This is a genomic window from Clostridium sp. Marseille-Q2269 (assembly GCF_943736985.1).
Taxonomy (GTDB): Bacteria; Bacillota; Clostridia; order Clostridiales; family Clostridiaceae; genus Clostridium_F.
The window spans coordinates 1-57,671 of the sequence record NZ_CALSFS010000015.1 but is presented as its reverse complement, the minus strand read 5'-3'; the positions used below and the strand labels follow the sequence as shown (position 1 = coordinate 57,671).

The following is a 57,671-nucleotide window of genomic DNA, read 5'->3' as shown; positions in this document are numbered from 1 at the left end:
AAAATGTTTTTAGTTGGGATTACTCCTCCATGACAATTAATTTCTAAAGTATCTTCCGCTGTGAAACTTCTAGGTCCTTTCATATAACTTACTAATACTTCATCTATTATATCTTTACTCTCTTTTTCAATTATAAATCCATATCTTATAGTATACGGTTTTATATCATTTAAATGTCTGTCATTTTTCCCATTAAATATACTACTAACTATATCTAATGCCTTATCCCCTGATACTCTTATTATAGATATACCACCTTCTCCCAGTGGTGTTGCTATGGCAGCTATAGTATCAAATTCCTTCATAAAATCACCTCTTTTTATATATTATCAATAATATAAAAAGAAAGCCTTTAGGCTTTCCTTAAATTTATTACAACTTTTCTAAAAGGCTCATCACCTTCACTATATGTTTCTACATAGCTATTATTTTGAAGTTCTGAATGTATTATTCTTCTTTCATAAGGATTCATAGGCTCCAATTTAACAAGTCTTCCAGTTTCCCTTACTTTATGACCTAATCTTCTTGCTAGTTTTTTTAGTGTCTCTTCTCTTTTATCTCTATAATTCTCTGTATCTAGTATAACCCTTTTATACTCACTATTTTGGTCTTTATTAATTACAAGACTAACTAAATACTGTAGAGAATCTAATGTTTCTCCTCTATATCCTATAATTATGCCCATATCTGGACCTGATAAATCTATTTTTATTACTTCTTTCTTTTCCTTTATAGTTATATTAGCCTCTACATTCATACTCTTTAATATAGATTCTAAAAAATCTCTAGCCTCTTTTTCATAATCTTTTTTTAGTTTCATCTCTATTTTTGCGGGTCTTGTACCTATAAAATTAAGGAATCCTTTGCTTCCTTCATCAATAACCTTTATTTCAACCTTATCTTTAGAAGTATTTAATTCCTTTAATCCATAATTAATAGCTTCTTCTATAGTCTTACCTGTCATTTCAATAACTTTCATGCCCCAAGTCACACCCCCTAGGCTTCGGCTTTACCCCTTAGCTCTAATTTTTTCATTACAACTGTTTGTATTATTTGAATTAAATTATTTATAACCCAGTATAATACTAGGGCTGATTTTAATTTCCAACTTATCACTATCATGAAAATAGACATACCTATATTCATTGATTTCATTTGTGCAGCTTGAGAACTGTCTCCAGTTGCCATTAATGTTCCTGAAAAATATGTAGTTGCACCTGAAAGTACAGCTAAAACTACATCTGCCTTAGCTAAATCCTTTACCCATAAAAAACTTACACCATTTATACCAGTTAAAGTATTAAATACATAATACAATGCTATAAATATAGGCCATTGTATTACTAAAGGTAAACATCCTCCTAAAGGATTTACTCCTTTTTCTTTGTAAATCTCCATAGTTTTTTGATTTAATTTTTGAGGATCATTTTTATATTTTGCTTGTAATTTTTTTATCTCTGGTTGTATTTCATTCATCTTAAGTGAAGATTTGGTTTGCTTTATGTTTAAAGGAAGTATTATTAATCTTATTATTAATGTAACCAAAATTATGGCTATACCATAAGAAAGGTTAGGATTGCTAATTACATTTGATACAGCTCCATGTATAAATTGAAAGAACTGAACAAACGCATTCTTTAAATATTGCAAATTTTTAAACCTCCTAAATTTCCATTTTATTTTAAAGGATCATATCCTCCCTCATTAAAGGGATGACATCTTAGTATTCTTTTTATTGAAATAAAAGTGCCTTTAAATGCACCATATTTTTCTATAGCTTCCATTGAATATTGAGAACAAGTAGGATAAAATCTACAACTAGGTCTCTTTAAAGGAGATATATATTTTCTATACATCTTAATAATACATATTAATAAATTCTTCAATTAAATATGCCTGCCTTTTTTAATAAATTTATCAATGCATTTTCTATATCGTTATAATCCTTATCATTAGAACTATTTCTAGCTATAAAAACTAAATCATACCCTGTTTTCATATTTTCATTTAAATTTAACCTATAGCTTTCTTTTATTAATCTCTTAACTCTATTTCTAATCACACTTTTTCCAACTTTTTTACTGACAGATACACCTAATCTATTTATATTATACCTATTTTTATATATGTATAATACCAAAAGCTTATTAGAATAAGACTTGCCTCTTCTATATACATGTCTAAATTCTTTATTCTTTCTTATTTTATTTTCTTTCATAGACTATATTCTCCTTTTTTCTGCATCTGCAGAAAAAGGCCACTGCTGCGGCCCTTATGCTGTCAATCTTTTTCTTCCTTTTTGTCTTCTTCTCTTAAGAACATTTCTTCCAGATGAAGTTTTCATTCTTTTTCTGAAACCATGTTCCTTTTTTCTTTGTCTCTTTTTTGGTTGATATGTCATGAACATTTCTACAGCACCTCCTTTTGAGATCTTATAAATAATTAACATCCTTTTTTTATATTAAAGATGTTATCCTTATTTGCGTACATTATACCCCTAATTTAAAGTTTCACTATTAAATTATATATTTGTAGTCTTATAATGTCAAGAAAAGTAAAGCAATATAAGGAGTTTTTATTTTTTTGTGGATAACTTCTTGAATACCTATATAGGTTTTGATATTATTATTAAAGGACTGTTGATAACTTTTAATACATATAACTTATCCACAGCTGTTGATAACTTTGTGCATAACTTGTTTACTTCATTTTATTTTTTCACATTAATACCTATTACTGTTAGTATCTACACGAGTTATAGCTTATTTATAACTGTTAATTTTTTTTCTATTTTTCATGTTAATAATTAAATTTATGGTTTTTATATACCCATAATTATAAACATGTGAATATTTTTTTCAACAATTGTCAAGTTAATATAAATAATGTATATAAAGTTGTTTATATTTTGTTTACTATATGTGAACATTCTAAGTTTCTATCAAGACTGGAGGATTAAATTATGAATACCCACCTTACAGAAACCTGGGAGAAGGCCATAAATATCATAAAAGGTGAACTTACAGAAGTAAGTTTTAATACATGGATTAAAAGTATTGATCCTATTTCTCTTGAAAATAATTCATTGAAACTAGCTGTACCAAATGATTTTACAAAAGGAATTCTTGAAAGTAGATACAAAGATCTTATAGTTAATGCAATAAAATTACTTACATCTAAAAAATATAATATAGAATTTATTGTAACTACTGAAGAAAAAATGGAGGGAAATCAGAATAATGAAAAATCAAATATAATTGTAAATGATAAAATGTCTACTATGTTAAATCCCAAATATACTTTTGATTCATTTGTAATAGGAAATAGTAATAGATTCGCTCATGCAGCATCTTTAGCAGTAGCAGAAGCACCCGCTAAAGCATATAATCCCTTATTTATATATGGTGGAGTTGGTCTTGGTAAAACTCACTTAATGCATGCTATCGGACATTACATACTAGATAATAACCCTAAATCTCAAGTAGTTTATGTATCTTCTGAGAAATTTACAAATGAATTAATCAATTCCATAAAGGATGATAAAAATGTAGAATTTAGAAATAAATATAGAAATATAGATATTTTATTAGTTGATGATATTCAATTTATTGCGGGAAAAGAAAGAACTCAAGAGGAATTTTTCCATACTTTTAATGCACTGTATGAAGCTAACAAACAAATAATTATATCAAGTGACCGCCCCCCTAAAGAAATACCTACATTAGAAGATAGATTAAGATCTAGATTTGAATGGGGCCTTATAGCTGATATTCAAGCACCAGATTTTGAAACCAGAATGGCTATTTTAAAGAAAAAAGCTGATGTAGAAAATTTAAATATTCCTAACGAAGTACTGGTTTATATAGCTACAAAGATCAAGTCAAATATTCGTGAATTAGAAGGAGCTCTAATAAGAATAGTAGCATTTTCTTCACTTACTAATAAAGAAATAAGTGTAGATTTAGCTTCTGAAGCCCTGAAAGACATAATATCAAGTAAACAAACAAAACAAGTTACTATAGATATCATACAAGAAGTTATAGCAAACTATTATAATCTAAAAATAGAAGATTTTAAATCATCTAGAAGAACAAGAAATATTGCCTTCCCTCGCCAAATAGCAATGTACCTCTCTAGAAAACTAACGGACATGTCATTGCCTAAAATTGGTGAAGAATTTGGAGGACGTGATCATACTACAGTTATTCATGCTTATGAAAAAATATCTACTAACTTAAAAAAAGATGAAAGTCTTCAAAATGCAATAAGCGAATTAAGTAAAAGAATCAATCAAAAATAATATAATATACAAATGTTTATAATAATATCTTATTTATTTGTTGATAATGTACTAAATATAAATTAAACATATTTCCTGTGGATAAGCACTTAATTTTAATGTTAACTTATCCACAATTATTTTGTTATAAAAACTGTTGATATTTTAGGCTTTAAACCACTTATCAACATATCAACACTCCCTACTACTACTACTACTACTATAATATATTATCTATTTCTATCCTAACAATAAAAATTGTTAACTAAAGGAGGTCAATTTTATGAAAATAACTTGTGAAAAAAACATATTACTAGAAGGTATATCTATAGTTCAAAAAGCAGTAACAGGAAAATCAACTTTACCAATATTATCAGGAATACTTATTAAGGCTACTAAAGATGAATTAATTTTAACTGGATCTGATATGGATCTTAGTATTGAAACTAGAGTAAAAGCTAATATTATAGAAGATGGAAATATAGTTTTAGATGCTAGACTTTTTGGTGATATAATAAGAAAATTACCTAATGATTTAATAGAAATAAATACATTAGAAGATAATTCTATAGAAATAATCTGTCAAAATTCTAGATTTAACTTAATATATATGAACCCAGATGATTTCCCTAATCCGCCTATAATCAACGAAAATATGATATTTTCAATAGGTGAAAACAAATTAAAAAATATGATTAAAGGAACTATATTTGCTACAGCTCAAGATGAAACAAGACCTATTCTTACTGGAGTTTTATTTCAAATAAAAGATAAGATGTTAAATTTAGTAGCTTTAGATGGATATAGATTAGCATTAAGAAGTGAAATTGTTGATAATGATACTACTATAAATGCAGTTATTCCAGGAAAAACACTAAATGAAGTTTCAAAAATTTTAGAAGAAGATAACAAAAATGTAAATATCACGTTTACTCCTAATCATATTTTGTTTAGTATAGGTAAAACAAAAATAATATCAAGATTATTAGAAGGAGAATTTATTAGTTATAAATCTATAATACCTGAAGAATATAATCTAAAAATAGTAGCTAAAAGATTAGAACTTTTAAACTCTATAGAAAGAGCTTCTCTTATGGCTAAAGAGGGAAATACTAATTTAGTTAAATTTGATTTTTCAGATGAGAAAATTGTAATAACATCTAATTCTCAATTAGGAATGGTTAGAGAAGAATTAAAAGTTGTATTGCAAGGAGAAGATCTACAAATTGCATTTAATTCAAAATATCTTTTAGATGTTTTAAAAACTATGGAAGATGATGAAGTAGTTTTAGAATTTTCAAGTAGCGTTAGTCCTTGTATTATAAAAAATACAGAAATAAACAATTGTACTTATTTAGTTCTACCAGTAAGGTTGAACAATAATTAATTAAAAGAGGGATTTAAACATGATTGAAATAAAAATTAATTCAGAAATAATAAAATTAGATTCTTTTTTAAAATGGTCCGGAGCAACAACTTTAGGTTCAGAGGCTAAATTTTTTATACAAAATGGAGAAGTTAAAGTTAATGGAGAAATAGAAACAAGAAGAGGTAAAAAACTAAAAATAGGAGATCTGGTAGAATTTAATAATGAGACATATAAAATTATTTAAATTTTTATGTGAATTTTAAATAATTGTTACTAAAAAATATTATGGTATAATTAATTTAGGTGTTTAGAATGTATATAAAAAATGTGCACTTAATAAATTTTAGAAATTATGATGATATGTATTTAGAGTTAAGCCCAAATACAAATATTTTTGTGGGTAATAATGCTCAAGGTAAAACTAATATACTAGAAAGTATATATTATTCAAGTATAGGAAAATCTCATAGAACCAATAAAGATAAAAATCTTATAAAATGGGATAAGAGCAATACATATTTAAGAACATATGTATCAAGGGAAAGATTAGATAAAATTATAGATATAAGCATATTTAAAGATGGTAAAAAGGCTATAACTGTAAACAAAATAAAAATAAAAAAGATATCTGAACTTATGGGGAACCTAAATGTTGTTATGTTTTCACCAGAGGACTTAAGAATAGTTAAGGACTCCCCAGGAAACAGAAGAAAGTTTATAGATATAGAGCTATGTAAAATTGATAATATTTATTATCACAGCTTAGTTCAATATAATAAAATTTTATCTGAAAGAAATATAGCTTTAAAAAGTTGGAATAACAAGATTAATGATATAATTGATATTTATGATGAGCAACTTTCTAAATATGGGGCTTTTATAATTAAAGAGAGAAATAAATATTTGGATAAATTAAATATTATTGGCAAAAATATACATAAGAAGATAACAAATAATTTAGAAGACATAAATTTTAGGTATTTAACTAATATAAAAGATTTTGATAATGGAGAAAAAGAATTATTAATGATTCTTAAAAAAAATAGGAAAAAAGATCTTGAGAGAAATTCAACTTCTATTGGTCCTCACAGAGATGATTTTGAAGTAAGTATAAATAATATAGATACTAGAGTTTTTGGATCACAGGGACAGCAAAGGACAGCTGTATTAACTTTAAAGTTTGCATCATTAGAAATAATAAAAGATATTATAGGGGAATACCCTGTACTCTTATTAGATGATGTATTATCTGAACTAGATTCAAATAGGCAAAAGTTTGTATTGAACTCTATTGATAAGATACAAACTATAATAACCTGTACTGGCATAGAAGAAATAGAAAAATACTTGCATAAAAAACAATCTCAATTATATTTAGTTAATAATGGAAAAATAAAAATAGTTTAAGGCTGAAAGGAGATTAATTTATGTTTCTTCATTTAGGAGAAAATGTAGTAGTACCAACAAAAGATATTATAGGGATATTCGACATAGAAACTTCTATGTATAGTTCAGATACTATACAATTTTTAAGATTAGCTGAAGAGGATGGATTTGTTGAAAGAATAACTAAAGAAAAACCAAAATCTTTTGTTATAGCTGAAGTAGATAAAAAGAGTAAAATATATTTATCTCCTATATCTTCAGCTACATTAACCAAAAGAACAAAAGTTTTGTACAATGAGCTGTAAAAGTTAGGAGGATAAACATGTCACAAGAAAATAAACAAGTTTATGATGAAAGTCAAATTCAAGTGTTAGAAGGTTTAGAGGCTGTAAGAAAAAGACCAGGAATGTATATCGGAAGCACTAGTTTAAGGGGACTTCATCATTTGGTTTATGAAATAGTTGATAATAGTATAGATGAAGCATTAGCTGGCTTTTGCACACATATAGAAGTTTTTATACATGAAGATAACTCTATAACTGTGGTAGACGATGGACGTGGAATGCCAGTTGGTATGCATTCAAAGGCAAAAAAACCAGCCGTTGAAGTAATAATGACTATATTGCATGCAGGTGGAAAATTCGGCGGTGGAGGATATAAGGTTTCAGGTGGTCTGCATGGTGTTGGTGCTTCTGTTGTTAATGCTCTATCAGAACAATGTGAAGTAGAAGTAAGAAGAGATGGCCATATATGGAGACAAAAATATGAAAGAGGAATACCTAAAACAGGACTAGATATAGTAGGGGATACAGAGGAACATGGTACTACAATATACTTTAAGCCAGATATTGAGATATTTGACGAACTAGGGTTTGAATATGATACTTTAGCTCATAGACTTAGAGAATTAGCATTTTTAAACAAAGGTATAAAAATTTCATTAACAGATGAAAGATATGATAAAAAAGAAATGTTCCACTATGAGGGAGGATTAAGATCTTTTGTACTTTATTTAAATAGAAATAAGGAAAGATTACATCAACAACCTATATATGTTGATGAAAATAAAGATGGATGTATAGTTGAAATAGCCATGCAGTATAATGATGGTTATGCAGAAAATATTTTTTCCTTTGCTAACAATATAGATACCATAGAAGGTGGAACTCATTTAGCAGGTTTTAAATCAGCTTTAACAAGAGTTATAAATGATTACGCTAGGAAATTTAACTATTTAAAAGATACAGATAAAAATTTATCAGGGGATGATGTTAGAGAAGGATTAACAGCAGTTATTTCAGTAAAATTAACAGATCCTCAATTTGAAGGTCAAACAAAGACAAAATTAGGAAATGGTGAAGTAAGAGGCATTGTAGATACAATAGTAGGCCAAAGCATAGGTGCGTTTTTAGAGGAGAATCCTAATATAGGTAAAATAATAATTGAAAAAGGTTTATCAGCTTCAAGAGCTAGAGAGGCTGCAAAAAGAGCAAGAGAACTTACTAGAAGAAAATCTATTTTAGAGAGTACATCTCTTCCAGGAAAATTATCAGATTGTTCTTCAAAAGATCCATCATTATGTGAAATTTATTTGGTCGAAGGTGATTCTGCAGGTGGATCTGCAAAGCAGGGAAGAAATAGAGAATTTCAAGCTATTTTACCTTTAAAAGGTAAAATAATGAATGTTGAAAAGCAAAGATTGGATAAGATATTGGCTTCAGATGAAATACGTGCTATGATAACTGCATTTGGAGCAGGTATAGGAAAAGAATTTAATATTGAAAAAATAAGATATCATAGAATAATTATAATGACAGATGCTGACGTAGATGGAGCACATATAAGAACTTTACTTTTAACATTCTTTTATAGATACATGAAAGAATTAATAGAGAAAGGACATGTTTATATAGCTCAACCACCACTTTATAGAATATATAAATCTAAAAAAGAAGTTTATGTTTATTCAGATAAAGAATTGGATGATGCATTATTGGAATTGGGTGGAAAAGATACTAATACTAATATTCAAAGATATAAAGGTCTTGGAGAAATGAACCCAGAACAACTTTGGGAAACTACTATGGACCCAGAACATAGAACTTTATTACAGGTAACAGTAGAGGATGCTATGGAGGCAGATGAAATATTTACTATACTTATGGGAACAAAAGTAGAACCAAGAAGAGACTTTATAGAGAGTAATGCTGATAAAGTAGTTAACTTGGATATATAAGATAAGATTGTAAAGAGGTGTAATCATGCTAAACGAAGGAAAGATTTTGCCTGTAGATGTAAGTAAAGAAATGAAGAAATGTTATATAGACTATGCCATGAGTGTAATAGCTGGCCGTGCATTGCCAGATGTAAGGGATGGTTTAAAGCCAGTACATAGAAGAATAATATATTCAATGCAAGGATTAGGATTATCTCCTGAAAAGGGTTATAGAAAGTGCGCAAGAATTGTAGGGGATGTACTAGGTAAGTATCATCCTCATGGAGATACAGCAGTTTATGAAGCTTTAGTAAGAATGGCTCAGAATTTTTCAATAAGATATACATTGGTAGATGGTCATGGAAATTTTGGTTCTGTAGATGGTGACGGAGCTGCAGCAATGAGATATACAGAAGCTAAAATGAGTAAAATATCTATGGAGCTTATAAAAGACATAAATAAAAACACAGTTGATTTTATTCCTAATTTTGATGGTGAAGAAGAGGAACCATCTGTATTGCCATCAAGATTTCCTAATCTATTAGTTAATGGCTCTGCAGGTATAGCAGTAGGTATGGCTACTAATATTCCACCTCACAATTTAACAGAGGTTATAAATGGAATAACAATGCTAATAGACAATGAAGATGTAACTATACTTGATTTAATGACTAAAATAAAAGGACCAGATTTCCCTACGTCAGGTTTGATTGTGGGCACAAGAGGAATAAAGGAAGCCTACGAAACTGGTAGAGGAAAAGTAATAATTAGGGCTAAAGCTGAAATTGAAGAAGAAAAAGGTAGAAATAGAATAGTAGTTACAGAAATACCTTATCAAGTTAATAAAGCTAGACTTATAGAAAATATGGCTAACCTTGTAAAAGATAAAAAAATAAATGGAATTTCAGATCTAAGAGATGAGTCAGATAGAGATGGTATGAGAATTGTTATAGAACTAAAAAGAGATGCAAATCCTAATATAGTTCTAAATCAATTATATAAACATACAAAACTACAGGATACATTTGGAATAATAATGTTATCCTTGGTAAATAATCAACCCCAAATTTTAAATTTAAAAGAAATATTAGTTCATTATTTAGAATTCCAAAAGGAAGTAATAAGAAGAAGAACTAGATTTGATTTAGATAAAGCATTAGCAAGAGCCCACATATTAGAGGGTTTAAGAATAGCTTTAGATCATATTGACGAAGTTATAAAATTAATAAGATCCTCTAAGACTGCAGCTGAAGCTAAAGAAGGATTAATGAATAACTTTAGTCTTTCAGAAAAACAAGCTCAAGCTATATTGGATATGAAATTACAAAGACTTACAGGATTAGAAAGAGAAAAAATAGAAGATGAATATAAAGAACTTATGGAGAAAATAAGTTATTTCAAAGAAATATTAGATAAGGAAGAATTAGTATTAAGTATAATAAAAGAAGAATTAACAGAGATAAAAAATAAATATGGTGATGAAAGAAAAACAGAAATAGTAAAAGGTGAACATGATATAGATATAGAGGATTTAATTGAAGATAAAAAGGTAATAGTAACTTTAACTCATGGTGGATATGTAAAGAGATTAGATATGGATACATACTCTTCACAAAAAAGAGGAGGAAAGGGTATTCAAGCTACATCTACAAAACAGGATGATTTTATAGAAAATATGTTTGTAACATCAACTCATAGCACTATATTGTTCTTTACCAATAGAGGTAAGGTATATAAACTTAAGGCTTATGAGATACCTGAGGCAGGAAGAACAGCTAAAGGCACAAATGTAATCAATCTTATACCTATAGAAAACAATGAAAAAATACAAACAATAATAGGATTAAAAGATATAGGTGATATGAAGCATTTTGTAATGTGTACTAGAAATGGAATAGTTAAAAAGACAGAAATAAGTAAATATTCTTCTATAAGAAAAGGCGGATTAAATGCCATAAACTTAAAGGAAGATGATGAACTAATAGATGTAAAGATGACTAAAGGTAATAATGAAATAATAATAGTTACACAAAATGGATATTGCATAAGATTTAATGAAGAAGATGTAAGAGCAATGGGGAGAGTTGCAACAGGAGTCAAAGGCATAACACTAAGAAAAGATGATAAGGCTGTGTCTATGGATGTTGTATTAGCAGATCAAGCTTTATTATCAATAAGTGAAAATGGATTTGGAAAAAGAACAGATATAGAAGAATATCCTATTCATAGAAGAGGCGGAAAAGGTGTTATAACTTACAAGATAACTGATAAAACAGGGCCTATAGTTGGAGCAAGATTTGTAAAAGAAGATGATGAACTTATGTTAGTAAATAGTGGTGATGTGGCAATAAGAATAAATATTTCAGAAATATCTAAAACTAGTAGAAATGCAATGGGTGTAAAGCTAATGAGAACTAGTGAAGAAGAAAAGATAGTTGCTATAGCTAAAATAAAAAGTGAAGATATAATAGAAGAAGAAACTATGAATGAAGAAACTATGAATGAAGAAACTATGAATGAAGAAACTATGAATGAAGAAACTATGAATGAAGAAACTATGAATGAAGAATAAATAAGAAAAATCAGCTTAAAAGCTGATTTTTCTTATTTATATACTGATTATAAAACACAACTACTCCAGACGTATCAACATAAGAAATTAAAACTAATAATATGAAAATAGAAGCAATGTAGATATATTTTAGTTAAATACAATTTAATATAATAAATACATTATCAAATTTTGATACAATAAATCTCGTCCTTAAGACAAGGACAAGAAAGCAAAACAAGCTTTTAAAACAAATTTGAAAAAAGTTCTTGACAAAGAACAACAAATTTGTTAAGATATAAAAGTCGCTGAGGCGATGTGGTCTTTGAAAATTAAACAGAGAATAAACAAGAAACATTCTTGTAACAGCCAGTAAGATAAGGTAATAAACCTTGTCAATGAATTTGAGAAGAGATTAAACTTTAAAATTGAGAGTTTGATCCTGGCTCAGGACGAACGCTGGCGGCGTGCTTAACACATGCAAGTCGAGCGATGAAGCTCCCTTCGGGGAGTGGATTAGCGGCGGACGGGTGAGTAACACGTGGGTAACCTGCCTCAAAGTGGGGGATAGCCTTCCGAAAGGAAGATTAATACCGCATAACATAGGAGAATCGCATGATTTTCTTATCAAAGATTTATTGCTTTGAGATGGACCCGCGGCGCATTAGCTAGTTGGTAAGGTAATGGCTTACCAAGGCGACGATGCGTAGCCGACCTGAGAGGGTGATCGGCCACATTGGAACTGAGACACGGTCCAGACTCCTACGGGAGGCAGCAGTGGGGAATATTGCGCAATGGGGGAAACCCTGACGCAGCAACGCCGCGTGGGTGATGAAGGTCTTCGGATTGTAAAGCCCTGTTTTCTAGGACGATAATGACGGTACTAGAGGAGGAAGCCACGGCTAACTACGTGCCAGCAGCCGCGGTAATACGTAGGTGGCGAGCGTTGTCCGGATTTACTGGGCGTAAAGGGTGCGTAGGCGGATGTTTAAGTGGGATGTGAAATCCCCGGGCTTAACCTGGGGGCTGCATTCCAAACTGGATATCTAGAGTGCAGGAGAGGAAAGCGGAATTCCTAGTGTAGCGGTGAAATGCGTAGAGATTAGGAAGAACACCAGTGGCGAAGGCGGCTTTCTGGACTGTAACTGACGCTGAGGCACGAAAGCGTGGGTAGCAAACAGGATTAGATACCCTGGTAGTCCACGCCGTAAACGATGGATACTAGGTGTAGGGGGTATCAACTCCCCCTGTGCCGCAGTTAACACAATAAGTATCCCGCCTGGGGAGTACGGTCGCAAGATTAAAACTCAAAGGAATTGACGGGGGCCCGCACAAGCAGCGGAGCATGTGGTTTAATTCGAAGCAACGCGAAGAACCTTACCTGGACTTGACATCCCTTGCATAGCCTAGAGATAGGTGAAGCCCTTCGGGGCAAGGAGACAGGTGGTGCATGGTTGTCGTCAGCTCGTGTCGTGAGATGTTAGGTTAAGTCCTGCAACGAGCGCAACCCTTGTTATTAGTTGCTACCATTAAGTTGAGCACTCTAATGAGACTGCCTGGGTAACCAGGAGGAAGGTGGGGATGACGTCAAATCATCATGCCCCTTATGTCCAGGGCTACACACGTGCTACAATGGTAGGTACAGAGAGACGCAAGACCGTGAGGTGGAGCCAAACTCAAAAACCTATCTCAGTTCGGATTGTAGGCTGCAACTCGCCTACATGAAGCTGGAGTTGCTAGTAATCGCGAATCAGAATGTCGCGGTGAATACGTTCCCGGGCCTTGTACACACCGCCCGTCACACCATGAGAGCTGGTAACACCCGAAGTCCGTGAGGTAACCGTAAGGAACCAGCGGCCGAAGGTGGGATTAGTGATTGGGGTGAAGTCGTAACAAGGTAGCCGTAGGAGAACCTGCGGCTGGATCACCTCCTTTCTAAGGAGAATAGAAAGAAGAAAATTCTTTCTAAAAGGCTGAATTCTCTGTTTAATTTTGAGAGACCATTCTCTCAAAATTGAAACTTCTCAATAGAATTGAGAAGTAGCTGATCATCACAAAATCGTAGGTTTTGGATGTCTAGCTATGTTCTTTGAAAATTGCACAGTGAATAAAGTAAAGCTAAAGGTATAAAAATCCTTTGTAAGAATACAATTTTAAGGTCAAGCTACAAAGGGCGCATGGTGAATGCCTTGGCACTAGGAGCCGAAGAAGGACGCGATAAGCTGCGATAAGCCTTGGGTAGCCGCAAATAGGCTGAGATCCAAGGATTTCCGAATGAGGAAACTCACATGGGTAACCCCATGTATTATGCACTGAATACATAGGTGTATAAGGGTAAACCCGGGGAACTGAAACATCTAAGTACCCGGAGGAAGAGAAAGAAAAATCGATTTCCTAAGTAGCGGCGAGCGAACGGGAAAGAGCCCAAACCAGAAACTTGTTTCTGGGGTTGCGGATAGATCATAAAAGAAGAGGTATCTTAATCGAAAAGGGCTGGAACGCCCTACCACAGAAGGTAATAGTCCTGTAGATGAAAAGAGAAGACTTTAAGATCTAATCCAGAGTACCACGAGACACGTGAAACCTTGTGGGAAGCAGGGAGGACCACCTCCCAAGGCTAAATACTACCTAGTGACCGATAGTGAAGCAGTACCGTGAGGGAAAGGTGAAAAGAACCCCGGAAGGGGAGTGAAATAGAACCTGAAACCGTGTGCCTACAACCGATCGGAGCACGTTAAAGTGTGACGATGTGCTTTTTGTAGAACGAGCCAGCGAGTTACATTATGTAGCAAGGTTAAGTACTTAAGGTATGGAGCCGAAGGGAAACCGAGTCTGAAAAGGGCGAAAAGTTGCATGGTGTAGACCCGAAACCGGGTGACCTATCCATGGCCAGGTTGAAGCGAGAGTAAAATCTCGTGGAGGACCGAACCACGTTGGTGTTGAAAAACCATGGGATGAGCTGTGGATAGCGGAGAAATTCCAATCGAACTCGGAGATAGCTGGTTCTCCCCGAAATAGCTTTAGGGCTAGCGTCGTGTAATTAAGTAATGGAGGTAGAGCACTGAATGGGCTAGGGGCTATAGTAGTTACCGAACCCTATCAAACTCCGAATGCCATGTACTTGTATCACGGCAGTCAGACTGCGAATGATAAGATCCGTAGTCAAAAGGGAAACAGCCCAGACCATCAGCTAAGGTCCCAAAGTGTAAGTTAAGTGGAAAAGGATGTGGGATTTCTAAGACAACTAGGATGTTGGCTTAGAAGCAGCCACTCATTTAAAGAGTGCGTAATAGCTCACTAGTCAAGAGATCCTGCGCCGAAAATGTCCGGGGCTCAAACTTACCACCGAAGCTATGGATGTATACTACGTATATATGGTAGGGGAGCTTTCTGTATGGGTTGAAGTCGTACCGTAAGGAGCGGTGGACTGTACAGAAGTGAGAATGCTGGCATAAGTAGCGAGAAATAAGTGAGAATCTTATTGGCCGAAAACCTAAGGTTTCCTGAGGAAGGTTCGTCCGCTCAGGGTTAGTCGGGACCTAAGCCGAGGCCGAAAGGCGTAGGTGATGGACAATCGGTTGATATTCCGATACCGCCTATTTACGTTTGAGAAATGGGGTGACGCAGAAGGATAAGATGTGCGCACTATTGGATGTGCGTCTAAGCACTTAGGCATGCTTGATAGGCAAATCCGTCAAGCTAAGCTGAGGTGTAATGGGGAGCCATTATGGCGAAGTATCTGATTCCACACTGCCAAGAAAAGCCTCTATCGAGTGAATAGGTGCCCGTACCGCAAACCGACACAGGTAGGTGAGGAGAGAATCCTAAGGCCATCGGAAGAATTGCTGTTAAGGAACTCGGCAAATTGACCCCGTAACTTCGGGAGAAGGGGTGCCTACGAAAGTAGGCCGCAGAGAATAGGCCCAAGCAACTGTTTAGCAAAAACACAGGTCTCTGCTAAAGCGAAAGCTGATGTATAGGGGCTGACGCCTGCCCGGTGCTGGAAGGTTAAGGGGAACACTTAGCGTAAGCGAAGGTGTGAACTTAAGCCCCAGTAAACGGCGGCCGTAACTATAACGGTCCTAAGGTAGCGAAATTCCTTGTCGGGTAAGTTCCGACCCGCACGAATGGCGTAATGATTTGGGCACTGTCTCAACAGCAAATCCGGCGAAATTGTAGTGCAAGTGAAGATGCTTGCTACCCGCGATTGGACGGAAAGACCCCGTAGAGCTTTACTGTAGCTTAGCATTGAATCTCGGTATTGTCTGTACAGGATAGGTGGGAGACTTGGAAACTTGGGCGTCAGCCTGAGTGGAGTCAACCTTGGGATACCACCCTGACAGTACTGGGGTTCTAACCGGCGGCCATGAATCTGGTCACGGGACATTGTTAGGTGGGCAGTTTGACTGGGGCGGTCGCCTCCTAAAAAGTAACGGAGGCGCCCAAAAGTTCCCTCAGCGCGGTCGGAAATCGCGCGAAGAGTGCAAAGGCAGAAGGGAGCTTGACTGCGACACATACAGGTGGAGCAGGGACGAAAGTCGGGCTTAGTGATCCGGTGGTACCTCGTGGGAGGGCCATCGCTCAACGGATAAAAGCTACCTCGGGGATAACAGGCTGATCTCCCCCAAGAGTCCACATCGACGGGGAGGTTTGGCACCTCGATGTCGGCTCGTCGCATCCTGGGGCTGAAGTAGGTCCCAAGGGTTGGGCTGTTCGCCCATTAAAGCGGCACGCGAGCTGGGTTCAGAACGTCGTGAGACAGTTCGGTCCCTATCCGTCGCGGGCGTAGGAAATTTGAGAGGAGCTGTCCTTAGTACGAGAGGACCGGGATGGACCAACCTCTGGTGCACCAGTTGTCACGCCAGTGGCACAGCTGGGTAGCTATGTTGGGACTGGATAAACGCTGAAAGCATCTAAGCGTGAAGCCAACCTCAAGATTAGATTTCCCATAGCGTAAGCTAGTAAGACTCCTGGAAGAACACCAGGTTGATAGGTCAGAGATGTAAGCATGGCAACATGTTAAGTTGACTGATACTAATAAGTCGAGGGCTTGACCAAAAATAAAATTCACTGTGTAATTTTGAAAGAACATTCTTTCAAACAAATATAATCTGGTGATTATGGCTTGAAGGTAACACCCGTTTCCATGCCGAACACGAAGGTTAAGCTTCAAAGCGCCAATGGTACTGCAGGGGAAGCCCTGTGGAAGAGTAGGTCGTTGCCAGATGATATGATTCACTAGCTCAGTTGGTAGAGCACATGACTTTTAATCATGTTGTCCGGGGTTCGATTCCCCGGTGGATCACCAAAGCACTTTACATAATTGTAAAGTGCTTTTTTATATAAAAAATAGAAAGTTTATTATAAAACAAACATATTAATGTTAATATTTTTCAGAGTATAATTAAGTATAACAAATTTTTTATAATATAACTTTGGAGTTATATAAAAATATATTTTTATAATTACAAGTCCTAGATTTAAATTTTATCTAGCACTTCTTTTAATTTAATCCAATCAGTCTTATAGGTATTATGAAACTCTTCACTTCTATTGTAGGTTAAAGATGAAGGATGATACATTGGGAATACATATCTATGTAAGGATTCAATAAAATAAACATTTCCATGGCACTCACCAATAGACTTAAAATTCGTTAGTCTCTTTAGTGGAACATTTCCTAAGGTTATTATTAAATTTGGATTTACTAAATCAATTTCCTCATCTAATATAGAACTAAACAAAGCTACTTCTGAAACTTTTGGAGGCCTATTGCTTACAGTTGTTCTTCCAGTTTTACTTTCTTTAATCCGTATTGGTCTGAAAAAGCAAGTATTAGTAACTCTCACACTTTCCCTGTTAAGGCCTATAGAATTTAAATAGTTTTGAAAATTTTTACCCGCCATTCCAACAAAGGGTTTACCTTCTTCTACTTCATTTTTCCCAGGAGCTTCTCCTATAAATAAAATGTTGCAAGGAATAGGACCATCACCTGTGATATATCCACCTATTTTCTCTTCTTTATAATTTTCTGAAATATTTTTAATTTTATTTTTTAAAGATTGCTCTACATTCATATAAAAAAACTCCTCTTCATCAGTATTTAATTAATTTCGGTTATTTTTATAAATATTATTATATGTTATTAAATTTATAATCTTTTATTAATTTTAGCTTTAAAAGTATTTCTATTCTTATTTAATGTAAGATAACTTTTTCAATATTGTATACTTATACTAAATATACATTTAATATAATGATTATTAATATATTTATTGTTACATTGATAAAAAATTATTCAAGAAAAACAGATCTAAATTTGATATTATAAATATATTTTTTATACACAATAAAACTATTTTCAACAATAAAACTTTTATTAATTAATTTATTTTTATTATCTATTATTATTTAATAAGTTTGTATATATGTGATATATTGTAGAATATTTTCAGGTATTATCTACTATAATATGTACATATTAATTAATTTGATAATTATAGAGTAAATTTGTAATCTTAATACTACTAGTATTTAAAATAAACATATGATATAAATTATATAGTAAAGTTAAATCTTTATAAAGAAATATTATTAATTATTATGATTATAGGTTTTTTATATAGAGCTTTAATATTGAAAATAGATTATGAATTTTATTCTTAAATAAATAAAATATATATTGTAAATTTGTTATTTAATAATTAGAGATAATAGAATAAACTTAATTTTATATAGAAATATATAGAAATATATAGATATATTTATGTAAATTCAGCAACATTACCAAGTGTATCTACATAAAAAAAACGGAGTAATATGTAATAATTAAGAGAAAAATGCTGATAAATTAGCATAAATAGATGTAAATATGTAATTATGAAAAATGAAGATGATATAATAATACATGTCGCTGAAACACGGTGACCGATTTAAGAAAATAAATTTGAAAAAAGTTCTTGACAAAGAACAACAGATTTGTTAAGATATAAAAGTCGCTGAGGCGATGTGGTCTTTGAAAATTAAACAGAGAATAAACAAGAAACATTCTTGTAACAGCCAGTAAGATAAGGTAATAAACCTTGTCAATGAATTTGAGAAGAGATTAAACTTTAAAATTGAGAGTTTGATCCTGGCTCAGGACGAACGCTGGCGGCGTGCTTAACACATGCAAGTCGAGCGATGAAGCTCCCTTCGGGGAGTGGATTAGCGGCGGACGGGTGAGTAACACGTGGGTAACCTGCCTCAAAGTGGGGGATAGCCTTCCGAAAGGAAGATTAATACCGCATAACATAGGAGAATCGCATGATTTTCTTATCAAAGATTTATTGCTTTGAGATGGACCCGCGGCGCATTAGCTAGTTGGTAAGGTAATGGCTTACCAAGGCGACGATGCGTAGCCGACCTGAGAGGGTGATCGGCCACATTGGAACTGAGACACGGTCCAGACTCCTACGGGAGGCAGCAGTGGGGAATATTGCGCAATGGGGGAAACCCTGACGCAGCAACGCCGCGTGGGTGATGAAGGTCTTCGGATTGTAAAGCCCTGTTTTCTAGGACGATAATGACGGTACTAGAGGAGGAAGCCACGGCTAACTACGTGCCAGCAGCCGCGGTAATACGTAGGTGGCGAGCGTTGTCCGGATTTACTGGGCGTAAAGGGTGCGTAGGCGGATGTTTAAGTGGGATGTGAAATCCCCGGGCTTAACCTGGGGGCTGCATTCCAAACTGGATATCTAGAGTGCAGGAGAGGAAAGCGGAATTCCTAGTGTAGCGGTGAAATGCGTAGAGATTAGGAAGAACACCAGTGGCGAAGGCGGCTTTCTGGACTGTAACTGACGCTGAGGCACGAAAGCGTGGGTAGCAAACAGGATTAGATACCCTGGTAGTCCACGCCGTAAACGATGGATACTAGGTGTAGGGGGTATCAACTCCCCCTGTGCCGCAGTTAACACAATAAGTATCCCGCCTGGGGAGTACGGTCGCAAGATTAAAACTCAAAGGAATTGACGGGGGCCCGCACAAGCAGCGGAGCATGTGGTTTAATTCGAAGCAACGCGAAGAACCTTACCTGGACTTGACATCCCTTGCATAGCCTAGAGATAGGTGAAGCCCTTCGGGGCAAGGAGACAGGTGGTGCATGGTTGTCGTCAGCTCGTGTCGTGAGATGTTAGGTTAAGTCCTGCAACGAGCGCAACCCTTGTTATTAGTTGCTACCATTAAGTTGAGCACTCTAATGAGACTGCCTGGGTAACCAGGAGGAAGGTGGGGATGACGTCAAATCATCATGCCCCTTATGTCCAGGGCTACACACGTGCTACAATGGTAGGTACAGAGAGACGCAAGACCGTGAGGTGGAGCCAAACTCAAAAACCTATCTCAGTTCGGATTGTAGGCTGCAACTCGCCTACATGAAGCTGGAGTTGCTAGTAATCGCGAATCAGAATGTCGCGGTGAATACGTTCCCGGGCCTTGTACACACCGCCCGTCACACCATGAGAGCTGGTAACACCCGAAGTCCGTGAGGTAACCGTAAGGAACCAGCGGCCGAAGGTGGGATTAGTGATTGGGGTGAAGTCGTAACAAGGTAGCCGTAGGAGAACCTGCGGCTGGATCACCTCCTTTCTAAGGAGAATAGAAAGAAGAAAATTCTTTCTAAAAGGCTGAATTCTCTGTTTAATTTTGAGAGACCATTCTCTCAAAATTGAAACTTCTCAATAGAATTGAGAAGTAGCTGATCATCACAAAATCGTAGGTTTTGGATGTCTAGCTATGTTCTTTGAAAATTGCACAGTGAATAAAGTAAAGCTAAAGGTATAAAAATCCTTTGTAAGAATACAATTTTAAGGTCAAGCTACAAAGGGCGCATGGTGAATGCCTTGGCACTAGGAGCCGAAGAAGGACGCGATAAGCTGCGATAAGCCTTGGGTAGCCGCAAATAGGCTGAGATCCAAGGATTTCCGAATGAGGAAACTCACATGGGTAACCCCATGTATTATGCACTGAATACATAGGTGTATAAGGGTAAACCCGGGGAACTGAAACATCTAAGTACCCGGAGGAAGAGAAAGAAAAATCGATTTCCTAAGTAGCGGCGAGCGAACGGGAAAGAGCCCAAACCAGAAACTTGTTTCTGGGGTTGCGGATAGATCATAAAAGAAGAGGTATCTTAATCGAAAAGGGCTGGAACGCCCTACCACAGAAGGTAATAGTCCTGTAGATGAAAAGAGAAGACTTTAAGATCTAATCCAGAGTACCACGAGACACGTGAAACCTTGTGGGAAGCAGGGAGGACCACCTCCCAAGGCTAAATACTACCTAGTGACCGATAGTGAAGCAGTACCGTGAGGGAAAGGTGAAAAGAACCCCGGAAGGGGAGTGAAATAGAACCTGAAACCGTGTGCCTACAACCGATCGGAGCACGTTAAAGTGTGACGATGTGCTTTTTGTAGAACGAGCCAGCGAGTTACATTATGTAGCAAGGTTAAGTACTTAAGGTATGGAGCCGAAGGGAAACCGAGTCTGAAAAGGGCGAAAAGTTGCATGGTGTAGACCCGAAACCGGGTGACCTATCCATGGCCAGGTTGAAGCGAGAGTAAAATCTCGTGGAGGACCGAACCACGTTGGTGTTGAAAAACCATGGGATGAGCTGTGGATAGCGGAGAAATTCCAATCGAACTCGGAGATAGCTGGTTCTCCCCGAAATAGCTTTAGGGCTAGCGTCGTGTAATTAAGTAATGGAGGTAGAGCACTGAATGGGCTAGGGGCTATAGTAGTTACCGAACCCTATCAAACTCCGAATGCCATGTACTTGTATCACGGCAGTCAGACTGCGAATGATAAGATCCGTAGTCAAAAGGGAAACAGCCCAGACCATCAGCTAAGGTCCCAAAGTGTAAGTTAAGTGGAAAAGGATGTGGGATTTCTAAGACAACTAGGATGTTGGCTTAGAAGCAGCCACTCATTTAAAGAGTGCGTAATAGCTCACTAGTCAAGAGATCCTGCGCCGAAAATGTCCGGGGCTCAAACTTACCACCGAAGCTATGGATGTATACTACGTATATATGGTAGGGGAGCTTTCTGTATGGGTTGAAGTCGTACCGTAAGGAGCGGTGGACTGTACAGAAGTGAGAATGCTGGCATAAGTAGCGAGAAATAAGTGAGAATCTTATTGGCCGAAAACCTAAGGTTTCCTGAGGAAGGTTCGTCCGCTCAGGGTTAGTCGGGACCTAAGCCGAGGCCGAAAGGCGTAGGTGATGGACAATCGGTTGATATTCCGATACCGCCTATTTACGTTTGAGAAATGGGGTGACGCAGAAGGATAAGATGTGCGCACTATTGGATGTGCGTCTAAGCACTTAGGCATGCTTGATAGGCAAATCCGTCAAGCTAAGCTGAGGTGTAATGGGGAGCCATTATGGCGAAGTATCTGATTCCACACTGCCAAGAAAAGCCTCTATCGAGTGAATAGGTGCCCGTACCGCAAACCGACACAGGTAGGTGAGGAGAGAATCCTAAGGCCATCGGAAGAATTGCTGTTAAGGAACTCGGCAAATTGACCCCGTAACTTCGGGAGAAGGGGTGCCTACGAAAGTAGGCCGCAGAGAATAGGCCCAAGCAACTGTTTAGCAAAAACACAGGTCTCTGCTAAAGCGAAAGCTGATGTATAGGGGCTGACGCCTGCCCGGTGCTGGAAGGTTAAGGGGAACACTTAGCGTAAGCGAAGGTGTGAACTTAAGCCCCAGTAAACGGCGGCCGTAACTATAACGGTCCTAAGGTAGCGAAATTCCTTGTCGGGTAAGTTCCGACCCGCACGAATGGCGTAATGATTTGGGCACTGTCTCAACAGCAAATCCGGCGAAATTGTAGTGCAAGTGAAGATGCTTGCTACCCGCGATTGGACGGAAAGACCCCGTAGAGCTTTACTGTAGCTTAGCATTGAATCTCGGTATTGTCTGTACAGGATAGGTGGGAGACTTGGAAACTTGGGCGTCAGCCTGAGTGGAGTCAACCTTGGGATACCACCCTGACAGTACTGGGGTTCTAACCGGCGGCCATGAATCTGGTCACGGGACATTGTTAGGTGGGCAGTTTGACTGGGGCGGTCGCCTCCTAAAAAGTAACGGAGGCGCCCAAAAGTTCCCTCAGCGCGGTCGGAAATCGCGCGAAGAGTGCAAAGGCAGAAGGGAGCTTGACTGCGACACATACAGGTGGAGCAGGGACGAAAGTCGGGCTTAGTGATCCGGTGGTACCTCGTGGGAGGGCCATCGCTCAACGGATAAAAGCTACCTCGGGGATAACAGGCTGATCTCCCCCAAGAGTCCACATCGACGGGGAGGTTTGGCACCTCGATGTCGGCTCGTCGCATCCTGGGGCTGAAGTAGGTCCCAAGGGTTGGGCTGTTCGCCCATTAAAGCGGCACGCGAGCTGGGTTCAGAACGTCGTGAGACAGTTCGGTCCCTATCCGTCGCGGGCGTAGGAAATTTGAGAGGAGCTGTCCTTAGTACGAGAGGACCGGGATGGACCAACCTCTGGTGCACCAGTTGTCACGCCAGTGGCACAGCTGGGTAGCTATGTTGGGACTGGATAAACGCTGAAAGCATCTAAGCGTGAAGCCAACCTCAAGATTAGATTTCCCATAGCGTAAGCTAGTAAGACTCCTGGAAGAACACCAGGTTGATAGGTCAGAGATGTAAGCATGGCAACATGTTAAGTTGACTGATACTAATAAGTCGAGGGCTTGACCAAAAATAAAATTCACTGTGTAATTTTGAAAGAACATTCTTTCAAACAAATATAATCTGGTGATTATGGCTTGAAGGTAACACCCGTTTCCATGCCGAACACGAAGGTTAAGCTTCAAAGCGCCAATGGTACTGCAGGGGAAGCCCTGTGGAAGAGTAGGTCGTTGCCAGATATAAACATGGATCTTTAGCTCAGTTGGTTAGAGCAACCGGCTCATAACCGGTAGGTCCGGGGTTCGAGTCCCTGAAGGTCCACCATTTGGGGGTATAGCTCAGTTGGGAGAGCACCTGCCTTGCAAGCAGGGGGTCAGGAGTTCGAATCTCCTTATCTCCACCATTAAACATAAGATACTTATGATAATTCATAAGTATCTTATTTTTTTATATCCATTTAAAAAATAATAGATTTATTGTAAACTATTAATATAATATTATTTAGGTGAGGAGGTTTAATAAAATATTATATAGAATCAAACAGTTTCATTGGAATGCTACTGCTAAATTAGATTATAATGATATGATCTATTTAAGAATGCATTTAGATGATGATGAATTAGATATTTTTAATAAATTATCAGTAAGTGAACAAAAGCATTGTATAAAGGTAGCTTATGGTATAGAAGAATTATATGAAGAAGGTAAATACAATCTCAATAAAGATGAATTTATCAAAGTAGCTTTATTACACGATATAGGTAAATCTATTCATAAAGTAAATATTATAAAAAAAAGCATAATAGTGATAATGGATAAAATTACACATTCACAAATAAAAAATATTAAAAATCTTAAATCAATTAATATTTACTATAATCATCCTTACTTAGGATATTGTATTTTAAAAAAATGGAATAAATATACTGATGAAATGCTTTATCTTATTAAAAACCATCATAATGAGAATATCATAAATGAAGAATTAAGGTTGTTAATATATATTGATAATTTAAATTAATAAAGTGGTGATATTATGGATTCAATAGAAAGAAGAAAAAGTATTGAAAATATATTAATAAAAAATAATAAACCTGTTAAAGGTAATGAATTTGGCAAAAAACTAGGAGTTACAAGACAAGTCATAGTAAAAGATATAGCTATTTTGAGAGCTGGGGGAAAAAATATAATCGCTACCCCTGAAGGTTATATGATACCTAATGAAAATAAAGTATCAGTAAGAAAAATTATTGCCGTATGTCATAATACTAACAATATAAAAAATGAACTAGAGACCATAGTTAAATTTGGTGGAGTAGTAGAAGATGTAGTAGTAGAACATCCTGTATATGGAGAAATAAAAGCTATGTTAATGATAAAATCTATGTATGATATAGATAATTTTATAAAAAATATAAAAAACAATAAAGCAGAACCGTTATTAATACTTACAGGAGGAATTCATTTACATACTATATCTTCAGATAATGAACATATAATGAAAAAAATAATAGAAGAGCTAAATAGGAAGAATTATTTAGTTGATGAGGAAATATAATATGGATAAAGTAGCACTTTTAAAATGTGATGACTATGATTTGAAAAGAGTAGAAAGAACAATAAGAAATGGGTTTGATATTTTAGGTGGAGATTTATTTTTAAAAAAGCTTATACCTTATAATAGCAAAGTACTTTTAAAACCTAATATGCTTAGTATAGAAAATGAGGGTTCTCCAGTAGTAACTAACAGTGTGATTTTTGAAGCAGTAATAAGAATATTACAGGATTATTCTAATAAAATATCTTTTGGAGATTCTCCTGGATTTGGAGATTCTAAAAGAGCAGCTGAAAAATCTGGATTGCTTAATGTAGCAAAAAAATATGATGTTAAATTTAATAATTTTAAAGAATCTGTTAATGTAAGATGTGACAATTCCATTTTATGTAAATCTTGGACTGTAGCAAAAGATGCATATGAAACGGATGTGCTGATAACATTACCAAAATTAAAAACTCATGCTATGGCTTATTTTACAGGTGCAGTAAAGAATCAATTTGGATGTATACCAGGAACCTTAAAAGCTACTTGGCATACAAGAATGCCTAATGCAAATAATTTTTGCAAGATGTTACTAGACCTAAATACTTTATTAGGAACCGATTTCGCTATACTAGATGGAATTATAGCTATGGAAGGAAATGGTCCTAAGAGTGGGAACCCCTATAATTTAAATACAATTATAATGGGAGAAAGTATTACAGCTGTGGATTCTGTTGCTGTTAGAATAATAGGATATGATAATCCTTTAGAAATTCCTACATTAAAGGAAGCCTATGATAGTAATTGGGGAAGTGTTTTTCTAAAAGATATAGAAGTATTAGGGGAAAAAATAGATCATATGGCTGTAAATGATTTTAAATTGTGTAGAGAAGGTGGAGATTTTTATTTTATAAATCCCAAAGTTACAAATTTTTTAAAGGATATAATTGCACCAGATCCTACTTTAATAAAAGAAAAATGTATAGGATGTAGTAGATGTGCTGAAGTTTGTCCAGAAAAGCCAAATGTTATAGATATGGTGAAAAAAGGAGAGAAAAAAATACCTATTTGGAATATGAAAAAATGTATAAGATGTTTTTGTTGCCAGGAACTATGTCCTAAGGGGGCTATAGAAACCAAATATTCTCTTATTGGAAGACTCTTAAATAGAAATGGTAGGTGATAATATGAAAAATAAAAAAACATTATTTATACCACTATTCATAATTATATTACTTATAGTGTTTTTTAATAAAATAATAAATTTCATTATTAATATAAAATGGTTTCAAGAAGTAAATTATTTGTCAGTTTATTTTATTAAAATAAAATCTATATTAATGTTAATGATTCCTATATTTATAATATTTTTTATATCTATATGGGTATATTACAAAAGCCTTATATCAAATAAAGATAAAAACACCATAAATATAGAATTAAGTGAGAAAAAATATGCTAAAAAATTATTTTTTATTTTTAATTTTGTAGTATCAGTATTTTTATCTTACACATTTTCAAGTAGTTATTGGTATAGGATATTACAATTTAATAATTCTGTAGATTTTAATGTAAAGGATCCTATATTTTTTAAAGATGTTTCCTTTTACGTATTTAAACTACCTCTTTTTGAATCTTTATATAAAGTTATAATTTCTTTGCTAGTATTTTTAGTTATAACTACACTTATAACTTACTTTGTTTTAGAGGCTAAATATAAAATACAAAGTAAAAAAGATATAAATTTTACCAATATAAATCATGGTATAAAATCTTTTGCAGGAAAACAGTTGGCTGTTGTATCTGCACTTATAATTTTATTTATATCTTTTGGATATCTAATAAAAATATGGAACTTAGTTTATAGTCCTAATGGAGTATCTTTTGGTGCTAGTTATGCAGATGTTCATGCTACCTTGTTGTTTTATAAAATAATAGTAGTAGTTACGTTAACTTCAGCTATAATTACGTTATTAAGTATACTAAAGGGTAAATTTAAGCCAATAAGTATATGTATAGGAATAACTGTGTTTTTAATAATATCTCAAAATGTGGTTTCAATTTTAGTACAAAATTTTATAGTTAAATCTAATGAGAAAACCTTAGAACAACCTTATATAAAAAATAATATAGATTTAACCAAAAAAGCATTCGATTTAGATGATATTGAAGTAAGAGATTTTGATATTAAAAATGATTTACAAAAGCAAGATATAGTAGACAATAAAGCGAGTATAGATAACGTAAGAATAAATTCTTTTAAGCCTACATTAGAATTTTATAATCAAGTTCAAATAATAAGATACTATTATGCCTTTAATGATGTAGATATAGATAGATATAATATAAACGGAAAATATAATCAAGTATTCTTGGCGGCAAGAGAAATAGATACAGAGGCTTTAAATCCTAATACATGGCAAAATAGACATTTAATATATACTCATGGTTTTGGAGCAGTTATGAATAAAGTTAATTCAGTTACTAGTGAGGGACAACCTGATTTTGTTATAAAAGATATACCACCTTATAATCAGACAAATATAAAGATAACTAATCCAAGAATATATTTTGGAGAGAAGACCAATGATTATGCTATAGTAAATACTAATATAAGTGAATTTGATTATCCTAAGGAGGATTCTAACAAAACTAATAAATATAATGGTGATGCAGGGATTAAAATGTCGTTTATAAATAAAGTGTTATTTGCTATTAATAAAAAAGATGCTAATTTTCTTTTGTCAAAAGATATAAATAAGGATAGTAAAATAATAATAAATAGAAATATTGTGGATAGAGCTAAAAAGGTGGCTCCTTTCTTAAAATACGATAGTGATCCTTATATGGTAATATATAATGGTAAAATATATTGGATAATAGATGCTTATACAACTACAAATAGATACCCTTATGCAGAGCCTTACGATAATATAAATTATATAAGAAACTCAGCTAAGGTAGTAATAGATTCTGTAGATGGAAATATGAATTTTTATATAACAGATAAAAATGATCCTATAATTAAAAATTATTCTAAAATATTTAAAGCATTATTTAAAGATCAGAAATATGCACCTAAAGAAATAAGGGAACATTTTAGGTATCCTAAGGATTTATTTAATATCCAGAGTAAAGTATTAGGAAAGTATCATGTAAAAGATTCAGGTGTATTTTATAATGGGGAAGATTTATGGGAAGTATCTAGGGATCAAAAGCAAGTAGAAGGAGAAACCAATACAAATGATGCACCCTATATAATTATGAAATTCCCAAACCAAAATAAGGAAGAAATGGTTCTTTTAAATTATTTTAATGTAATGAAAAAGGATAATATGATAGCTTTATTTGGAGCAAGAATGGATGGAGATCAATATGGTAAAAAAATATTATATAAATTACCTTCAGATAAAACAATATATAGTCCATATTTATTCAAGCAAAAAATAAATCAAGACACTAGTATATCAAAAGAGCTATCATTGTGGAATAAAGAAGGATCTCAAGTACAATATGGTGATACAATAATATTGCCTATAAAAAATTCTCTTATTTATATAGAGCCATTATATTTAAGAGCTAGTGGTAAAAACAGTATACCAGAAATGAAAAGATTAATATTATCTTATAATGATAAATTAGTGTTAGCATCTAGTATTGAAGATGGAATAAAACAAATATTTAATGATAAAACTACTAATATAAATAACAAGAATGAAAAAGACAGTAAGAAAGATATAGTGGATGATTCTAAGCTAAAGAAAGCACAACAATATTATAATAACGCAATAGAAGCTCAAAAGAATGGAGATTGGTCTAAATATGGTGAAAATATAAACCAATTAGGTGATGTATTAAATAGTATAAAATAGATGACCAAAAATAAAAGGTATATTTACATACCTTTTATTTTTTTTGATTAAACTAAGAATTATATGTAAATAATAACGGTATATAGAAAATTAGTTTGGAGTGATTAAATTTGAAACTAAAAAAAAGAATATATATTGCCATATTTACTTTAATATTATTATTTATACCTTGTTTTATAAATACAACTAAATATATAAGTACAAATAATGAAAACAATAAATCAAACAATAGTCCAAAAGACATGAATAAAAATAAATTAACACATACAGAAAAAGAAGTAAATAAAAACAAAATGGATATAAATAAAAAGAACAAAGATGAAATATCAGTGTTCTCGTCTAATACTTGTTTCAAAAAAACTTATTATATAAATAAAAATAAAGTACCAGTATATAAGGAGTTTGATTCTAAAAGTCAAGTATTATATTATTTAAATGTAGATGATATAGTGGTTAGTTATAAAGAAAAAAATGGTTATATATTTTGTGAAGAAGGAAATATAGGAAGAAAAGGATGGATTAAAAAAAACAAAGATAATCTTAAAGGAATTTTACATAAAAATACTGAATATAAAATAGATGTGGATTTAATAGATCAAAAGATAAATGTATTTAAAAATGATAAAATAATAAAAAGTATTAAATGTTCAACAGGAGTTATGGGAAAGCAAGATACAGAAACTCCATTAGGTGTATTTTATATTACAGATAAGGGCAAATATTTTTATAGCAATAAATATAAACAAGGTGGTAGATATTATATTAAATTTTTTGCAAATTATTTAATTCATTCTATACCTGTAGACAAAAATGGTAATATAATAGAAGAGGAAAAAGATAAATTAGGATTTCCTACATCTCATGGATGTATAAGAGTATCTATGGAGGATTCCAAGTGGTTATATAAAAACATACCTAATAGATCTCTAATAATTATACATTATTAAAATAGAGAGAAAGGCTGATAAAAATGGATTATGATGTAATGATATTAGGTGGAGGAATAATTGGATGTGCATTGGCCTATGAATTATCAAAATATAGTTTAAATATAGCATTAATAGAAAAAGACTATGATATAGCAGATGATGTAGCATTTATAAATTCATCTGTAGTTTATGATGGCGTAGAATGTGAAAATGATCTAGCAGCAAAATTAGAGATGAATGGTAATAAACTTATGGAACAAATATCAAAAAAATTTAAAATTCCCTTTAAAAGAACGGGATCATTAATAATAGCTAAAAATGATGATGAAGTAGCTAAAATAGAAAATATGCATAAAAAAGCCTTAGAAAGAGGCATAAAAAATATAGAAATACTAAATAAGGATGAAGTGGAAAAAATAGAACCAAATTTAAATATGAATTTGAAAAAAGCGTTATATTCTAAAAATACAGCATCTATAGCACCTTTTGATTTAGCTATATCCTATGGTGAAATAGCTTTTGATAATGGAGTAAATTTTAAATTAGAAGAACAAGTATTAGAAATACAAAAATTATCTAAAGGATATAGAATAATAACAAATAAAAATAAGTTTAATTGCAATATAGTTATAAATACAACCCCTGATGAGAACTTTGGAATATATTCAGATACTAAAAGAAACTATAAAATGAGTAATTTTAATTATTTATTGATAGAAAAAAATTCTATAAAAGAATTTAATAATATAGTGATGAAGTTAAGTGACAATGAAAATATAAAAAAAATATTGGCTGTGCCAACGGTTCAAGGCAATATGGTTTTAGCTGTGGATACTTATAAAAAGATAAATTACAAGGACACATTAGATATTTCTTATACCATTTTAGATGAAATTAATGAAATGGATATAAATACATTTTATCAATTTCCATATTATGATGATAGTATAGTAATAGATGATGGGTTAATAGATAATGGATATATAAAAGTTATAATTAATCATTATGGACAAGTAACTATGACACCTTATATAGCAAAAATTATTACAGAAACTATAGTTAATAATATTAAATGCGTTCTCAAGAAGGAATTTATAGATAAAAGAAGAGATTATTATAAATTTAATGAATTATCTTTAGAAGAAAGAAATAAAATTATAAACATGGATAAAAGATATGGTAAGATAATATGTGCTTGTAATAAGGTAACAGAGGGAGAAATTATAGATGCAATACGAAGACCATTAGGTGCACGTACATTAGAAGGAATAAAAAGGAGAACAGGAGCAGCATTTGGTAGTTGTCAAGGAACCTATTGTCTAAATAAGCTTGCATCAATATTGGCCAGAGAAACTAATAAGTTTATGACAGATATAGTGAAGGATTCAAAGAATTCGAAGATTACGCCCTGTAGAATTAAAGAATTCGATACAATTTAATTTTAGGAGGAAAAAAAGTGATTAGAGAATTTATTTGTAATGGATGCAATAAAAAATGTATAGTGTGTATTCAGGATAGTGATTATAGTACTATAAAAGGGAACAAATGCAACTTAGGAATAGATTATGCTAAAAATTATATAAATAATACTAAAGATGTTCTTACTACATTAGTTAGAATAAAAGGATCTAGATATAATGTTCTACCAGTAAGAAGTAGTGAACCTATGGAAAAATCTTTGTGGATAGAATGTTCAAAGGCTTTAAGTAGATTATACGTAGGTTGTCCTATAGAAATTGGAGATGTGATTTGTAAGAATATTTTAAATACTGGAGTAGATATAATAGCTACTAAGAATATTACCGAATAAGTGTTTATTTAAAATTCACATGAAGTTATAGTATTTGTATAATTATATAAAATATATATAAAATAAATATTAAAACCTTTCCATAACAGTAGTAATTGTATAAAGCTTTAAGAGCGTTAACATGTGGTGTAAGTTAATAGCGTTGTATTGTGAATTTATATCTGAGGGGCTGATATAAATAATAGTAGCCATAGGGTTATAATTAATATTGGATTATTTATTATGAATTAGTAGTATGACAACGGGGAGCTTTTCGTCCCTTTTTAGGGATTGAAGGGCTTTTTTTATAATCAAAATTATAAAGGGAGGGAAGATTTATTGGATCAGCCAATAAATAAAATATTATGTTAGATTTAAAGAGAATAAGAAATAATTCAAACAAAATAAAAGAAGAATTAAGTAATAGGGGAGAAAAGTTTGACATAAATATAATTGATGAGGTATTAAAACTTGATGAAGAAAGAAGAAATATTTTAGCGAATGTTGAAATTTTAAAAAATAACAAAAATCGAGCTTCCTTTCAAGTTCGTAAATTTAAAAAAGAAGGAAAGGACTTTTCCAGTATATTGATTGAAATTAAGAAGTTATCTGAAAAAATAAAAAAATTCCATGATAATTTATCTGAAATAAATGAAAAAATACAATATATAATGTTTAGAATACCTAATATTCCAAATTATCAGGTTCCAGATGGACAAACAGATAAAGATAATGTGGAAATAAGAAAGTGGTTAGAGCCAACAAAATTTAATTTTGAACCTAAGACTCATTGGGATATAGGTACAGACTTAAAAATTCTTGATTTTGAAAGAGCTGGAAAAGTAACAGGATCAAGATTTACTTTTTATAAAGGATTGGGAGCTAGGCTAGAAAGATCATTAATATCTTATTTTTTAGATACACATACAGAAAAACATGGATACATAGAAATATTACCACCTTATATAGTTAACAGAATAAGTATGATAGGAACAGGACAATTACCTAAATTTGAAGAAGATGCTTTTAAAATTTCACAAGATGATTATTTTTTAATACCAACAGCTGAGGTTCCAGTAACTAATTTATATCGAGATGAGATTTTAAAAGGTGATGAATTACCATTAAAATATGTAGCTTATAGTGCTTGTTTTAGATCAGAAGTGGGATCAGCAGGTAGAGACACAAGAGGTCTTATTAGACAACATCAATTTAATAAGGTAGAGTTAGTTAAATTTACAAAAGAAGAACAATCTTATGAAGAACTAGGAAAGCTAATTAATGATGTAGAGGAAGTATTAAAAGAATTAGGTATACCATATAGAGTTGTACGAATATGCAAGGGAGATTTAGGATTTACAGCTTCATTAAAATATGATTTAGAAGTTTGGATGCCAAGTTATAATAGATATGTGGAAATATCAAGTTGTAGTAACTTTGAGGATTTCCAAGCAAGACGTACTAATATAAGATATAAAGAGCATGGGAAATCCAAACCAAAGTATGTTCATACACTAAATGGATCAGGTGTTGCCATAGGTAGGGCTGTTGCAGCTATACTTGAAAATTATCAAAATGAAGATGGATCAGTTACAATACCAGAAGCTTTAAGAAGGTATATGGGTGAAAAAGAAATAATAAAATAACCTAAGTATTAGTTCTTATAAAAAATATAAATACATATTTATATTTTTTATAAGAACACCATTAATTGTTATTTAAAATAGTGTATTTGTATATATAGATAAATAAAAATATTAGATATTTATATATAATTAAGATAAAAGTAATATTGACAAAGTTTACTTAAAATGTTATAATAATTTTCGTTACAAAGTTAAATATGTGGAGAGATGGTCGAGTTGGTTTAAGGCACCGGTCTTGAAAACCGGCGTACGGGTGACCGTACCTAGGGTTCGAATCCCTATCTCTCCGCCATTTTTTATGTAAGTAAGCTATGGAGAAGTACTCAAGTGGCTGAAGAGGCGCCCCTGCTAAGGGCGTAGATCGGGTAACCGGTGCGAGGGTTCAAATCCCTCTTTCTCCGCCAAAGCATTTAACTCTGAAGTTAAATGCTTTTCATTTTTTATACAATTTTGTTAAGATATACAATATATTGTGTATTTTTATATAAAAATTTAAAAAATATGTTGACATATATTATGTTAGTTGTTATAATTTATTATGTGATCAAGTGAAAATTGAAAAAAACGTGGAGAGATGGTCGAGTTGGTTTAAGGCACCGGTCTTGAAAACCGGCGTACGGGTGACCGTACCTAGGGTTCGAATCCCTATCTCTCCGCCATTTTTATACAAGTAAGCTATGGAGAAATACTCAAGTGGCTGAAGAGGCGCCCCTGCTAAGGGCGTAGATCGGGTAACCGGTGCGAGGGTTCAAATCCCTCTTTCTCCGCCAAAGCATTTAACTCTGAAGTTAAATGCTTTTTATTATTGATTTATAATAAGTTTTATGTTAAAATAAGTATGTTAAATTTGCATCGGTAGCTCAGTTGGATAGAGTAGCTGGCTACGAACCAGTTGGTCGCGGGTTCGAATCCTGCCCGGTGCACCATAAACCGTTGAAACTACTAAGTTTTAGCGGTTTTTTATTTTATTATAAATAGAGTTTTACCCCCTTTTTTACCCTTTATAGGTTTTTTATATAAAAAAAGAGGGCTATTTTACCCCCATAGATATATATAAATCATTCAATTTTGATACTGCTTTTTTCTTCATGCTTTCTAATACGTGAGTATAGGTATCAAGTGTAATGGAAATATTACTATGCCCTAACAAGTCCTGCACCGTTTTCGGGTTTTCTCCTAATTCAAATAATCTAGTGGCATAAGTATGCCTTAAATCATGGAATTTTCTATCTTTTAGATCATTATTTTTAAGTATTTTCTTGAATTTCTTTAGTACATTGCCACTATCTAAATACTTGCCAAACTTATTACAAAAAACAAGTGTGTTATTTTCATATAAATTAGCCATCTTTAATCTTTGAGCCTTTTGTACTAGTTTATGTTGTTTTAATTTGTTTACTAAAGGTACTGGTATAGGAACAAGTCTAATACTTTTATTAGTTTTAGGAGTTTGTATAATACTTTCATACTTGCCAGTAGATATATTCTTTACGCTTTTATATGATTTATTAACATTTATGCAGGAAGTTTTAAAGTCTATATCATTCCATGTAAGAGCGAATAATTCTCCTTGTCTTAAGCCAGTATTAAGAGCAGTAATAAATAACATTTCTAATTCATGACCTTTTATGACTTCAATAAACTGCATTTGTTCTTCCAAAGTAAATGGCTCTACTTTTTTAACTTTTTTTAGCCTTTTTTCTTCCTTTTCTTTAGGTATTACTATAGCTCTAGAAAAATCCTTTATAACCATATTATTATCATATGCATATCTAATGCTAGGAGATATGATTTTGTGAAGATTTTTTATAGTTGCTATACTTTTTCCTTTACTTATTAAACTGTTATAATACTTCTGTATATCTGATGCACTTAAGTCTTTCAATCTTATTTCAAATATAGGACTATTATCAATATAATTTCTAAAAATACCGTCATACCTTTCGTTAGTAGAAGGTTTTTTATTTACCATATGGGTGTTATATAACCAGTCCTTTAAAAATGCTCCATAATATTTTTTATTATCAGTAATATTATTGTCCAGTTCTTTAGTTATATTTTTAATTTTTGCATCAAGTTCTTTTACAGTAGATCCATAAATATCTTTAGGTTTTCTAATGTTTTTATGTCTTAGCCTATAGAAATAATATTCTTTACCATTTATGACTTTCTTTTTATAAGTTGTTTTAGCCATAAAAAAGACCTCCTCTAATAGGTGTAGTTTTTTAAAAATTAGTGTACTTAGAGTACTGAATCCATATAACCATTGATATTACTGGATTAAGACACTAACAGTACACTAAAAAAGCATGGTACTTTGGTGTACTTAGCGTACTGTTAATCTATTTTAGTGCCCAATTTAATTTTTTCTCTTTCAAGGTCTGCGTTTATTATGTCTTTAACATCTTGAATTATGGTACCCCAATCTTCAATAAATTTCATACCTTTTTCATTAGCAAGACGCCCTATATAAGCACTAATTAATTTTATTGTTTCAATATCTTCAGTACCAAACTTCGATTCATCAAGAACCTTCTTTGAGAATACATGAGCAATTTTATTTTCATCACTAACATATGTGTCACTAGTACCAAGCTTTTCAATACCTAATAAAGAAGAAACTGGTACTTTAAGTTTTTCAGCAATTTTTTTTATAATTTCTATTGTAGGAGTGCTTATATTTTTTTCATATCTTCTTATACTGATTTCCGATAAATTTATTTCTTTAGCCAATTGTTTTTGAGTTAATCTCTTTTCTTTTCTATATTTTTTTATGTTTTCTCCAACACTCATTTTGCTTCCCTCCTAGTGTTAAACAGTATTTTTATATCTATAGTATATCCTAAACAAATCAAAAAAGCACTATTTTTAAAAAAAATACTTGCAAAACAATCTTAAATGATTTATTATATACATATACCGAACTTAAAAGTTCGCAAAACATACCAATATCGTTCATCAAGAACAATATTAAATTAAAGCATATCTAAAAAAAATAAATATATGGAGGTAATAAAATGGAAGATAACAATTCTATATTAATAAGCCCTACACAGGGTATGAGGGTTTTAGGAGTAGGAAAAAATATGATGTATCAAGATTTACTGAAAAGGAAAGATTTTCCCTGTATGAAAGTTGGTTCAAAATATTTTTTAAATCGTGAATTACTCCAAGAATGGGCAAATAAAAACTGTACTAAAAAGTAGGTGATATAGTGACAGGGGAAAATTTTACTTCAATTATAGAAAAAAAATTATTCCCAATAGTACCATTAGTAAACTACTCAAAAATACCAGTAGTTCCGTGGAGCAATAAAGACTATTGGATTAAAAATCAAAATGAACTTCAAGAAGTATCCTCAATATATAAAGAGGAAGTAGATGGAAAAGTAAGAGGTGGACAAGTTACAGGGTTCTCTCTTGTATGTGGAAAAATTAGCAATATTATGGTTATAGATATTGATATTAATCATGGGAATAGTGATATTAATGGAATTGATAATTTTAGAGATTTCATTAAAGAGTTTTCAAAAGAGGATAAGGAAAAAATAAATAATACATTTGCAGTAATAACTCCACGAGGTGGTGTACATTTATATTTTAAATATAAAGAAGGATTAAAAAATAAAGCTGACTATGCTCCAGGAATAGATATAAGAACAGATGGTGGGTTAATTGTATTACCTAATAGTAAGGTGAAGATTGATAAAAGTATTAAGGAATATCAACCAAATACACATGATATTCAAGATATGCCACAAGCCTTATTTGATAAGTTAATAAATTTAGATAAACCTTCTCAAAAGAAAGAGAGTTCAGAGGGTCAAAGTGTAGCGGTAAAGGATTTTAAGGCTAATAAATATTATAAATCTGTAAAAGAGGGCGAAGGTCGAGATAACACTTTAATAAGTTGGCTAGGGTACATGATTAAAAATAATCCTACTATGAGAAAAAAGGAAATGTTATTACCTCAGGCTATAATGTATAACAATTGTTGGTTTATGCCGCCTTTAACTTTTGAAGAAGTAGAAAGAAAGGTTGATAGTGTTCTTAAATATGTGTTGCCTTCTTATTGTGATGATAAAGGCAATGTTAACAATTGGGCACTGGTTCAGCACATAATAAAAAAACAACCCAGTTATATAAAAGGTAATTTATGGTTTATATATGATACTGAAAAAGGATTTTATGAATATAAGGAGCTGAAAGAAGTCCAGAAAATGTTTTTTGAATATGCCATAAATGACAAAGACAAAACAGTTACTAAGTCAAAGAATTTTGCGGAGCTTTTAATGTTAAGCAGTACAGACGCTAGAAAGGTGAATGATGAAAAGAATTATATTAATTGTTTAAATGGAATTATTGATATAGAGAATAACAAACTCTTATCACATAGTCCCGAGTATAAGTTAGAGGTCCAATTTCAAGCCAATTATATAACTGACTGGGAAGATAGATTTACTGATTCAGAGTTTAAAAAGTTTTTAGATAGTACACTTGATAAAGGCAGTGTAATAACGCTACAGGAAACATGGGGGCTTATGTTATCTCCTCACGCTAGAGAGATTCAAAACAGTTTTATATACAAGGGTGAAGGTTCTAATGGTAAAAGTGTAGCCTTTGATATACAGGAGGCTTTAATAGGCGATAATAGGTGTATTTGTGGTATAGGATTGGGTGATTTCGGCGGAGATTTTACAATATCAGCTGCAGAAGGTAAACATGTCAATATAGTGCGTGATGATGAATTAAGTGGTAAAAAAATACATGGATTTTTTAAATCAATGGTATGTGGTGAACCTGTAACAGTAAATAGAAAAAATAAGGATTTAGTTAGGTTAGGTTTTAATATGACTATGTTCTTTGGATTAAACCGTATGCCAAGTGCAGTGGATAAGTCCACAGGATTTTTCAGAAGACCCATAATAATTCCTTTTAATACTTCCTTTGGTACAGAGAAAGAAGTTGCGGAGGGTATATGTGATAAGGTGAAGGATACTGAGCTAGCAGACAAAATAATAAATAAAGAGTTAGACATAGTTTTTATGTGGGCTTATGAAGGATTACAAAGAATTAAAGCTAATAAATGGAAAATTACTAAAAGCCAAGCGGCTGAACAGGAAATGGAAGAATATAGAGAAGAAGTTGACAGTGCATATGCTTTCTTTAAAGAAAAAATAAGTTTAGTGCCTAAGAAGGGTATTAAAATTCCTAAAGGTGATGTTTACAAGGTCTATGATAGTTGGTGCATATCAAACAATATAATACCTATGAATCCAACTCACTTTGGAAGGCAATTATCAAGTTTTGGAATAAAACAGAAAAAGAGTAATAGTGTTGGATATTATCTTGATATTGAAATTAATGATATTGAAGAAATAAAAGATGGGATTTTTCCATTTAAATAAAAAAAGTCCATTCCGATAGGAACGAACTACAAATCCAACTTTATTTTATCCTATTGAAGCGAAAAATGCAAGGAGGAAAAAATAATGTATAAAGTATTAAAAAATATTATAAATAAAGTTATAGAAAGCGAATTTCATCGTTTAGAGGAGAACGTAACTAATTTAGAAAAAATTCAAGAATATTTAGAACTTAGTGAGAAGTATAATGAATTAGAAACAAATTTATATAAGATTTTACCAAAAGAACATCATGACTTAATAGAGGAATTTACACAAACATTAATTTCATCGTTAACAATAGAAAAAAAATATATGTTTAAGCAAGGAGTTATAAAAGGATTAACAGATTTAAACTATTTAGAAGAAGTAGGGCGAGAAATTATTTTTTATATAGATGATTAGAAGGAGGATAAAGAAAATGAAAGAAAGGATTATCTTTCAGTGTGAGCATTGCAATAAAAAAAGATTAATAAATAAAAGTGCGATGGAAAAGCATGAAGAAAGGTGTTGGTGGAATACCAAAAATAAAACCTGTGTGACTTGTAAATATAATAATACTCCCGTTGTAGAAAGCGCTATGGGTGTTCTTATATATGAAAGGGAATGCAGTAAAATAGGTTATAAAAGTAATAGTAATAAGCCAATAGTCAATTGTAACCAATGGGAAGAGGAGGAATATTAAGCATGGAAAATGAAATAAAAAATCAAAATATAGAACAGGAAATTGATTATAAAGCAGAATATGAAAAAATGATAGCCGGGAAAGAAAGAGAAAAAGCTATTAATGGATTTAAAGGAGCAGTATCAAATAAAGGATATATGATAAATGAAGATTTATTTTCAAAAATGTGTGATGAATATGACAACAAAACTTTGGAGGGATTTTCAAATATAATTAATGCAATAGAACAAAAGCCAAAAATTACTGGGATTACACCGGCGAGTGGTTATTCATCACCAATAAATAAAGAAGTTGAAAAAGTAACATTTAATGATTATATAAATAATAAATAAAGGGAGGATTTATTAAGTCTATGAGAAGTAAAGATATATTAAAACAAGAATTTAAAGAAGAAATTCAAAAAGCTCTACAAAGCACAGATGAAGGAGCAATGGCAGATGCATTTATAAATCTTATAGAAAATGCTAGTACATCTAATTCAAGCGAAGAAGGAGTAGTAAAACAAAGCATGAAAATTAATTCAATTAAGGAAAATGGAATTAAGGCTGCTAAAATGAGTAAATCAGATTTTAAGAGGAAATTTGGTGCTAAAGATGGTATGTCTTTTACTAATTTTGCGCAACAAGTATTATTAAAAAATGGAGATATAAAACAGGAAATACAAAAGAGAACAGATGGGAGTGTAATTGCACCTATTGGAATATCAGCTGACATAATTTATAACGCATGTCAAAAGTCAGTTTTATTAAACAATTGTCCTATAGTACCTATGGAAACTGGAACGGTTCGTATAGGGAAAATTGATGAGGATATGGAACTAGATTTTAAAGAACGTGGAGCAGTAGGAAAGAATACTTCATTAGGGTTAAAGCCAGTTGATTTAGTAGCAAAAACACTTTATGGTTATGTTGAAGTAGCTGAAGAAGATATACAAGATGTTTACCAAATAGAAAATATTTTAATGAAAGCTTTTTCTGATGCAGTTGCAAAAGCTTTAGATAATAATTTTTTATATACAAACAGTAATGCATCAACTAAAGAAGGTGTTTATCCTAATGGGATAATGGATAATGTAGATATTAAAAAGATACAAGTGTCAAGTGTTGATTATGATATGGTAGCAAAAGCAAGACTTGAAATATCAAAAGAAAACGGAGAGCCTGACACAATTGGAATTAATCCTAATGAATTATATAGCCTACAAATATTAAAAGACAGTACAGGACAGTACATACAAACTCCAGTATTTTATGGCAACCTTACTCAAATAGAAAGTAACGGATTGAAACCTAAACATGTATTAGTAATGGATAGTAATGCTGTTGCAGTTGGTATAAGAAATCAAATAGATTTTAAGGTAATGAATGATATAAAAAAAGGAACTATATTAATGCGTGTAATGGTTAGAGCAGATGTGTTGCCAATTAGAGAAAATCATATTTGCAAAATAGAAATAGTAGAAAGTTAAACAGAAGAAACCTATATTAAATGAGGAAAGATGGTAAGTACCCCGGGTCAAAAAAATGAAAAAAATTTTTAGTATGGGGAGAACGGGTAGTAGGCACGACAAAACAACTCTCTCGCATGCGTGAGAAAAAATAGCAGGAAAGGAGGGGCTTAAAGGTATAAAATTAGCATGAAAAATAGGGATAACCCTTTGAAATATATAGGTTTGCTAATAAAATATACAATGAAATCTATTAAAGAATATACCTAAAAAATAGTAGATAAAAGCTAAAAATTTGCATATAAATTAGCTTTTTATCTACTATTTTTGTCACATATATATGATAATATTATATTGACAGTACTCTAAGTACTCTAAAAGTACAGTAAAAAAGTTAGTGTACTGACACTTTAAGACATTGGTATTACTAGGTTTTATATAGTACAGTACTCTAAGTACACTAAATATTGATATTTTTAAATATTATTTTTTTTACCCTTTATTTATTATTTTTACGTTTTTTTATATATGCATATAAATGTTATGTTTATTGGATTTATCAATGAAAAGTAATATTGATTTTTACCCCTTTTTTTACCCCTTATAGCTTAAAATAAACAGGTATAAGTTAATACTAACTAAAAAATGGAATGAGTATTTAAGCGGATTTGAAGGCATTTTAAAACATTATAAAACTGCACGTCGCGAACCAGTTGGCCGCGGGTTCGAATCCTGCCCGGTGCACCATTAAATAAAAGTCTTTCGATAAATCGAAAGACTTTTATTTTTTATTTCCAATAGGCTCTCCCATTATAACAGCTGTTTCATATCCTAAGTTACTTTGCTTTAATATATCATCATGAATTTTTATAGTATTTTCTTTAAAGAATAAAACTACTGTAGATCCACCAAATTTAAAATAACCTTTTTCATCCCCTTTTAAAATTTTAGTATTAGGTTTATAAGTTTGTATTATAGACCCTACACAAGTAGCTCCTACTTCCATAAATATTACATCATGAAAATTTTCACTATGAAAAATAGAGTATTCTCTTTTGTTTTTACAAAATACACTAGGAATTTTAGTTAATGCAATTGGGTTTACAGAATAGTAAAAGCCATCTAGTTTTATGCTTTCTTCACACATACCATTATCTATAAAATGAAATCTATGATAATCAGTAGGACATAGTCTTAATATTATACAAGTTCCATTCTCATATTTCTTTGCCACTTTATTGTCATTTATTAATTCACAAAAACTATAGTTCATTCCCTTTATATTAGTCATTGAGTTTAGATTTAAGCTCTCATATACAAGTATTTTTCCATCACCAGGAGATATTAAAATATTTTCATCTACTTTTATAGGTCTAGCTTCTTTTTTTAATTTCCTAGTAAAAAAGTCGTTAAAGCATTTAAAATTATTTGAATCATCTTGGGATAGAGACATATCAATATTAAAATTATCAATAAATTTATTTATTTTTTTACTACTTATTTTTCTGTCGCAATAGAATCCATACAACTTTGAAAAAATTTTTTTCTTTATGAATAGTTCTAAAAGATTCATACCAATGGGAGAGGAATAAGTCCAATTCAAATATTTTTCTCCAGCAACATTTTCTATATCATAATTTTTACTTTTTCTATTATAATACTTTATCATTAAAAAACCTCTTTCTAATTATAGCATGATACAATAATTATTATTTAATTACTTATAAATGTCAATAAATTAATAAAAGCTATAAAATGTATCATAATTTCCCAGATTTTATTATGGATATAAGAAGCCAAAAACCCATAAAGGCTGCAATGAGATATCCCAATATACCAATTATAGATATGTTGTATAATTTAGGGCCCACATTGGAAGTAAGTATAAAAGAAGATCCGATTATCATTGAAGATATTATAAGAGCAAAAACTATTCTATTTACCATTCTGTTTAATGAATTAATAGATCTATTTAAACTATGAACATTTAGTTGAAGTTTTGACCTACCATTTAAAATATTATCTAGTAATTGAACAGTTTTATTAGGAATTTTAGATAAATTCTCTGTGGTTTTATAACTATTTAACAATAATTCATCTAAATTAATGTTTTTAAAGAAATTAATCTTATTATTATTTTCTACATATGGTATAGCAATATCTAATATTTGAATGTTAGGATCTATTTTTTCTAATATACCTTCTACTATAATTAAACTTCTTATTAGCATTGTTAATTCCTTAGGCAATCCTAGATTATTACGACTAGCACATTGGAAAATTTGCTGAAGCATGGTAGACATTTTTATATTCTTTAGTGGAGTAGAAAGATAAATATCAAATAAATAATTTATATCTTCAAATAAATTATTTTTATCTATATAGCCTTTTTTTATTCCAATGGATAGGAGTACAGATATAAGCTTATCAACATCCTTAAAAGCAACAGCAACCATAGCTTCATTCAAATAATTTTTTAAATTGGGTGTTAGGGCTCCCATTATTCCAAAGTCTATATAACATATTTTACCTTTATATATAAAAATATTTCCTGGATGAGGATCACCATGGAAAAATCCATATTCAAAAATTTGTTTTAATATGGATATAGCTAATTTATTAGCCACATCTTTTCTATTATAATTTAATTTATCTAAGGTGTTTATATCAGTTATTTTAAAACCATAAATTTTTTCCATTGTGATTATATTGGTACTACAATATTTATCTATGGTATTAGGAGTATAAATATATTTTATATTTTTATTAAAATCTTTAAATTTCTTCATATTTTCTTTTTCATTATTAAAATCTAATTCTAAATTTGTTGCATTTATAAGTTCATCTATGGCTTCTTTAGGATCTATCAAAGTTTCAAGTGTTTTTATCTTTCCAATGGTAAATATTTTTTTTATTATTGCTAAATCCATATTCATTTTTTCTTTTATTTCAGGTCTTTGAATTTTTACTATAACTTCTTGATTATTATGAAGTTTAGCGGAATAAACTTGAGATATTGATGCGGAAGCTAAAGGTTTTTTATTAAAGTCTAAAAAAGCTTCTTCTATTGATACATTAAATTCTTTAAAAAATGATTCATTTATATCCCTAAAATTATCCTCAGGTACATTATCTTGAAGTTTTGATAATTCCCGTATGTAAGGTTCTGACAATATATCCGGCCTTGTGCTTAATATTTGACCTATTTTTATAAAGGTAGGACCTAATTCTTCAAAGGCTTTTCTTAAGTTTTCAGGAGCTTTTTCTTCATTAAATTTTGAACCCACTATATGACCAAAACCGTAGAATGCTAATATCTTTAATATTTCTTTAAATCTTTGTACTGAATTTAAGTGCATCTTAATACCTCTCTGATAACTTTTATATACAATTATAGTATAAATAAAAGCCCTAACATTAGTTGGGCTTATTAATATTATTTGTCTAATTGAGAAATTTTATTTTCTAGAGATTCTACTCTAGTATTTATATTATCTAGATGTTTTTTATTAACAAAATTTAATTCATTAAATATAGATATTATATCTTCTTTTGTTAGTGGTTTTTCTTTTGAGGAACTTTTAGTCCTTTTATTAAGATTAATAGATCTCTTTAATTCTTCAGACAATTCTTTACCTTCGCTTATAGTAATCTTACCTTTTTCAACCATTTCATCTACTAATTTAGAAGCTTTTTCATAGGTATAAGCTGCTGAACCAATACCAGCCAAAAGTATATTTTTGAATTCTTCCATCATAATATACACCTCCTATTTTACATATATTATACTACAATGAAATATACTACATAAATTAAATAATTATTAATTTTAGTATTAGCTATAATAGTAAAAATTATAGTTAAAATTAATTATGATACATACAATTGTTGACAATAATAAGGATTTGTAATAAACTATTAAAAGTAAAAAGAATAAATGAGCGCTCGTAGCTCAGTAGGATAGAGCAGCAGTTTCCTAAACTGCGTGCCGCAGGTTCGATTCCTGTCGGGCGTACCAAGAGTCTTATAGCTTAATAGTTATAGGACTCTTTATTTTAGTGTGCCCAGCATGGGCAACAACTTGACGGTGAAAGTCCGTTGTGGGCTTAGTAGTGGGAACCACTAGCTAATGACAAGGGTGTCCATCGTGAGACGGAATCTGAAGGAAGTCAGAGGCAAAGTCTCGGTCTGAGGGATACGAACTACATACAAGGCTTACTAAGGACGGACGAGTTTGCTAAACAAAACAAAGTCCAACACTACTCAAATTCTTAGGAGTAAATGTAGCAGATACATGAGATGAAGGTTGTTGTTCTTACCTGGGGATATCTGATAGATATATCATCAGACGATGTAATTCATAAATGATAACCTACATAGTGATATGTAGCTGAACTATCAGAAGTCAGCAGAGGTCATAGTACCACGTAAATACGCGTTAGCGTGGGAAGGAATGAACTTTAGGAGGTTTTAAAACTTGCAAGTTTCGAAGAATACTCGAAAATTGCAGAAAACTAAATATTTAGGCTCTAAGGCTAAAAGTAAGGTGGAACCTAAGGATAAGCACGGAGTGCATAGGGTAATCACGGCAACTACAAGACAAGAAACCGATGGGCTTGAATATGGTTCGTTAGAAAGAATATTGTCAAGAGAAAATATGCAACTAGCCTATAAAAAGGTTGTTGCCAATAAAGGTAAATCAGGTATTGATAGAATGACAGTTGCAGATATGCTGATGATTGTAATATCTACGTCAAAAGCCAAAGAGCAGGAAACAGAGTTATGGAAAGTATAACTTTATTTATTGAAAACAAACTTAAATTAAAAATAAATAAAGATAAGAGCAAAGTAGATAGACCTTGGAGAAGAAAATTTCTAGGCTTTTCATTCTATTGAGCTAGGTATACTGCTAAACTAAGAGTATATACTGAAGCTGTTAATAGATACAAAGATAAAGTTAGAAAAATAACCAGTAGGTCAAAACCATTTACGATAGAAGAAAGAATAATAAAACTTAATCTTTTGAATAGGGGATGGATAAACTATTTTGGAATAGCAAACTGTAAAGGAATAATCAAAAATTTTGAAATATGGATTAAGCAAAGAATAAGAATGTGTATATGGAAACAATGGAAAAGGGTTAAAACAAGATATAAAAATCTTAAAAAGCTGGGATATACACATAGTCAAGCAATAAAATATGACAATACCCGAAAGGGATACTGGCGTATAGCTAATAGTCCTATTTTACAAACTACTCTAAATAATCAATTCTTTAAAACCGTAGGTTTATGCAGCCTATCGGCTATTTATATGAAAGCACATAATTCTTAAAGAACCGCCGTGTACCAGACCGGTACGCACGATGGTGTGAGAGGTCGGGAAAATTTAATTAATTTTTCCTCCTACTCGATTAAATATAAAAAGGTATAAATAATAGTATATAAATAGATTCTAATAAAAAGGAGTTTTATATGAATGATTATATAGAATATGCAATTATGGAGGCAAAAAAAGCATTAGCAAAGGGAGAAGTGCCTGTTGGAGCTATTATAGTTAAAGAAAATAAAATTATAGGTAAAAGTCATAACTTAAAAGAAGTATTAAACGATCCCACTGCCCATGCAGAGATATTAGCTATAAGAGAGGCTTGTAATACAATCAATAATTGGAGGCTAAAAGGATGTAAGATGTACGTAACATTAGAACCATGTTCTATGTGTGCTAGTGCAATAATTCAATCTAGACTAAGTGAACTATATATAGGTACATTTGATCCTGTAGCAGGGGCTTGTGGATCTATAGTAAATATTACAAACAACGAATATTTAAAAAGTAATATAAGTATTAAATGGCTATATAATGATGAGTGTAGTAATATAATAACAAATTTTTTTAAAAGTATAAGAAAAAATTTATAAAATTATAATTTAAAAAGTAAAAATACATTTAATGTATTTTATTTAAAAAAATTACATATATTCTATATAAATATTATATTAAAGTATTGAAGTTATTATAATTTCATAGTATAATACTTTATGTTGATAATAAAATAATAATTGAAAGATTTTATGGAGAGATGTCCGAGCGGTTTAAGGAGCACGCCTGGAAAGCGTGTATAGGGGAAACTCTATCGGGGGTTCGAATCCCCCTCTCTCCGCCATTTAATCTTTCCGTGCTAGATGGGGAGTTAGCGGTGCCCTGTAACCTGCAATCCGCTATAGCAGGGTTGAATTCTTCGCCTAGGCTTTAACTTGTGGGGTCTGGCCTGTAAAAGTGGTGTTGATAATTGGGTCCCACGCAACGGAAATTCATGAACTCCGTCAGATCCGGAAGGAAGCAGCGGTAAGTGAACACTTTCGTGTGCCGTGGATCAACCTGGTTTGAGCTAACTATACAGGTAACGCTCATAAGTTAACAGACAAAGCGAAGTGCACGGTTTAATAAGAATTTTAAAGGTACTTTTAATGGTACCTTTTATTTTTTATAATAAAATATTAGTGTATAATATTATATATAGTTTCAATTATTTATGGTAAGAAGGTGGTAACAATGGGTTATACCGCATTATATAGAGAGTGGAGACCAAGAACATTTAAAGATGTAGTTGGACAAAAGCACATAACAGTAACACTTAAAAATCAGGTTATAGAGAAAAGAATAGCTCATGCTTATCTTTTTTGTGGAACAAGGGGTACAGGAAAAACATCTACAGCTAAAATATTATCAAAAGCAGTAAATTGTCTAAATCCTAAAGATGGTGAGCCATGTAACGAATGTGAAATTTGCAAAAAAATAAATAGTGGAACATTGATGGATGTAATAGAAATGGATGCTGCTTCTAAGAGAAAATTAGAAGATATAAAAGAGGTTATAGAAAATGTAAAATATCCACCACAAGAGGGGAAAAATAAGGTTTATATAATGGATGAAGTCCATATGCTAACTCAAGAAGCTGTAAATGCTTTTTTAAAAACTTTAGAAGAACCTCCAAGTAATGTGATATTTATATTAGCCACTACAGATCCTCAAAAACTTCCTATAACTATATTATCAAGATGTCAAAGATTTGATTTTAGAAGAATAAAAAATGAAGAAATATTTGAAAGACTTAGATCAATAGTATCAGAACAAGGCATATACGCAGATGATAAAAGTCTTAATCTTATAGCTAGAATGTCAGATGGAGCTATGAGGGATGCTCTTAGCATACTAGATCAAGTTATATCTACTGGAGATGGAAAGGTAGAGTACGATCAGGTTTTAGATATGCTAGGTTTAGTTACTAATGAAAATCTACTAAGACTTACAAATAGTATAATAGAAAAAGATGTAGAAGCATCTATGAGAACAATAGAAGATATAGTATTGAGCGGAAAAGATATATATAATTTTATAAAAGATATGATAACACATCTTAGAAATATACTTATGGTTAAGATAAGTAATAATCCAAATGAAATACTAGATATGTCTAGTGAAAATATTGATTTAGTAAAAGAGCAAGCTGAAAAAATAAGAATAGAAGAGATAATGAGAAATATAAGAATACTTCAAGAAGCAGAACAACAATCTAAATGGGTAAAACAAAGTAGAATATATTTAGAATTAGCTGTACTTAAAATGTGTAAAATAGAATATGATACATCTAAGGAAGTAATACTTTCAAGACTTAATAAGATGGAAGAACTTATAAAATCGGGGAATATAACATTAAAACCTAAAGAAGACAATCAAAATCTAAAATCAAAAGAATTTGAAATAAAGAAAATTAAAGAAAATATAAAATATGATAAAATAGAAGAAAATGTAATAGAGGAATATAATAAAGATTCTAAACTAACTATAGAAAATGTAAAAAAAATGTGGCATGATATATTAGAAGCTTTTAAAGCAAGACGGCTTATGGTATTATATGCAGCTTTAGTTACTGCTAATATATCTAATTGTAAAGAAGGAACTATTACTTTAAATTATAGTAAACAATACTCATTTAATAAAAAGAGATTGGAAAAACCAGAGAACAATAAAATAGTACAAGAAATTTTTTCTCAGGTACTAAAAGAAAAGATTAGAATAATATATAAAGTAGAAGAAAATATTAAAGAAGAAAATTTACCAGAGGAGATTTTAAAAAATACATTTGGAGAAAATATAGTAGAAATAATTGATGAATAGCTAGTTAAATATTACAATTATGATATAATAAAAATCGAATTATTTATATTAAGGAGGAATTTTTTATGGCAAGAGGCGGATTTCCAAACATGGGTGGAGGAAATATGAATAACTTAATAAAACAGGCTCAAAAGCTTCAACAAGATATGGAAAAAATGCAGGGTGAAATGGAAAAGAAAGAATTTTCAGCTACAGTTGGTGGAGGCGCAGTCATAGCTGTTGCTAATGGAAAAAAACAAATAATAGACATAAAAATTAAACCAGAAGTTGTAGATGAAGATGATATAGAAATGCTTCAAGATTTAATAATGAGTGCATGTAACGAAGCTTTAAAGAAAGCTGAAGAAGATACTTCAAGCGAAATGAAAAGATTAACTGGAGGAATGAACTTACCAGGAATGTTCTAAATTTAAGCTAAAGCAAAAACAGAGGTGAAAGATTTGGATTTTTATCCTATAGCTATAGAAAAATTAATAGAAGAGTTTGCTAAATTACCCGGTATAGGTTATAAAACAGCCCAAAGACTTACTCTATACGTATTAAATTTACCTAAAGAAGAGGTAAAAGAATTCTCGGAGGCCTTAGTAAAAGCAAGAGGGACAATTAAATATTGTTCTATATGTGGTAACTTTACAGACAAAGATCCTTGCGCTATATGTGGTAATCCTAATAGGGATAAATCTATTATATGCGTAATAGAGCAACCTAAAGACATAATGTCTATGGAAAAAATACGAGAATATAATGGAGTATATCATGTATTACATGGTAATATATCACCTATGGCAGGTAGAGGTCCCCAAGACATAAAATTAAGAGAATTAATAAGAAGAATAGATGGTAGTGTAAATGAAGTCATAGTTGCTACTAATCCTAACGTAGAAGGAGAAGCAACAGCTATGTATATATCTAAAATATTAAAACCTCTAGGAGTTAAAGTTACAAGAATTGCTCATGGAGTACCAGTAGGTGGAGATTTAGAATATGCAGATGAAGTTACTTTAGCTAAAGCTTTAGAAGGAAGAATAGAATTATAAAAAAAATTTATGAATATAAATCCCATTTTATGTCTATTATTCAAATAGGAGATAAAATGGGAGGTTTTTTATAATGAAAAAATTAAAAGATAGAGCTTATGGAGAAAAGTTATTATTAGAATCCATAGACAACGTGATATCAGAAATAGACAATAGTAGAAGATTGTTTGAAAACACAAATGATCCTAAATTAATTGATTATGCTATATATATGGAAGAGGCATTAAAATCTAAATATGTTTATCTCCTAAAACAAGCTAAAGAAAAGGGCATTAAAGTAGAATATTGTGAGAATATAAAAGAAGTTCAAGTAGGATAAAATTTATAATTATTAAACCATTAGAAACAAAAAATCTAGTGGTTTATTTTTTATTATTTTTTACTTAATATTATATTAAAACAATATATAATTTTTAGTATTAATATAGAATATAGATATAGTATATAGATTGAAAGGAGTTGAACTTATGGGAGTAGAATATATTGCCTATTTTATATTAGCTATATTTTTGTTATTTATAGTGGTAAAGATATTTTCGTGGCCATTAAAAATTTTATTAAGTCTAATAGGAAATGCTGTTTTAGGAACATTATTATTGTTTTTTTTAAATATTGTTGGAGGATTTTTTAATTTTTCTATAGGCATAAATATATGGACGGCATTAATAGCAGGTTTTTTTGGAATACCTGGAGTTATATTTCTTATAATATTTAAATTATTTTTATAAACATGTGAATAAGTTTTAAAAGTAAAAGTTTTCAACAATTCACAAGTTTACATGTGGATAAAATCTGTGGATATGTGTATAATTATATTTGAATTTATATATAGTATGAGGGGAGGATTATCGAAATTTTTTCGATAAAATAAATTTGAAAATAATAAAAAATGTATTAAGAGCTGAATTCATAAAAAGACCAAATAGATTTAAAGCTTATGTAAAGATAAATAATGAAATAGAAGTAGTGCATGTACCCAATACAGGAAGATGTAAAGAAATATTAATACCAGGTTCCACAGTTGTATTGAGGGAAGAAAATAATGAAAATAGAAAAACTCGATATGATTTAATAGCAGGATACAAGGGTAATATGCTTATAAATATAGATTCCCAGATACCTAATAAAGTGGTTTATGAGGCATTAGAGCAATCTAAAATAAGTCCCCTTAATGAATATACTAATATTAAGAGAGAAAAAACCTTTGGTAAAAGTAGATTTGATTTTAAATTAGAAAAGGAAAACGGAGAAATATATTATTTAGAAGTAAAAGGAGTAACTCTTGAAGTTGATGGCTTAACTATGTTTCCGGATGCCCCTACAGAAAGAGGAACAAAACATATACTAGAGCTAATAGAAGTGAAAAATCAGGGTATGGGTGCAGGAATATTATTTTTAATACAATTAAACGGTGTAAAAAGGTTTACTCCATATTATAAAATGGATAAAAAGTTTGGAGAAGCTTTAAGATTGGCAAAAGAAAAGAATGTAGATATTTTTGCCTATGATTGTTTAGTTGAAGAAAATAGTATTTCTTTAAATAACCCTATACCAATAGAAATTTAGAGTGAAGTTTAAATTATAGGAAGGGGAGGGAATGCTTTTTATTAAGCTAAATTATGAGATTTAAATACTGCCCACTATGTGGAGAAAAATTAATTGAAAAATACAGCTGGGATGAAGGCGGAGTTCCATATTGTAAAAATCATAATATAATGTATTTTGATACCCCCAAGCCTTGTATTGTAGTAGGTGTAGTTAAAGATGATAAAATCCTATTATTAAAGCAAAGTTACATATTTAAAAATTCTAAAGTTCTTCTATCAGGATATGTATCTAGCGGAGAAACAATTGAAGAAACTGTCCATAGAGAAGTTAAAGAAGAAGCGGGAATTACTATAAAAGACTTAAAATATTTGGGAAGCGACTATTTAGATACTAAGGATATAGTTATGATTACATTTATGGCAACATATGAAGGTGGAGAGTTAAATAAATCAGAGGAAGTAGAATGGATGGATTGGATACCTATAAAAGAAGCTATATATCATATGGAAGAAGATGAAATAGGAAGAAATGTAATAACAAAGATAATGAAATACTAGTATATCAACTGCACGTGAATAAATTTAAAATTTTAAGAAGAGTATAAAAATAAAAAGGATTTTAATAAATATATATAGAATTATTTATTAAAAAATTAAAGCTTTTTAAGGAGGAAAAAGGGGAAAAATGAACAACAGAAGTGATAAAACACTTAAACGAGTGCCAGAAATAAAAGGTGTATTGAGAAGCCATATGATAGAAGTTCCTTCAATTATTAGAGAAGCTAGTGGTATTAGAGTCTTTGGAAAAAGAATAAAATCCTTTGTATACAGCACAGATGTTGCCGTTATTAAAAATACTAATGCAGATGCCGTAATAGCAGTTTATCCTTTTACTCCCCAACCCATAATAACGCAATCCTTAATATTAGCTGCAGATATACCAGTTTTCTGTGGAGTAGGTGGAGGATTAACTACAGGGAAAAGAGTGGTTAATTTAGCTTTAGATGCTGAATTTAAAGGAGCCATGGGAGTTGTTGTAAACAATCCAACTCCTAATGATGTAATACAACAAATAAAAGACACCATAGATATCCCTATTGTAGTAACAATTGTTTCACAATATGAAGATATAGAAACCAGAATTAATTCAGGGGCTAACATACTTAACATATCAGGAGCTAAAAAGACAGCGTACATAGTAAGAGAAATAAGAAAACGATACCCAGACTTTCCTATAATAGCCACAGGAGGACCAAATGAAGCTAGTATAATGGAAACTATAGAAGCAGGAGCAAATGCTATAACATATACACCCCCTCCAGCAGCAGATATATTTAGTGAAGTTATGGATAAATATAGAGTTAATTTTAAAAAAGAGCATGATAGAGATGAAAATGAATAATCCTAAAGGAGCTTAAGTTTAAACTTAAGCTCCTTTTAAGGAAGTTTTAATACTTTTTAAAATATAATATGTTATATAATGTTATTGTATATTGAAAATTTATTTTATAAAGGTATTACGATGGGAGGATTAACATGAAAGGGATACTATTTTATTTTAGTGGAACAGGTAATACCAAATGGGTAGCTGATCTAATGGAAAATAAATTTAGTAAATTAGGCAATATTATACATAAAGTTAGTATAGAAAATATTGATGATGATATATTTATGAAAATTAATAATTATGATTTTATAATAATAGGAACACCTATTTATGCTGAAATGGGTCCAAAATTAGTACAAGATTTTGTTAATAATATGCCTAAAGTAAAAAAAAGTATTAAATGCATGGTATATTCTACTCAAGGTGCAAATGTTGCCTGTGAGCCAGAAAATATGCGCAAAGTTTTAAGTAGTAAAGGTTATGATGTAGTTGTAAAAGCTAATATAAAAATGATAAATAATTATTATTTTTCTGTAGGGAAAAAGCCTACTAAAGTGGATATGGAAAATATATTAACAAATGCAGAAAAAAAAGTAGATATAATTATAGACAAATTTTCAACAGGACAAACATATTTAGAAAATATAAGTAAAACTAGATTATTATTTGGGAAAATAACATCTAAAGGATTTAATAAATTTTTACCAAAGTTATCAAATAATATTAAATGTACAGAACATTGCATTAAGTGCGGTATGTGTGTTAGAAATTGCCCTAAAGGTAATATAGTTTTTGAAAATGGAGGTATAGTTTTTCATAGTAATTGTATATTATGTTTAAGATGTATATATATATGTCCAAGTAATGCAATATTTTATAAAGATAAAAGAATAGATCAAATAGAAAAAAACATAATAAAATTATTAGATATAAAATAAGAGGAATGGTGTTATAATATGAATATAAATAACGATAATTGTAGTAAATGTATAAACACATTAATAAGTAACTGTGATGGTAATTTGCAAAATTGTATTTGCAGAAAATGTGTTAGAAATATAGAAAAGTGTATAATTACTAAGTATTGTTCAGAAACTGAATCTACATTAAATATATAACTAATGGAACAGATATAATATATTGATAAAATAATAAAAATATGGTAAAATTTTAAATGTATTATATTAGTAAAAATAGATAATAACAGTTTTTAAAGTTTTATTTTTTAATAATGTATAATTCATGTTTCGGAATAAGGGTTAAATGATTATATATTGTTATTAAAATTATAATTTTACAACAATCTAACGGTTAAAAAAGGCTGGGACTAGTTTTGTTGTAAAATATTTATATAACTTTATAAAACTGTTTATGATTTAAACCTCTATTCTTAAATTGATCGGTTATATAAGAATAGGGGTTTTTATAATTTTTGTAGATTAAATAATTGATTTTGTTATAAAATAAGAGTATTGTCGTAAAGTTAAGGAGGATTATAATGGATAATTGGTTACAAAGAACTGAATTTTTAATAGGAAAAGAAGCTGTAGAAAAATTAAGTACAAGTAAAGTTGTTGTTTTAGGAGTTGGGGGTGTTGGAAGCTTTGTAACAGAAGCATTAGCTAGGTCAGGAGTAGGAAATATAACAATAGTTGATAAAGATACAGTAGATATAACTAATATAAATAGGCAAATTCATGCCAATGTTAATACTATTGGTCAATCTAAAGTAGAGCTAATGAAAGAGAGAATATTATCTATAAATCCCAATTGTAATGTAAAAGCTCATAAATTATATATAGATGAGGACACCATAAATGAAATAATAGATAACAATACAGATTATGTTGTAGATGCTATAGATACGGTTTCTTCAAAAATATTAAGTATAGTATGGTGTATTAATAATGATGTAAATATAATAAGTAGTATGGGAACTGGAAATAAATTATGTCCTACTAAATTAAAAATAGCCGATATATATGATACTAAGATATGTCCATTAGCCAAAATTATGAGATCTGAACTTAGAAAAAGAAATATAAAAAGTCTTAAGGTCTTATATTCAGAAGAAGCTCCAATAAAAAATGCTAATAGACCAATAAATGAAAAAGGAAGACCAATTACAGCTAGCATAGCTTTTGTTCCACCTTGTGCTGGACTTATAATAGCAGGAGAAGTGGTAAAAGATATAATAAAATAAATTGAATATGATTGTTTTATAATTATTAAGAGCAAAGATTTAGGGGGGATTAGCCATCAAAGAAAAAAATAAAAATTTAATATTGTTGTTATATATGTTTCTAACCATGATATTGGTAGCTGTTTGTGATAGTACAAGAGGAATCTTTATACCTATATTTAAAAATGAGTTCAATGTAAGTAATACTAAGATAGGATTAATGATTACTATAAGTACATTAGGATACACATTATTTACATATTTAGGTGGTATATTGTGTGAAAGGAAAGGCCAAAAGACAGTATATGGAACAGGGCTTTTAATAATATGTATATCATTTTTATTATTAAATTTTGCGCCTAATTACAGCATTCTTGTTATAGGAATGTTCATGATAAATGGAGGACAAGCTTTTCTTGCTATATCCAATAATACAATAATACCTATTATTTTTATAAGCTTTCAGGCAATAATAATGAATTTAACTCATTTTAATTATGGAATGGGATTAGCTATATCTCAAAGAATTTCTGGAATGCTTTTGTATAGAGGCATAACTTGGAGAAGAATATATATTTATTTATCAATTATAACTCTTATAATATATATATTATTATTTTTTATTAAGGTTCCTAAAATTGACAAGTCCAAAGAAAATAATAAATTAGAATGGAAAGAAATTTTTAAGGACAAACTACTATATTTTTATGTATTTGGATTAGGATTTTATGCTTTTAGTGAAATGGCTACTGCAAATTGGTTTGTAAATCTGATGGAAAATGGATATAAATATAATAAGAATCAAAGTTCATATTATATATTTTTATTTTCATCCTTATTTGCATTAGGTAGATTGGTAGGTGGATTTGTAGTTGAAAAATTTAACTACATAAAAGCTGTATGTGTGTCTTTGGCCATAGCCTTGATAATGTATACAACAGGGATAACATTGGGACAAATGGGATTAATAATGATATCATTATCTGGAATATTTTTTTCAATAGTATATCCTACTACTGTATTAACTGTTAGTAAAAACTATCCCAATCATAGTGCTTATATAACAGGTATAGTAGTAACATTATCTTCATTTGTAAATATGAGTATAAATTTCTTTATGGGATGGTTAAATGACTTAGCAGGTATTTATAAAGCCTATTGCCTTATTCCTGCAAGTTTATTTATTTCTTTAATGTTCATGTTTTTAATACACAGAAATACAAAAAAATGATTTGAAATTCTTTATGTGTAGGAGAGAGAGTTTATGGGCAATAAGTTTAAGGTGAGTATAGAATTAGCTAAAGGTACAGTGAATGAATATATAATTAAAGATATTGCAGGTATAAGTATAGGTAGAATATTCATATTAGAATTATCTAAAACAAATAAATATTGTTGCTTTAGATTAAATTTTTATAGAGATGGTGAAAATTCTAATATATATTTGAATTATATATTAAAAGATTTCTTACAATATTTATTTTACAAAAAAGGCATTTGTAAAATAAATATTATAATAAATGAAAATATGAATCCAGCTATTTTTATGGAATATGGGTTTTACCTAGAAGGTGTTATAAACCATAGTAGATTAATAGAAGGTATAAAAAGTAGTGAGTTTTTATTTGGATTGGATATAGATACTTTTAGAAGATGTAATTTATATAAAGAGATAAACTTAGAAGGAAAAAATATTAAATTAAAACTTGTAACACCTATAAATGCAGAAGAATTATTAGATTATTATATAAGAAATGAACATCATTTAAAAAAATATGAACCTACACGAGACAAAACATTCTATACTTTAAAGGGTCAAAAAGATTTATTGATGGATTCATATAAACAATACCTAAATGGAAATAGCCTAGAATTCGGCATATATAAAGATAAAAAATTTATAGGAAAGATAAAGATATCAAATATAATAATGGGTGTATTTAAAAATTGTAATGTAGGATATTCAATAGATAAAGATTTCCAAGGAAATGGCTACATGAAAGAAGCACTTAAATTGCTTATAGACTATGCATTTAATGAAGTTGATATACATAGAATAGAAGCTTCAACTTTAGTAGACAATATTAGGTCTCAAAAAGTATTAAAAGGGTGTGGATTTAAAGAACTAGGTATAAATGAAAATTATTTATACATAGATGGAAAATGGCAAGATCATATTACTTATTATATAGTAAATAATAATATATAAATAAACTATGCTAGGTGTATCATATATAGTTATTTTCAGTTAATTAGAGTATTTAAAAGAAAAATTGGATTTAAATTTGTATAAAGGCATATTGATTAGTAAACAACCTTACTATATGTGATATAATAACAACTGTTCTTTGGTTGTGAAATTAGAACAAACAAGAACAGTTGTTATTTTTTATTTGTTAAAAATGACAAAAACAAATTTCAAAAAAGTTCTTGACAAAGAACAACAGATTTGTTAAGATATAAAAGTCGCTGAGGCGATGTGGTCTTTGAAAATTAAACAGAGAATAAACAAGAAACATTCTTGTAACAGCCAGTAAGATAAGGTAA

The 57,671-nt window shown here is 31.0% G+C and carries 49 protein-coding genes, 10 tRNA genes, 6 rRNA genes, 1 other RNA gene and 1 pseudogene (1 of these 67 running past the window's edge); 55 read left to right on the top strand and 12 right to left on the bottom strand.

Annotation, left to right across the window (positions count from 1 at the left end; translation table 11 throughout):
* The 6 genes in view from mnmE to rpmH are tightly spaced (at most 54 nt apart) and all read right to left on the bottom strand, a layout consistent with a single transcriptional unit that may run on beyond the window.
* On the bottom strand, positions 1-305 hold the 5' end (the start) of the coding sequence (mnmE, locus tag NGI68_RS14565; protein ID WP_251862169.1) for a tRNA uridine-5-carboxymethylaminomethyl(34) synthesis GTPase MnmE. The gene continues 1,081 nt to the left of window position 1, outside the view; the window shows 305 of its 1,386 coding nt (coding positions 1-305); it begins with the start codon at positions 303-305; its stop codon lies off the left edge, out of view.
* A 47-nt stretch (positions 306-352) separates the two neighbouring features.
* Entirely contained in the window at positions 353-979 is a 627-nt protein-coding gene (gene jag / locus NGI68_RS14560) for an RNA-binding cell elongation regulator Jag/EloR (RefSeq protein WP_251862168.1), read from the bottom strand.
* A gap of 17 nt (positions 980-996) precedes the next feature.
* On the bottom strand, positions 997-1,650 hold the full coding sequence (locus tag NGI68_RS14555; protein ID WP_251862167.1) for a membrane protein insertase YidC: 654 nt from the start codon (positions 1,648-1,650) through the stop codon (positions 997-999).
* 26 nt (positions 1,651-1,676) lie between these two features.
* On the bottom strand, positions 1,677-1,886 hold the full coding sequence (gene yidD, locus NGI68_RS14550; protein ID WP_251862166.1) for a membrane protein insertion efficiency factor YidD: 210 nt from the start codon (positions 1,884-1,886) through the stop codon (positions 1,677-1,679).
* Positions 1,883-2,218, bottom strand: a complete 336-nt coding sequence (gene rnpA, locus NGI68_RS14545; protein ID WP_251862165.1) for a ribonuclease P protein component — start codon at positions 2,216-2,218, stop codon at positions 1,883-1,885. The genes yidD and rnpA overlap by 4 nt, the downstream gene beginning before the upstream one ends.
* 54 nt (positions 2,219-2,272) lie before the next feature.
* Positions 2,273-2,407, bottom strand: coding sequence for a 50S ribosomal protein L34 (gene rpmH / locus NGI68_RS14540; protein WP_035151755.1), 135 nt, complete (start codon positions 2,405-2,407; stop codon positions 2,273-2,275).
* Between the two features lie 555 nt (positions 2,408-2,962).
* Here rpmH and dnaA point away from each other — a divergent pair.
* From dnaA to NGI68_RS14485, 11 genes are all read left to right on the top strand, one after another.
* Entirely contained in the window at positions 2,963-4,300 is a 1,338-nt protein-coding gene (gene dnaA / locus NGI68_RS14535; RefSeq protein ID WP_251862164.1) for a chromosomal replication initiator protein DnaA, read from the top strand.
* 262 nt (positions 4,301-4,562) lie between these two features.
* Positions 4,563-5,666, top strand: a complete 1,104-nt coding sequence (gene dnaN, locus NGI68_RS14530) for a DNA polymerase III subunit beta (RefSeq protein WP_251862163.1) — start codon at positions 4,563-4,565, stop codon at positions 5,664-5,666.
* 19 nt (positions 5,667-5,685) lie between these two features.
* Positions 5,686-5,892 carry a S4 domain-containing protein YaaA gene (gene yaaA, locus NGI68_RS14525; protein ID WP_251862162.1) on the top strand — a complete coding sequence of 69 codons (207 nt, stop codon included), beginning with the start codon at positions 5,686-5,688 and terminating at the stop codon, positions 5,890-5,892.
* 68 nt (positions 5,893-5,960) lie between these two features.
* On the top strand, positions 5,961-7,055 hold the full coding sequence (recF, locus tag NGI68_RS14520) for a DNA replication/repair protein RecF (RefSeq protein ID WP_251862161.1): 1,095 nt from the start codon (positions 5,961-5,963) through the stop codon (positions 7,053-7,055).
* 20 nt (positions 7,056-7,075) lie between these two features.
* Positions 7,076-7,339, top strand: coding sequence for an extracellular matrix regulator RemB (remB, locus tag NGI68_RS14515; RefSeq protein WP_251862160.1), 264 nt, complete (start codon positions 7,076-7,078; stop codon positions 7,337-7,339).
* Positions 7,340-7,356: 17 nt separating this feature from the next.
* Complete coding sequence (gene gyrB / locus NGI68_RS14510; RefSeq protein ID WP_251862159.1) at positions 7,357-9,270, top strand: DNA topoisomerase (ATP-hydrolyzing) subunit B; 1,914 nt, start codon at positions 7,357-7,359, stop codon at positions 9,268-9,270.
* A 25-nt stretch (positions 9,271-9,295) separates the two neighbouring features.
* Complete coding sequence (gyrA, locus tag NGI68_RS14505; RefSeq protein ID WP_251862158.1) at positions 9,296-11,821, top strand: DNA gyrase subunit A; 2,526 nt, start codon at positions 9,296-9,298, stop codon at positions 11,819-11,821.
* Positions 11,822-12,224: 403 nt separating this feature from the next.
* Positions 12,225-13,735 (top strand): 16S ribosomal RNA (locus NGI68_RS14500).
* 222 nt (positions 13,736-13,957) lie between these two features.
* Positions 13,958-16,858 (top strand): 23S ribosomal RNA (locus NGI68_RS14495).
* Between the two features lie 52 nt (positions 16,859-16,910).
* Positions 16,911-17,027: ribosomal RNA gene (gene rrf / locus NGI68_RS14490) — 5S ribosomal RNA — on the top strand.
* A 5-nt stretch (positions 17,028-17,032) separates the two neighbouring features.
* Positions 17,033-17,108, top strand: a tRNA-Lys gene (locus NGI68_RS14485).
* Between the two features lie 172 nt (positions 17,109-17,280).
* Here NGI68_RS14485 and NGI68_RS14480 read toward each other — a convergent pair.
* Positions 17,281-17,877 (bottom strand): uracil-DNA glycosylase, encoded by a 597-nt coding sequence (locus NGI68_RS14480; RefSeq protein ID WP_251861661.1) that lies wholly within the window; start codon positions 17,875-17,877, stop codon positions 17,281-17,283.
* A 1,037-nt stretch (positions 17,878-18,914) separates the two neighbouring features.
* Here NGI68_RS14480 and NGI68_RS14475 point away from each other — a divergent pair.
* The 18 genes from NGI68_RS14475 (at position 18,915) to NGI68_RS14390 (ending at position 34,180) form a co-directional block, all read left to right on the top strand.
* A 16S ribosomal RNA gene (locus NGI68_RS14475) occupies positions 18,915-20,425 on the top strand.
* A gap of 222 nt (positions 20,426-20,647) precedes the next feature.
* Positions 20,648-23,548: ribosomal RNA gene (locus NGI68_RS14470) — 23S ribosomal RNA — on the top strand.
* 52 nt (positions 23,549-23,600) lie between these two features.
* Positions 23,601-23,717 (top strand): 5S ribosomal RNA (gene rrf / locus NGI68_RS14465).
* The 16S, 23S and 5S rRNA genes sit together here with 3 tRNA genes alongside, the layout of an rRNA operon.
* An 8-nt stretch (positions 23,718-23,725) precedes the next feature.
* Positions 23,726-23,802, top strand: a tRNA-Ile gene (locus tag NGI68_RS14460).
* A 3-nt stretch (positions 23,803-23,805) separates the two neighbouring features.
* Positions 23,806-23,881: transfer RNA gene (locus NGI68_RS14455), tRNA-Ala, on the top strand.
* Positions 23,882-24,061: 180 nt separating this feature from the next.
* A complete protein-coding gene (locus NGI68_RS14450) occupies positions 24,062-24,499 on the top strand; it encodes an HD domain-containing protein (protein ID WP_251862157.1) in 438 nt (145 codons plus the stop codon).
* A 15-nt stretch (positions 24,500-24,514) separates the two neighbouring features.
* Positions 24,515-25,036, top strand: coding sequence for a transcription repressor NadR (locus NGI68_RS14445; RefSeq protein WP_251862156.1), 522 nt, complete (start codon positions 24,515-24,517; stop codon positions 25,034-25,036).
* A gap of 1 nt (position 25,037) precedes the next feature.
* Positions 25,038-26,201, top strand: a complete 1,164-nt coding sequence (locus NGI68_RS14440; protein ID WP_251862155.1) for a DUF362 domain-containing protein — start codon at positions 25,038-25,040, stop codon at positions 26,199-26,201.
* A gap of 4 nt (positions 26,202-26,205) precedes the next feature.
* Positions 26,206-28,890 carry a UPF0182 family protein gene (locus tag NGI68_RS14435; RefSeq protein WP_251862154.1) on the top strand — a complete coding sequence of 895 codons (2,685 nt, stop codon included), beginning with the start codon at positions 26,206-26,208 and terminating at the stop codon, positions 28,888-28,890.
* A 110-nt stretch (positions 28,891-29,000) separates the two neighbouring features.
* Complete coding sequence (locus NGI68_RS14430) at positions 29,001-29,837, top strand: L,D-transpeptidase (protein ID WP_251862153.1); 837 nt, start codon at positions 29,001-29,003, stop codon at positions 29,835-29,837.
* 23 nt (positions 29,838-29,860) lie between these two features.
* A complete protein-coding gene (locus tag NGI68_RS14425) occupies positions 29,861-31,258 on the top strand; it encodes an NAD(P)/FAD-dependent oxidoreductase (protein WP_251862152.1) in 1,398 nt (465 codons plus the stop codon).
* Positions 31,259-31,275: 17 nt separating this feature from the next.
* Positions 31,276-31,629, top strand: a complete 354-nt coding sequence (locus NGI68_RS14420; RefSeq protein ID WP_251862151.1) for a DUF1667 domain-containing protein — start codon at positions 31,276-31,278, stop codon at positions 31,627-31,629.
* Between the two features lie 344 nt (positions 31,630-31,973).
* Positions 31,974-33,254 carry a serine--tRNA ligase gene (gene serS / locus NGI68_RS14415; RefSeq protein ID WP_251862150.1) on the top strand — a complete coding sequence of 427 codons (1,281 nt, stop codon included), beginning with the start codon at positions 31,974-31,976 and terminating at the stop codon, positions 33,252-33,254.
* A gap of 201 nt (positions 33,255-33,455) precedes the next feature.
* A tRNA-Ser gene (locus tag NGI68_RS14410) sits at positions 33,456-33,546 on the top strand.
* A gap of 21 nt (positions 33,547-33,567) precedes the next feature.
* Positions 33,568-33,658, top strand: a tRNA-Ser gene (locus NGI68_RS14405).
* Between the two features lie 164 nt (positions 33,659-33,822).
* A tRNA-Ser gene (locus NGI68_RS14400) sits at positions 33,823-33,913 on the top strand.
* Between the two features lie 20 nt (positions 33,914-33,933).
* Positions 33,934-34,024: transfer RNA gene (locus NGI68_RS14395), tRNA-Ser, on the top strand.
* Positions 34,025-34,103: 79 nt separating this feature from the next.
* Positions 34,104-34,180: transfer RNA gene (locus NGI68_RS14390), tRNA-Arg, on the top strand.
* Positions 34,181-34,284: 104 nt separating this feature from the next.
* Here NGI68_RS14390 and NGI68_RS14385 read toward each other — a convergent pair.
* Both NGI68_RS14385 and NGI68_RS14380 read right to left on the bottom strand, forming a co-directional pair.
* Positions 34,285-35,448, bottom strand: coding sequence for a tyrosine-type recombinase/integrase (locus NGI68_RS14385; protein WP_251862149.1), 1,164 nt, complete (start codon positions 35,446-35,448; stop codon positions 34,285-34,287).
* Positions 35,449-35,591: 143 nt separating this feature from the next.
* Positions 35,592-36,047, bottom strand: a complete 456-nt coding sequence (locus NGI68_RS14380; protein WP_251862148.1) for a helix-turn-helix domain-containing protein — start codon at positions 36,045-36,047, stop codon at positions 35,592-35,594.
* Between the two features lie 224 nt (positions 36,048-36,271).
* Here NGI68_RS14380 and NGI68_RS14375 point away from each other — a divergent pair, with 224 nt between their 5' ends.
* The 6 genes from NGI68_RS14375 (at position 36,272) to NGI68_RS14350 (ending at position 40,811) form a co-directional block, all read left to right on the top strand.
* Positions 36,272-36,460 carry a helix-turn-helix domain-containing protein gene (locus tag NGI68_RS14375; RefSeq protein WP_251862147.1) on the top strand — a complete coding sequence of 63 codons (189 nt, stop codon included), beginning with the start codon at positions 36,272-36,274 and terminating at the stop codon, positions 36,458-36,460.
* Positions 36,461-36,468: 8 nt separating this feature from the next.
* Positions 36,469-38,661 (top strand): phage/plasmid primase, P4 family, encoded by a 2,193-nt coding sequence (locus NGI68_RS14370; protein ID WP_251862146.1) that lies wholly within the window; start codon positions 36,469-36,471, stop codon positions 38,659-38,661.
* An 84-nt stretch (positions 38,662-38,745) separates the two neighbouring features.
* On the top strand, positions 38,746-39,063 hold the full coding sequence (locus NGI68_RS14365) for a hypothetical protein (protein WP_251862145.1): 318 nt from the start codon (positions 38,746-38,748) through the stop codon (positions 39,061-39,063).
* A 16-nt stretch (positions 39,064-39,079) separates the two neighbouring features.
* Entirely contained in the window at positions 39,080-39,343 is a 264-nt protein-coding gene (locus tag NGI68_RS14360; RefSeq protein ID WP_251862144.1) for a hypothetical protein, read from the top strand.
* A 2-nt stretch (positions 39,344-39,345) separates the two neighbouring features.
* The gene (locus NGI68_RS14355) at positions 39,346-39,675 is read left to right on the top strand and encodes a hypothetical protein (RefSeq protein ID WP_251862143.1); all 330 of its coding nucleotides are present in this window, start codon (positions 39,346-39,348) and stop codon (positions 39,673-39,675) included.
* A 20-nt stretch (positions 39,676-39,695) separates the two neighbouring features.
* Positions 39,696-40,811 (top strand): phage major capsid protein, encoded by a 1,116-nt coding sequence (locus tag NGI68_RS14350; RefSeq protein ID WP_251862142.1) that lies wholly within the window; start codon positions 39,696-39,698, stop codon positions 40,809-40,811.
* Positions 40,812-41,571: 760 nt separating this feature from the next.
* Here the strand turns inward: NGI68_RS14350 and NGI68_RS14345 are convergent.
* The 3 genes from NGI68_RS14345 to NGI68_RS14335 all read right to left on the bottom strand — a co-directional run bounded on the left by NGI68_RS14345 (position 41,572) and on the right by NGI68_RS14335 (position 44,547).
* Positions 41,572-42,459, bottom strand: coding sequence for a phosphatidylserine decarboxylase (locus NGI68_RS14345; RefSeq protein ID WP_251862141.1), 888 nt, complete (start codon positions 42,457-42,459; stop codon positions 41,572-41,574).
* 91 nt (positions 42,460-42,550) lie between these two features.
* The gene (locus tag NGI68_RS14340) at positions 42,551-44,149 is read right to left on the bottom strand and encodes an ABC1 kinase family protein (RefSeq protein WP_251862140.1); all 1,599 of its coding nucleotides are present in this window, start codon (positions 44,147-44,149) and stop codon (positions 42,551-42,553) included.
* 77 nt (positions 44,150-44,226) lie between these two features.
* Positions 44,227-44,547, bottom strand: a complete 321-nt coding sequence (locus NGI68_RS14335; RefSeq protein ID WP_251862139.1) for a phasin family protein — start codon at positions 44,545-44,547, stop codon at positions 44,227-44,229.
* Between the two features lie 184 nt (positions 44,548-44,731).
* On the opposite strand from NGI68_RS14335, the gene NGI68_RS14330 reads away from it, so the two are divergent.
* From NGI68_RS14330 to NGI68_RS14235, 20 genes and pseudogenes are all read left to right on the top strand, one after another.
* Positions 44,732-44,808 (top strand) — tRNA-Arg (locus NGI68_RS14330).
* 459 nt (positions 44,809-45,267) lie between these two features.
* Entirely contained in the window at positions 45,268-45,585 is a 318-nt protein-coding gene (locus tag NGI68_RS14325; RefSeq protein ID WP_251862138.1) for a hypothetical protein, read from the top strand.
* The gene (locus tag NGI68_RS14320) at positions 45,573-45,686 is read left to right on the top strand and encodes a hypothetical protein (RefSeq protein WP_251862137.1); all 114 of its coding nucleotides are present in this window, start codon (positions 45,573-45,575) and stop codon (positions 45,684-45,686) included. Before NGI68_RS14325 ends, NGI68_RS14320 begins: the two co-directional genes overlap by 13 nt.
* 54 nt (positions 45,687-45,740) lie before the next feature.
* A pseudogene (locus tag NGI68_RS14315) lies at positions 45,741-46,124 on the top strand (group II intron maturase-specific domain-containing protein); the annotation flags it as partial.
* Positions 46,125-46,264: 140 nt separating this feature from the next.
* On the top strand, positions 46,265-46,711 hold the full coding sequence (locus NGI68_RS14310; RefSeq protein WP_251862136.1) for a nucleoside deaminase: 447 nt from the start codon (positions 46,265-46,267) through the stop codon (positions 46,709-46,711).
* A 155-nt stretch (positions 46,712-46,866) separates the two neighbouring features.
* A tRNA-Ser gene (locus NGI68_RS14305) sits at positions 46,867-46,956 on the top strand.
* A 10-nt stretch (positions 46,957-46,966) separates the two neighbouring features.
* Positions 46,967-47,232: signal recognition particle sRNA large type (gene ffs, locus NGI68_RS14300), an RNA gene on the top strand.
* Positions 47,233-47,345: 113 nt separating this feature from the next.
* Positions 47,346-48,971, top strand: a complete 1,626-nt coding sequence (dnaX, locus tag NGI68_RS14295) for a DNA polymerase III subunit gamma/tau (protein WP_251862135.1) — start codon at positions 47,346-47,348, stop codon at positions 48,969-48,971.
* Between the two features lie 65 nt (positions 48,972-49,036).
* Positions 49,037-49,378 carry a YbaB/EbfC family nucleoid-associated protein gene (locus NGI68_RS14290; protein WP_251862134.1) on the top strand — a complete coding sequence of 114 codons (342 nt, stop codon included), beginning with the start codon at positions 49,037-49,039 and terminating at the stop codon, positions 49,376-49,378.
* 33 nt (positions 49,379-49,411) lie between these two features.
* Positions 49,412-50,008 carry a recombination mediator RecR gene (recR, locus tag NGI68_RS14285; RefSeq protein WP_251862203.1) on the top strand — a complete coding sequence of 199 codons (597 nt, stop codon included), beginning with the start codon at positions 49,412-49,414 and terminating at the stop codon, positions 50,006-50,008.
* Positions 50,009-50,081: 73 nt separating this feature from the next.
* Positions 50,082-50,327 carry a YaaL family protein gene (locus NGI68_RS14280; RefSeq protein ID WP_251862133.1) on the top strand — a complete coding sequence of 82 codons (246 nt, stop codon included), beginning with the start codon at positions 50,082-50,084 and terminating at the stop codon, positions 50,325-50,327.
* A gap of 148 nt (positions 50,328-50,475) precedes the next feature.
* Positions 50,476-50,736: a pro-sigmaK processing inhibitor BofA family protein gene (locus NGI68_RS14275; protein ID WP_251862132.1), complete on the top strand. Its 261-nt coding sequence runs from the start codon at positions 50,476-50,478 to the stop codon at positions 50,734-50,736.
* Between the two features lie 145 nt (positions 50,737-50,881).
* Positions 50,882-51,574, top strand: a complete 693-nt coding sequence (gene sfsA / locus NGI68_RS14270) for a DNA/RNA nuclease SfsA (RefSeq protein WP_251862131.1) — start codon at positions 50,882-50,884, stop codon at positions 51,572-51,574.
* Positions 51,575-51,627: 53 nt separating this feature from the next.
* A complete protein-coding gene (locus NGI68_RS14265) occupies positions 51,628-52,113 on the top strand; it encodes an NAD(+) diphosphatase (RefSeq protein ID WP_251862130.1) in 486 nt (161 codons plus the stop codon).
* A gap of 127 nt (positions 52,114-52,240) precedes the next feature.
* Positions 52,241-52,957: a beta/alpha barrel domain-containing protein gene (locus NGI68_RS14260; RefSeq protein ID WP_251862129.1), complete on the top strand. Its 717-nt coding sequence runs from the start codon at positions 52,241-52,243 to the stop codon at positions 52,955-52,957.
* A gap of 134 nt (positions 52,958-53,091) precedes the next feature.
* A complete protein-coding gene (locus tag NGI68_RS14255; protein ID WP_251862128.1) occupies positions 53,092-53,880 on the top strand; it encodes an EFR1 family ferrodoxin in 789 nt (262 codons plus the stop codon).
* Between the two features lie 18 nt (positions 53,881-53,898).
* Positions 53,899-54,060 (top strand): hypothetical protein, encoded by a 162-nt coding sequence (locus NGI68_RS14250; protein ID WP_251862127.1) that lies wholly within the window; start codon positions 53,899-53,901, stop codon positions 54,058-54,060.
* A 380-nt stretch (positions 54,061-54,440) separates the two neighbouring features.
* Complete coding sequence (locus NGI68_RS14245; RefSeq protein WP_251862126.1) at positions 54,441-55,145, top strand: tRNA threonylcarbamoyladenosine dehydratase; 705 nt, start codon at positions 54,441-54,443, stop codon at positions 55,143-55,145.
* Between the two features lie 106 nt (positions 55,146-55,251).
* Positions 55,252-56,355 carry an MFS transporter gene (locus NGI68_RS14240; protein WP_353505408.1) on the top strand — a complete coding sequence of 368 codons (1,104 nt, stop codon included), beginning with the start codon at positions 55,252-55,254 and terminating at the stop codon, positions 56,353-56,355.
* A 33-nt stretch (positions 56,356-56,388) separates the two neighbouring features.
* Positions 56,389-57,333 (top strand): GNAT family N-acetyltransferase, encoded by a 945-nt coding sequence (locus NGI68_RS14235; RefSeq protein WP_251862125.1) that lies wholly within the window; start codon positions 56,389-56,391, stop codon positions 57,331-57,333.
* The last annotated feature ends 338 nt before the right edge of the window (positions 57,334-57,671 follow it).

Excerpts from the sequence above, each read along its gene's own strand:
- NGI68_RS14260 (WP_251862129.1), top strand. The coding sequence starts at position 52,241 with ATGAACAACAGAAGTGATAAAACACTTAAACGAGTGCCAGAAATAAAA.
- dnaX (WP_251862135.1), top strand. The coding sequence starts at position 47,346 with ATGGGTTATACCGCATTATATAGAGAGTGGAGACCAAGAACATTTAAA.
- NGI68_RS14435 (WP_251862154.1), top strand. The coding sequence starts at position 26,206 with ATGAAAAATAAAAAAACATTATTTATACCACTATTCATAATTATATTA.
- NGI68_RS14350 (WP_251862142.1), top strand. The coding sequence starts at position 39,696 with ATGAGAAGTAAAGATATATTAAAACAAGAATTTAAAGAAGAAATTCAA.
- NGI68_RS14355 (WP_251862143.1), top strand. The coding sequence starts at position 39,346 with ATGGAAAATGAAATAAAAAATCAAAATATAGAACAGGAAATTGATTAT.
- NGI68_RS14425 (WP_251862152.1), top strand. The coding sequence starts at position 29,861 with ATGGATTATGATGTAATGATATTAGGTGGAGGAATAATTGGATGTGCA.
- NGI68_RS14335 (WP_251862139.1), bottom strand. The coding sequence starts at position 44,547 with ATGATGGAAGAATTCAAAAATATACTTTTGGCTGGTATTGGTTCAGCA.
- NGI68_RS14240 (WP_353505408.1), top strand. The coding sequence starts at position 55,252 with ATGATATTGGTAGCTGTTTGTGATAGTACAAGAGGAATCTTTATACCT.
- NGI68_RS14345 (WP_251862141.1), bottom strand. The coding sequence starts at position 42,459 with ATGATAAAGTATTATAATAGAAAAAGTAAAAATTATGATATAGAAAAT.
- dnaA (WP_251862164.1), top strand. The coding sequence starts at position 2,963 with ATGAATACCCACCTTACAGAAACCTGGGAGAAGGCCATAAATATCATA.
- NGI68_RS14290 (WP_251862134.1), top strand. The coding sequence starts at position 49,037 with ATGGCAAGAGGCGGATTTCCAAACATGGGTGGAGGAAATATGAATAAC.
- NGI68_RS14445 (WP_251862156.1), top strand. The coding sequence starts at position 24,515 with ATGGATTCAATAGAAAGAAGAAAAAGTATTGAAAATATATTAATAAAA.
- NGI68_RS14280 (WP_251862133.1), top strand. The coding sequence starts at position 50,082 with ATGAAAAAATTAAAAGATAGAGCTTATGGAGAAAAGTTATTATTAGAA.
- NGI68_RS14365 (WP_251862145.1), top strand. The coding sequence starts at position 38,746 with ATGTATAAAGTATTAAAAAATATTATAAATAAAGTTATAGAAAGCGAA.
- remB (WP_251862160.1), top strand. The coding sequence starts at position 7,076 with ATGTTTCTTCATTTAGGAGAAAATGTAGTAGTACCAACAAAAGATATT.
- NGI68_RS14340 (WP_251862140.1), bottom strand. The coding sequence starts at position 44,149 with ATGCACTTAAATTCAGTACAAAGATTTAAAGAAATATTAAAGATATTA.
- gyrB (WP_251862159.1), top strand. The coding sequence starts at position 7,357 with ATGTCACAAGAAAATAAACAAGTTTATGATGAAAGTCAAATTCAAGTG.
- rpmH (WP_035151755.1), bottom strand. The coding sequence starts at position 2,407 with ATGTTCATGACATATCAACCAAAAAAGAGACAAAGAAAAAAGGAACAT.
- NGI68_RS14275 (WP_251862132.1), top strand. The coding sequence starts at position 50,476 with ATGGGAGTAGAATATATTGCCTATTTTATATTAGCTATATTTTTGTTA.
- NGI68_RS14375 (WP_251862147.1), top strand. The coding sequence starts at position 36,272 with ATGGAAGATAACAATTCTATATTAATAAGCCCTACACAGGGTATGAGG.
- NGI68_RS14360 (WP_251862144.1), top strand. The coding sequence starts at position 39,080 with ATGAAAGAAAGGATTATCTTTCAGTGTGAGCATTGCAATAAAAAAAGA.
- NGI68_RS14235 (WP_251862125.1), top strand. The coding sequence starts at position 56,389 with ATGGGCAATAAGTTTAAGGTGAGTATAGAATTAGCTAAAGGTACAGTG.
- dnaN (WP_251862163.1), top strand. The coding sequence starts at position 4,563 with ATGAAAATAACTTGTGAAAAAAACATATTACTAGAAGGTATATCTATA.
- NGI68_RS14310 (WP_251862136.1), top strand. The coding sequence starts at position 46,265 with ATGAATGATTATATAGAATATGCAATTATGGAGGCAAAAAAAGCATTA.
- serS (WP_251862150.1), top strand. The coding sequence starts at position 31,974 with ATGTTAGATTTAAAGAGAATAAGAAATAATTCAAACAAAATAAAAGAA.
- NGI68_RS14450 (WP_251862157.1), top strand. The coding sequence starts at position 24,062 with ATGATCTATTTAAGAATGCATTTAGATGATGATGAATTAGATATTTTT.
- NGI68_RS14250 (WP_251862127.1), top strand. The coding sequence starts at position 53,899 with ATGAATATAAATAACGATAATTGTAGTAAATGTATAAACACATTAATA.
- NGI68_RS14380 (WP_251862148.1), bottom strand. The coding sequence starts at position 36,047 with ATGAGTGTTGGAGAAAACATAAAAAAATATAGAAAAGAAAAGAGATTA.
- yaaA (WP_251862162.1), top strand. The coding sequence starts at position 5,686 with ATGATTGAAATAAAAATTAATTCAGAAATAATAAAATTAGATTCTTTT.
- NGI68_RS14255 (WP_251862128.1), top strand. The coding sequence starts at position 53,092 with ATGAAAGGGATACTATTTTATTTTAGTGGAACAGGTAATACCAAATGG.
- recF (WP_251862161.1), top strand. The coding sequence starts at position 5,961 with ATGTATATAAAAAATGTGCACTTAATAAATTTTAGAAATTATGATGAT.
- NGI68_RS14320 (WP_251862137.1), top strand. The coding sequence starts at position 45,573 with ATGGAAAGTATAACTTTATTTATTGAAAACAAACTTAAATTAAAAATA.
- rnpA (WP_251862165.1), bottom strand. The coding sequence starts at position 2,218 with ATGAAAGAAAATAAAATAAGAAAGAATAAAGAATTTAGACATGTATAT.
- NGI68_RS14265 (WP_251862130.1), top strand. The coding sequence starts at position 51,628 with ATGAGATTTAAATACTGCCCACTATGTGGAGAAAAATTAATTGAAAAA.
- NGI68_RS14480 (WP_251861661.1), bottom strand. The coding sequence starts at position 17,877 with ATGAATGTAGAGCAATCTTTAAAAAATAAAATTAAAAATATTTCAGAA.
- gyrA (WP_251862158.1), top strand. The coding sequence starts at position 9,296 with ATGCTAAACGAAGGAAAGATTTTGCCTGTAGATGTAAGTAAAGAAATG.
- NGI68_RS14385 (WP_251862149.1), bottom strand. The coding sequence starts at position 35,448 with ATGGCTAAAACAACTTATAAAAAGAAAGTCATAAATGGTAAAGAATAT.
- NGI68_RS14245 (WP_251862126.1), top strand. The coding sequence starts at position 54,441 with ATGGATAATTGGTTACAAAGAACTGAATTTTTAATAGGAAAAGAAGCT.
- NGI68_RS14440 (WP_251862155.1), top strand. The coding sequence starts at position 25,038 with ATGGATAAAGTAGCACTTTTAAAATGTGATGACTATGATTTGAAAAGA.
- jag (WP_251862168.1), bottom strand. The coding sequence starts at position 979 with ATGAAAGTTATTGAAATGACAGGTAAGACTATAGAAGAAGCTATTAAT.